Below are 57,671 nucleotides of genomic sequence, written 5' to 3'. Positions count from 1 at the left end.
ATGGCAACAGTTGACGCTTTCCCTTCCAATATTGCTGGCAGACAAGTGACTTGTAACGTGCAGCCCATATGCTTCCATATCTCTGGCTACAGATATCACCTTAAGCAGATCAACGCCCGTCTTGACGCCTATTTTCTCTAAGAAGTTGACGAGATCTTCGGTAGCGAGGTTTCCTGCGGCGCCAGGAGCGAACGGACATCCTCCAAGTCCGCCCGTTGCCGAATCAAAGCGGCTGAACCCAAGTTGTAGTGCGGTAAGGGTGTTAACCATGGCCATGCCGTGGGTATCGTGAAGGTGGAGGAAGAAGGGATAGTCTCCATAGTTTTCTCTGATTCGTGAAAGTGTGTTGTTGATTTTTGATGGATCTGCGGTTCCGATAGTGTCGGCAAGTGTAACGCCGTCTACTCCTATTTCAAAAACGGTATCTAAAATCTTTATTACGGCTTCAGGGTCAATGGCTCCTTCGAAGGGGCAATCAAAGGTGGTGGCCACAGATACGCATAATTTGCATTCTCCCTTTATTGCTGCGACTTTTTTGAGCTCCTCCAAGGATTCCGCTACGGTTTTGCGAGTATTTGATTTATTGTGTGATTCGCTGGCTGAAAGAACAAAGTTAATCCAATCGGGGTTTGCTTTGAGTGCATTCTCGGCGCCTCTCAAGTTAGGAATGAGCGCTACGGATTCTATCCTATCCTTCCAATTCTTGTTAAACTCTTCCATGACTTCGGCAGCATCGGCCATTTGGGGAATGGCTTTGGGACTCACAAACGAAGTGACTTCCATTACCGAAATTCCCGTCTTTGCCAAGTCGTTTATGAATTTCACCTTATCCTCTGTGGGGATAAAGTCTTTTACGCTCTGGAAACCATCTCTGGGACATACTTCGCGTATAATTGCCGAGCTCGGCGCCTGAAGATGTGTCATTAGAGAATTTTTCTCCTTTCCAGCTCTTTCACTTCTTCCTCGTCCATATCGAGAAGTTCTTTCAGAATTTCAACATTGTGCTCTCCCAAAAGAGGGGAGTGGGTTCTTATGGTCGGAGGCGTGTCAGAAAGTTTGATATGGCTGCCTGTGATCGTCAGTTCCCCGGCAATTGGATGGCTGGTCTTTACGAACATTTCTCGGTCTCCGGCAATGTGGGGATCTTTGACGATCTGGTCGATTGACATAATGGGTGCGCATGGAATTCCGGCGTCGTTAATCAAGTCGAAAGCTTCCTGAACGGTGTGTTTTGTGGTCCATTCCTCGACGATAACCTTGAGTTCTTCATTTCTGGCGACTCGGTCTTTTACTTCAAGATATTCGGGAGCTTCGGCCAATTCAGGTCGTTCCATCACCGAGCAGAGGTTTTTCCATAATTTATTGTTGGCAGCGCCTATAACAAGACTTCCGTCTGAAGCTTTGAAGGAATCGTAAGGGTAGGTGGATTCGTAGCGGTTTCCTATTCTTTGAGGAATACGCCCCTCGATGAGGTAGATCATATTGATAATTTCGAGGCTGGCAACGGCGGAATCCACGAGCGCAATATCTACCTTTTGGCCCACTCCTGTGAGATTTCTTGCGTTGACTGCTGCGAGAATGCCGATAGCGCAGGAAAGACCTGCCAGAACATCGCCCATCGCCGTTCCGGTTCGTGTTGGTTCTCCCCCCGGCCAACCAGTTGTGCTCATAAGTCCGCTCATGGCCTGGGCGATAATATCGTAACCGGGACGCATCTTGTAGGGGCCCGTATGTCCGAACCCTGAAATTGCGGCGTAAATAATTCGGGGATTGATTTCTTTCAAAGGCTCATAGCCAATGCCGAGATTTTCCATTGTGCCTGGCCGGAAGTTTTCTGTTACAATGTCAGCTTTTTTAACCATTTCAAGGAAGAGTTCTTTCCCTTGCGGATCTTTCAAATTCAGGGTCATTCCTCTTTTGTTTCTATTGAGATTCATGTAGTAGGCGCTTTCGCCGTTCAGAAATGGTCCCATTGAGCGAGTATCATCACCACTATCTGCCCGTTCGATCTTTATAACATCGGCTCCCATATCGGCAAGAATCATAGTGCAGAAAGGACCTGCCAATACACGAGTGAGGTCAAGCACCTTCAGATTTGTTAGCGCACCTTTTGTCTCCATTGAATCCTCACGCCCTTCTGGATAATAGTTGCATACATGTTTAGTGCTCCACGTAAAGAACCTGAAACCGCGCACAACGTTATTATTGCTGCTTTGCGTTACTGCAATTTCACCTAGCGAGAGAGGAGATCCTGTATTAAACCGTTCCTTTTATGGAAGAGCGGTATTGTTTAAGTATGTAGTGAGGTTGGATTTATGAAGTTTTGTTGGGATGCGATTTTTCTTTTACATTTAGTCGACTGTCGACAAAAATTATATATTGATATTTTATTTTGTCAATAAAACCAAGTTGTGTTTTTTCGATTATTAGACAAGTTGCAAATATTTTATCAATGCTGTATAGTAATAAACCATAAGTCGACTGTCGACTATTTAGAATCTTATCACATCTTCCCAGTATAAAAAACAAGAGGGGTAGAAAAATATGGTTTCGACAAAACCTTATTTTAATGAAACTGTTACATCCAAAGTAATGGACTACCTTAAAAAACAAATTCTTGTCTCCAAAAAGTATAAAAAGGGAGACAAAATTATCGAATCCCAAATAGCAGAAGAACTTAATATTAGCCGCTCTCCTGTGAGAGAGGCCATTCAACGTCTCGAAAGCCAGGGATTGGTGACAACCATTCCTCGAAAAGGGGCCTTTGTTACTCAATTTTCGATAAAAGAGATGGAGGAGATATATGCACTTCGTTATCTTTTAGAGGGAAGCATTTACGAGGTTCTCATCAATGAAAATCTTTTAAAAGAAGAGGATTACGAGCATCTTTCCGGCCTTATTGACCAGATGGTAGAAGTCGCAAGATCTGATATGTCTACAGGCGAAAAGGTTCTGGCCTTCTTGAAAAAAGACATTGAATTTCACCGCTATACCTGGTTGAAGGCAAATCGTCCCCGAACGTTAAGTATCCTTTCTGACTTGTATCATCAGTTGGAATTGGGGATGCTTGATGATTTAATCCATGCGAAAAGTTTGGAAGTTACAGCTCTCAGTCACTATAGAATCGTAGAGTTCTTGAAAAGCGGAGAGCTTGAAAAACTTAAAGAGAGTAGATCTTGGAGCCTTTTCGCAAGAAGGCTCGAAAATGTTAAAGAAGGGAGTTAAATTTTTTTAGTGTAAGGTAGTGTCGACTGTCGACTCTTCGCACATGACATGATGCCCACGAATCAAAAATATTGGAGGTGCAAGATAATGAAACTCGGTAGATCCTTTTTGCTAGCAACTTTGGCTGCATTTATCATAACCCTCTACGCTTTCCCTGCAATGGCGGCATCGTCATGGAGGCTTTCCAATCAGCTTCCTCCTTCTCATTTTATTTCTAAAGGCATGGATTTTTTTGCTGAAAAGGTGTCAGAATATTCAAACGGAGAAATGAAAGTTGAAGTTTTCCATTCGGCACAGCTTTTTAAAGACACTGAAATAGTTGAAGCCATTCAAGAAGGTCTTGTTGAGCTTGCCCTCGTTCCTGTTAATAAATGGTCTGGAATGGTTCCAGCAGCCGATATTTTTGAAATGCCCTTCGTCTTTAAAGACCTCAGTTCCCCAAAGAAATTTATAGAAGCCGGCGCAGGCGAAATTCTTGATAATGAATTCCAGGCAAAAGGCGCCAAAGTTGTATTTTGGGTCGATTACGGCCTCGTCCAGTTTTACAACAACAAACGTCCCCTTGCAAAGCCAGCCGATTTTGACGGCCTTAAAATACGAACCTTCAGTAAGGGAACAGCTGATACGGTAAAGGCTCTTGGCGGTATTCCCGCAGTCATGAGTTCTTCTGAAATGTACATGGCCCTTCAGAGAGGAACCGTTGATGGCGCTACCACAGGTATGCCCGCGGCCGTTTCGAGAAAGATATATGAAGTGCAGAAATATATGACTCTCGCCAACTACACCACAGCTCAGTTCTTTGTACAGGGAAACTTTGAATGGTGGGATTCCCTCAGCGATAAAGAGAAAGAAGTTCTTCTCAAAGCCGGCGCTGATGCTGCAGAATCAATTCGTGGCTCAATAGCCGATTCCGAAGATAAGGCCTATAACGTTATTAAAGACGGCGGAGTAGAGATTTATGCGCTTAACGACGAGGAAAGAGCCGCTTTTGTAAAGGCTACAGAGTCGGTTAGATCTGAATTCATGCAGCAGACTGGCGAAATCAGCCATAAGCTTATGGAAATCTTAGAATCCATTGACTAATTGTAAAGGCAATTTAGCCTTGAACCTCTCTTTCATATAACACCCTTAGTTACCATCACTCACCAACGGAGGAGGCCGGGAATGCAAATTCCTTCCTCCTCCAAATAATAAGAAAAGCGTGCGAGTATTACAAGATTGGGGGAATTGGCGTGTTCTCTTCTCTAAACAAAACTATAGCAAAGGTGAATCTTCTAATCGGATATTGCAGTGGCCTTGGCATTTTGGCCATGGGAATTATCCTTTTTTATGAAGTTATAGCAAGATACGTTTTCAACTCGCCGACAATTTGGGCTCAGGAAGTATCGATCATCCTTTTCATCTGGACCATGTTGGCAGGAGCCGCTTATACGTTGCAGGTAGGTAAGCATGTTCAGATAGATCTTCTGACCATTCGGCTTTCAAAAAAGACACAGAGCTTTCTTGAACTGATTACAAGCATCATAGGAATGTTTTTCTCTGCGTATGTTACGCTTCAGGGCGTGAAAATGCTGGAGGCTACGCTGAAATATCACAAGTTATCGGCAACTCCATTGCGCGTTCCACTCTGGATTCCACAACTTGCACTTCCTGTCGGTTTTGGTCTTCTTACGCTTCAGTTCATTATTATCATAGCCATGAGATCGGCAGCACTCAAAGATCACAATAAAGAAGGTGAACAACCATGCTAAGCTTCCTTCTGGTTATTGCGCTTCTTATCGTCGTCCTTTTTACAGGACTCCCCGTAGCCTTCTCACTGGGCTCAACATCCGTCTTGCTCATACTTCTCAACGGACTTCCTGCGAAGATAGTCGGTTCCACCATGTTCTCTGGCCTTGAAAGCTTCACCCTTCTTTCCATACCGCTATTCATTCTCATGAGCCAGATACTTTTAGATGGCCGTGTCGGTGACGACCTTTTTGACGTTATGAACGCCTGGGTGCGACATCTTCCCGGAGGCCTTGCCATTGCTACCGTTCTTGCATGCGCCTTCTTCTCGGCAATAACTGGGTCTGGAGCTGCGACAGCTGCTACTATCGGCATGGTTGCCTATCCCGCAATGATTGAAAGAGGGTACGACAAAAAATTTACCTTGGGACTTCTGGCGGCTGGCGGAACGTTGGGCATTTTGATTCCGCCGAGTATTCCCATGATTCTCTACGGTGCCATTACAGAGGAATCCGTCGGAAAACTCTTCATCGCAGGCGTCGTTCCCGGACTCATCCTGACAGCCATCTTCATCATTTATGCGGTTTTCAAAAGTAAACGGGGCGGCTTTACTCCCATGGAGAGAACCAGCTGGTCTGAGCGAATGAGCGTCACAAAAAAGAATGTTTGGGGAATTCTTCTGCCCTTATTAATCATAGGCGGTATCTATAGCGGAGTCTTTACCCCCACAGAAGCAGCTGCTGTAGGCTTGATATACAGCCTCTTCATAACCATCGTCATTTACAAAACGATAAAGCTCAGTGAATTACCGAAAATTTGTCTGAAATCTGTAGGAACCTCCTGCATGATCGCCATCATCATTGCTGCGGCAATCCTCTTTGGCAAGGTTATGACCATGCTCATGATTCCTCAGAAACTCACTCAATTGATTATTCAAATCAACCTCTCGCCTCTCATGTTCATAATTGCGATGAACCTGCTCATGCTCATACTTGGCATGATGCTCGAAACCGTATCTATCATACTTCTGACCATGCCTTTGGTTACCCCCATCCTCGTCGCTTTAAATATCGATCCTATCTGGTATGCCATTATTCTTACAGTCAACATGACCATGGCTCTCATCACGCCGCCAGTTGGAATGAACCTTTACGTTATTAACGGCCTTCGCGAAGACATAAGCATGTCGGATATTATTCAGGGAGTATGGCCCTTTATCATCTTAATGACCTTCATGCTGATATTGGCCATGGCTTTTCCCCAGATGAGTCTCTGGCTGCCATCCATAATGCACTAAACCTGCAATAGACAGGAGTTGCTCACGTTGAAAAAAGAAAATACCAGAACGAGATTACGAACACTTCTTTATCAAGATCAGATAGTTGTGGCACCAGGCACCCATGATTGCCTTACCGCCCGAATCATTGAAAAAGAGGGCTTCAATGCGCTCTATATGACTGGCTATGGAACCTCGGCAAGCATGCTGGGGAAACCAGATGTGGGACTCTTGACGCTGACTGAAATGGTGGCGAGGGCTTCCAGACTTGTAGAAGCTGTCAATATTCCTGTCATCGCCGATGCTGATACAGGCTATGGAAACGCTGTAAATGTAGCTCGTACCGTGCGGGAATATGAAAAAGCGGGAGTTGCGTGCCTCCAGCTGGAAGATCAGGTTGCTCCCAAAAAATGCGGCCACATGCTGGGGCGAGAAATAATACCGAAAGACGAAATGGTGGGGAAAATTAAGGCTGCTTGTGACGCCAGGCAGGACGATAACCTCATGATCATAGCGAGAACTGACGCCAGAACCACATGCGGAATCGATGAAGCCATAGAGAGAGGACTGGCCTATGAAGAGGCCGGGGCCGATATCATCTTCGTGGAATCTCCAGAAACAGAAGAAGAGATGAAAAAAATTACATCTATCTTCGTTGTTCCCGTACTGGCAAATATGGTTGAGCATGGCCGAACTCCCTTTCTTCCAGTCTCAAAACTAGAAGAGATCGGTTACAACCTCGCCATTTTTCCTGTGACGTCGACCTATGTTATCGCCAAGGCCGTTCAAGATGTTATGGCGACTCTCAAAAAAACAGGGTCTACGGAAAGCATAATGGATAAAATGGTTCTCTTTGAGGAATTCAACAACCTCATCGGATTACCTGACATATTAGAAGTGGAGAAGCTCTATTCCACACGTAAATAACGCTGCAAAGAGTTGACCTAGCGGGGTTTTTCATACCTATAGAGATGTATCTGTGATAAATCAACTATTTGGAGGAAAAATCATGAGAAAATCTACTCTGTTAAGAAATAGATTACAAGAGCCCCGAGCCGTTGTTGCTCCAGGCGTTTACGATTCTCTAAGCGCCAGAATATGCGAAATGGCAGGATTCGAAGCTCTTCAACATTCTGGATATGGAACAGCTGCTGCGGTTTTGGGACAACCCGATGTCGGCCTTCTTACACTTTCTGAAATGGTCAGCCAGGTCAGAGCTACGGCAAGAGCGGTAAATATCCCCGTAGTTGGGGATTCCGACAACGGTTTTGGCAATGCTATCAATGTGTATCGCACCGTACAGGAATATATAAATGCAGGAGCAGCCGGACTCTTTTTGGAAGATCAGGTAGCCCCGAAAAGATGCGGACACATGGAAGGCAAGCAGGTTATTCCCTATGAAGAGATGGAAGGCAAACTTCGAGCTGCCATGGACGCAAGAAAAGATATTGACCCAGATTTCATAATTATTTACAGAACTGACGCCATTGCCGTCAACGGATACAGCGATGCCCTTGACCGTGCCAGAAAAGCGGCGGAGCTTGGAGTTGATATGATATTCATAGAAGCTATGGAAACACGGGAACAAATTGAAAAGACTGCCTCTGAATTGAAAGACATTCCGCTCATGCTCAACCTGATAGAGGGAGGAAAAACGCCACTCGTTCCAGTAAATGAAGCGGAGGAAATGGGGTATAAGTGGATCGTTCCAGCCCTTTCTTCTCTCTATGCCGCCGCAAGGGGAATGCTTGATGTTATGAGAGAGATCAAGGAAAATGGCGTCTCTGATAAATATCTCGATAGACTATTTACATTTAAGGAATTTACGGAAGTCGTTCACCTTGAAAACATCAAAAAGCTGGAAGAAAAGTATCTTCCCACAAGCGTTATCGAGGAAAAATACCACGGTAAAGAAAAGATCGTGGGGTAGCGAGTAGCGAATCTAAAAACAAAACGTTGCCAATAGCGAGTTAGCTAAAACGAAAGCGGAGCCTGGCTGAGACTTTATGCCACCTCCGCTTTTTTTGTACAAGTAGTGTCGAATGTTTTATGATTTTAATGTTCTTGTTAACATTTCAGATTCAGGAGCGATATTGAAGCGGAGCGGAGTAACTTAATTCCTCCTGAAAAATTACCAAAATCACAAATATTTCCTTCATTTGCTTTGGGTGGACGAAAAGTATAAGTGGGAGGCTGTTAAGCATTTTCAAGACAATTGGGATATTAACGCTACTGATTTTGTCTCTATGCTTGAGGCGTCAACGGCAAAAACCGGCAACCTGCTTCCAGCCAGCTACTACTTTTCTAGAGCTATGATTATCAGATTCGCCCAAGCCGATGAGGAAGCAGTTCGGGCCATGTTCATTCTCTATAAGTACATACCTTTGGCTGCGTTTTCCAGATAAATACTATATCTATAAATATTCAGAATGTGTGGCTGTTGCCAAAGAACTTCAGAGTAACTTTCTTCCCAAACGCAATGCTTCTGCTGCCAATATGATCGGTGGCTTCGGCCTTTATGATGAAATCTGTGATGAACTACAGAAGGATTCTGAACTAACGGAAATGCTGGCGAGAATACGCACGGACAATTGTTATGAAGATCCGGCGTTAAAGACGATGACCATTGACGTGAATTTTTATATTACTCGCTTCTACTCGCAGAAAAATGAAAATGGTGGGGAGCGGCATTCCAAAAATGGGGATTCTATCCTCCAGCCTAAAAAAGCCGTAGAAACCTATTCAAAGGAAGACTTTCTGAGGCAAGTGTATATGACCGAAGAACGTTTCGACATGCTTCAATCGTTGCTTAGAAATAAAAAGAACTTGATTCTGCAAGGGGCTCCAGGTGTTGGAAAAACGTTCTCTGCCAAACGGCTCGCTTATGCAATGATGGGTGAGAAAGACGATTCCCGTATTGAATTTATACAATTTCATCAAAATTACTCCTATGAAGATTTTATTATGGGGTATAAACCTCAAGACGAAGGTTTCAAATTGATGAACGGCATTTTCTATCAATTTTGCCAGAATGCAGCTAACCATCCAGATAAAGATTATTTTTTTATTATAGATGAAATCAATCGCGGAAATACGAGTAAGATTTTTGGGGAGTTACTTATGCTAGTTGAGCGGGAGTATCGAGGCGCAAAAGCTACGCTTGCTTATAGCGGCACACCTTTCAGTGTTCCTAAAAACCTCTATATTATTGGAATGATGAATACCGCAGATCGCAGCCTCGCTATGATTGACTATGCACTGCGCAGAAGATTCAGCAAATTTTTGCCCATCATGCAAACGGACATTACGCTTCGTTACCAGAACAAAATCCTTATTATTGATACGAAGTATTATTCTCGCACCATGCAGTTACAGTTCAACACGTATAAGCTGCATCCCAGTAACGTGTACCAAATATTTACTTACGTGAAGAATCAGGATATTCATGGCACAGGCAATGTATCTGGCGTATTACTATATGCAAAAAACGGCGAGAGCATAACTCCAGATTGTGATTATCTGATGGGCGGTAATCAGATTTGTGTAAAAACACTTGATTTAAACACTGATTTTAAGAATATTACACTCCAGCTGGATAAAATTGCCGAGACACACTTGCATGCTCATGTACGCAGAGTTCCCCATTTTTTCGAGGAGTATGCATAATATAGTTGCGTTGTTAGGTCTATTCTTTGTATGCATTTGCGCGCTATTTCCTAGCTTCAACATTAAAAACAAAAAGGTGATACAATTTTATCTGTTTTAATAGTGTAATAAATTTATGTAGTTATTAACATCACTTCTAAGTTTGAGAAAATTTATTTCTAAGTATGTTTTTCCTTAATCTGAACAACATACTTTCTTTTTTTTATTTTATATATTTACGAAAATAGAGGGGAGTAGGAATGGATTCTGACCTTTCTTTTATAACAAATGAAAAGGATCAAAGCTTAAAAGAGCGATTTAAAACGTTGATTAAAAGTACAGATTTCTTCGATTGCTTAGTTGGCTACTTTTATTCAAGTGGTTTTTATGCAATTTATCCTTCTTTGGAAAGTACGCAGAAAATAAGAATTCTGATCGGTATCAATACAAATAGGCAAGCTTTTGACATGATGGAAGAAGCGAATAAATCAACACAACGATTATTAAATTTCTCACACGCTGAAACAAAACAAAAATTTGAAAATCTCGTACAAAAAGAAATGAACGAATGTCAAGATAATAGAAATGTAGAAGAGGGAGTATATAAATTTATAGAGTGGATTAAGACAGGGCAACTTGAGATTAGAGCATACCCATCACAAAATATCCATGCAAAACTCTATATAATGACATTCAAAGAAGACGATAGGGATACGGGACGTGTAATTACAGGTTCGAGTAACTTCACACAAGCAGGATTAGTCGATAATTTAGAATTTAACGTAGAACTCAAAAACAGAAGCGATTACGATTTTGCGAAAAACAAGTTTGATCAATTATGGGCTGATTCTGTTGATGTCAGCGAAAAATATGTTCAAACTGTTCAAAATAAAACGTGGTTGACTAAAAACATTACACCTTATCAATTGTATCTAAAGTTTCTTTACGAATATTTTAAAGATGAACTCAATCAAACTGACGAAGTCTTTGTGAAGTATATACCAGAAGGATTTAAAAGACTCGAATACCAAGAGCAAGCTGTTTTGAATGCCAAAAAAATTTTGTTGCAATATGGAGGCGTTTTTATCTCCGATGTAGTAGGTCTTGGTAAAACATATATTTCTGCCATGCTTGCAGGGCAATTAGATGGCAGAACTCTTGTTATTGCCCCTCCTGTACTTATAGAAAAATCCAACCCTGGGTCGTGGCCCAATGTCTTTTCTGATTTTAAGGTATCTGCCGATTACGAATCGATAGGGAAACTAGACGATTTGCTTAAGAGAGGTACAGATAAATATACAAATATTATTATAGATGAGGCTCATCGTTTTAGAACTGAGGCAACTCCGACATATGAAAAACTTGCCGAAATTTGCCGAGGAAAAAGAGTTATTTTAGTTACAGCAACCCCTTACAATAATTCTCCTAAAGACATACTCAGCTTACTAAAGCTATTTCAGAAAACAAAGAAAAGTACGATTCCAAACGTACCTGATTTGGAAGCATTCTTTAATAATCTTGATAAGAAATTGAAAAAATTGGATCGAAAAGAAGATTATGACGAATATATAGAAACAGTAAAAGAGAATGCTCGGGAAATACGAGACAAAGTTTTGAAGTATCTCATGGTTCGTCGTACACGAACAGAAATAGTAAATTACTTCCCTCGGGATATAGAACAACAAGGGCTGAAATTCCCTAAAGTGTCCAAGCCGGAGCCTCTCTTTTATGAACTTGACGAGAAAGAAGACAAAGTCTTTAATGAAACTATAAATCTAATTGCCAATCAATTTAGATACGCTCGATATATGCCCTTACTCTATTACAAAGGTAAACTTAGTCAGCTAGAGAAGCAATCTCAGCGTAATATGGGACGTTTTATGAAAATTCTTCTAGTTAAACGTTTGGAAAGTAGCTTTTTTGCTTTTCGAAATACTGGACAGCGGTTTCTTGATTCTTATGAGATGTTCTTGAGAGAGTTAAACAATGGTCATGTATATGTTAGTAAAAAACATATACACAAGATTTTTGAGCTATTAGAAAAAGACGATGACATAGCTATCCAGAAATTGATTGATGAAGGCAAGGCAGATGAATACGGCAGTAAAATGTTTAGCGAGCAACTTACAGTAGATTTAGAGCATGATCGCGATATTCTTATAAGAATTAAAAAATTGTGGGAACAGATAGATAGAGATCCGAAGCTTTTGAAATTTAAAGAAGAATTATCAACAAATAAAGTTTTGAAAAAAAACCATCTTATCATTTTCACAGAATCTAAAGAAACAGCTAACTATCTGTATGAAAATCTTAATGAAGAATATTCTGGAGAAATTCTTTTATTTACCGGTGATTCTGGGGAAAACGTTCGAGATAAAGTAATAGCGAATTTTGACGCTCGTGCCCGTGTTAGAAAAGATGATTATCGTATATTGATATCGACAGAGGTCCTCTCTGAGGGTGTCAATTTACATAGGTCGAACGTTGTTATTAATTATGATATTCCTTGGAATCCAACGCGAATGATGCAGAGAGTTGGCCGAATTAATAGGGTTGATACCCCCTTTAACTCTATTTACACTTTTAATTTTTTCCCTACAACGCAATCTAACGACCAAATCAAGCTCAAAGAAGCTGCGGAAGGCAAAATTAATGCTTTTTTGACACTTCTTGGCGGTGATGCAGAACTTTTAACTGAAGGTGAGCCTGTAGGATCCCATGAGTTGTTTGACCGCTTAACCTCGTCGAAAACTTTGGAGGGCGAAGAGGAAAATGAAGAAAGTGAACTTAAATATCTGCAAGTTATTCGCGAAATCAGAGAAGGATCCCCTGACCTTTTTGAAAAGATAAAGCACCTGCCTAAAAAAGCTCGCACTGCAAAGCGAAATGCCGAATTTGATAGATCTCTTATAACTTATTTTTGTCGAGGAAAATTGCAGAAATTTTTTGTTTCTCGAGATAAAGAAGAAGCTAGGGAATTAGATTTTATGGCAGCAGCTAAATTGTTAGAAAGCACTCCAGATGAAAAAAAGAAGGATATTCCACGTGATATTTATGATTTGCTAGATAAAAACAAAACTGCTTTTGTTGCAGCTACAACAGATGAGGTTATTAAGCCACAGAGCAGGGGAAGAGATAATTCAACTAAAATTATTCAAGTATTAAAAGCGACGTTGCATAGTACTCAAAGATTTACTGAAGATCAAGAAGCTTACATTGCAAGAATAATTACACAATTAGCAGAAGGTGGCTTACCTAAACAAACTATAAAAAATACATGGAAGGCATTACAGAATCTGAAAAACGAAAGCCTAAATCCATTTAAAGTTTTGGCGGTACTTCAGTCTAATATTTCTGAACGATTGCTTGAGAGTCATTATGCAGAAGATAAATCTACTGTTCTGGGGAAACGGGAAGTAATATTGTCTTTATACTTGGCAGGTGAATAAACGTGAATAACGAACAAGCTCGAGAAATTCTAAAAACAACGTTTGAAAATGCGTTTAACAAAGATAATTTTATAGTTTTTATCAAAAATCTTCTAAATAGAATAGAGGAAGCTCCTTTTACTTATCAAGGTAATTATATTCCTGACGCCTATAAACAATACATCAAAAAATTTGAACGAATAGGCAAATATAGTGATGGAAAACATAGTATCGACATTCTTGTTGTTACTTTAAAGAAAGATACTTCCTTAGAACGCGCTAGGACAATGCAACGTAATTTTATTGCGTGGTATCTGAACGGAAGCAGAGGTGACAGCCTAAAAGATGCAGCCTTAGTTGCCTACGTTTCTCCAGACGAAGAAGATTGGCGCTTTTCTTTGGTAAAGATGGATTATAAATTTGAACAAACACTTTCTGGAAGCATAAGGATAAAAGAGGAAATTACTCCAGCCAAACGTTGGTCATTCCTTGTAGGTGCTAATGAAAAAAGTCATACAATACAGAGCAGACTTATAGATATATTAAATGATGATGAACATAATGCCACTCTTCAAGAGTTGGAAAACGCTTTTGATATAGAGACAGTAACAGAAGAATTTTTTATTAAATATCGTGATCTTTTTATTCGAACGAAAGAAGAACTTGATCGAGTTGTAAGAGAAGAAGAGCAAGTTGAATCAAATTTTGAAGCTCATGGCATTGATACAGTAAATTTTGCAAAAAAATTGCTAGGCCAAATTACTTTTTTATATTTCTTGCAAAAAAAAGGATGGTTCGGAGTTCCTCGGGATGAAAACTGGGGAACTGGTTCGAAACACTTTCTGCGCGAATTATTTAATAAAAAACATGGGAACTATGAAAACTTTTTTAATGAAATATTAGAACCTCTTTTCTATGAAGCATTGCGTATCGATCGAGGACACTCTGATGATTATTATAGCAATTTTAATTGTAAAATTCCCTTTCTTAATGGCGGTTTATTTGACCCTATAGGTGGTTATGACTGGATACATGTTGATATAAAACTCTCAAATGCACTTTTTTCAAACGACAATGTAACGAGGGAAGGAGACATTGGTAATGGCATTTTAGATATCTTCGATCGCTTTAACTTTACAGTTAGAGAAGATGAGCCATTAGAAAAAGAAGTAGCTATTGATCCGGAATTATTGGGTAAGACTTATGAAAAATTTAATGCTATTCGGCCAGATAACTTTGATGAGTTCAGAAAAACATTGGATAACGGCAAAAAGGGTGAAGAATCTAAGTTTAATAAAAAGTTTGGTGTCTATTATACACCTCGTGAAATTGTCCATTACATGTGCCAACAAAGTCTCATTAATTATCTTTATACAGAATTGAACGAAAATAATTCTTCTAGTCAAGAAATACGCGGAACCCAGATGAATGCTTTGGGAAACCAGCAATTGGATTTAAATGTTGATGGAGTCGTAATGCCTCAAATAAACAAAGAGGAGATTGAAACCCTTATTTATATTGGTGAACAGGTTACGGAAAATGAAGCTCGTGTTGTGAATGAAGGTAGAGAAACGCGCACTTACTCATATAAAATTCCCCAAATTATTCGTGATAACGCTGACCTGATCGATCAAAAACTTGCGGATATTACAGTGTGTGATCCAGCGGTGGGTTCAGGAGCTTTTCCTGTTGGAATGATGAATGAGATTGTTAGAACACGAAATGTACTCTCTACGTTCATTCAAGAAGGCTCTCGCACAAAATACAACTTCAAGCGCCGCTGTATTGAACATTCTCTCTATGGCGTAGACATTGATCCAGGCGCCGTTGAGATAGCTAAATTGCGTCTCTGGCTCTCTCTCATTGTGGATGAGGATAATATGGATGATATCAAACCTCTTCCTAACCTTGACTATAAGATTGTTTGTGGGGATTCTTTATTAGCCTATCCATACACACCAATAGGACTTGAAAAAGTAGAAAAGCTAAAAGAACAATTTTTTGGTGAAGTTGACCCGAGGAAAAAACAGGAATTACGCAATCAAATAGATGAAGGTATCTTGGGGCTCTTTAAAAATACTCCTCGAAGCCTTGGCTATCTAGTTACAATGGATTATAAAATTAATTTCTCTGAAATCTTTAGTCGAAACGGAGGATTTGATGTTGTAATTGCCAACCCTCCTTATATTCAACTCCAAAAATTACGAGGTAACTCGTTACAAAAAGCCTATAAAAATCAAAACTTTGAAGTTCATGATTCCAATGGTGACATATACTGTCTTTTCTATGAAAAAGGTATGGATATACTTAAAAAAAGGGGACACCTTGTTTTTATCACTTCCAACAAATGGATGCGTGCTGCCTACGGGGAAAAAATCCGACGATTTTTTGGAGAATACAACCCTTTGCAATTAATAGATCTGGGTCCGGATATTTTTAAATCGGCAACAGTAGATACAAATATTTTGGTGATTCAAAAAAGTGAAAATAAAAATTGTTTGCAAGCAGTAACTCTTTCCTGTAAAGATAACTCTCATCTTAATATTTTGTCAGCTTTACAAAGAAATGGTGTGACGTTAAAGAACCTTAGCGAGGATACATGGTTTATAGGTAGTAACGCAGAGCTAAAGCTAAGAGAAAAAATTGAAAGATTAGGTACACCTTTAAAGGAATGGGATGTAAAAATTAACTATGGCATAAAAACTGGTCTTAACGAAGCTTTTATTATTGATACGGCTACCCGTGATCGGCTTGTTACTGAAGATCCCAAGAGTGCAGAAATACTAAAGCCGATATTAAGGGGAAGAGATATTAAACGGTATAGTTATGAATGGGCCGGGAAATGGCTAATAGCTACAGACTTTGATATAGATGTACCTAACTTATATCCTGCAATTTTCAATCACCTTTTAGGATTTGAAGAAAAAGCTCGTAAACGTGATGATCAAGGTAAAAATTGGTGGAATTTGCGCGCTTGTGCTTACTATCCAGAATTTGAAAAAGAAAAGATTGTGTGGAAAAGGATTGGTTCCGTGTTGCGGTTTGGTTATGATGTTAACAACATATATGCACAAGATAGTGCATGTATTATGACTGGTTCTAATTTAAAATTTCTCTGCGCTTATATTAATAGTACACTTGGAAACCAGTTATTGTTTAATAAAGCTCCTAAAACAGGAACAGGGGATGTTATTGTTAGCGTACAGGCTCTTGATCCTCTACCAGTTCCCCCACGAACAGCTAAAAATATTCAAGTCATTGATGAAATTGAAGTTTTATTTATTCAAATATTGACACACAAAGAACGGGACTCCAATTCAGATGTAAGTCTTTTGGAAAAACAAATTGATCAGCTTGTTTATCAGCTCTACGATCTTACTTCTGAAGAAATAGCCATAGTTGAAAGGGGGAACATGAAATGAGCAAAGATTCAATTAGTGAGGTTGTGGTAGAAAAAAGGCTTTTTGACAATGTTTCGAAAGACTTGTATCCAATAAGTTTAGCTAAAAATTGTACAATTAAAGAGTTTATAGATCACTATAATGAGCGAAATAAAGATAAACTTGTTAGTTTTATTAGGAATCGTTTTATGGAACGGTTTATTATTCCAATGGATATGGAAATGAACGAAGACTTCAAAAACGATTGCAAAAGCGATTGCAAAAGCGACTTCTTATTAAATAAATATCGTCCTCTAAAACATGGTTTTTGTACTATGGCAATTTGTTGTTTGATGATCGAAGCCCTTCAAAGTTTTCGAAAAGGATTGCCAGATACTAGGGGGCAGACTAGAGATGTCTTTCTAGATTTCTTTAAAGAAAACAAAGACTTTCAGCTTAACAATGATTGTCTTCGTGAAAGTTTTTATGAAGGAGTGCGATGTGGCATTTTACACCAAGCAGAAACAACGGACGGATGGAAGATTTGTCGTGACGGCGAATTAATATCCGTTGAGGGAAAAAAATTAACGCAACAAAATTTTTATGGGAGATGAGGAAAGTCTTGGAAAATTACTGCGAAGATCTAAAGAGATCTGAGTGGAATGAAAAGAGAGGACTTTGGCATAATTTCCTTAAAAAAATGGAGGTAATAATAAAGAATTGTGAGGGTAAATAAATGATTGTTTACTTTGCGTATGGCTCCAATTTGGATAAAGAACAAATGCAAAATCGTTGCCCTTCTTCTTGCTTTTTATGCAAAGCTCTTTTAGAAAACTACAAACTAGCATTTACGCGGAAATCTACTAAACGGGGTGGTGGAGTTGCAGATATAGTTGAATCGGTGGGGTCAAGAGTTTGGGGCGTAGTATACCAGTTAGATGAAAGAGAATTAGAGTTACTTGATAAACGTGAAGGGTATGATCCAAATAGGAAAAAGAATATGGAAAAGAATTGTTACATCAGAAAAGAATTAACAGTTTGTATGGATGGATATGAAAGAAAACAAATAATGGCTTATGCCTATCAGGTTCAGGAACCTTCCTCTTCTCATATTCCACCAAGTAGAAAGTACTTGAATCAAATTATTTCAGCTGCTGAATTTTGGGGTATAGATCCTGAATATATTGAAGAATTAAAATCAATTAGCGTTTCTTGTGACTGAAAAGAATAAAGTTATATATAGTTAAATTTTCTAATGTGCGATAGAAAATTACTCCATGTCTACGACTTCCTTTTTTACTCATTTTATCGATGCTATGTGGCGGAGTCTTGCCATCACTAACATGATATCTGAATTCTTGCCCGAGAAACTTTCGCCCCTCGTGTCTTTCTCTGAATTTTGCGGTTGATGAACCTAGAGAGGTGTTGGCTCTTACACTTCTTCAGTTCTGATAGAAATATATGAAAGATATTGTACGTTATCATATATATACATAAGTATTAGAAAAAAGGTGATCCCTCACTATGAGTAATAGAAAAGAAAAAAATATGTGCAAAATAGAATACGACAATATATTGGCTTTCCACCCAGGTTTTTATCTCAAAGAACTCATTGAAGATATGGAAATTACACAGGATGAATTTGCGAAACGTCTGGACATCTCTTCAAAACATTTAAGTGAGATTTTATCGGGTAAAGCGTCTGTGCATGAAGATGTAGCAATGAAACTAGCAACTGTGTTGGGGACTAGTGCCGGTTTATGGCTCAATTTGCAAGCAAAATACAATGAGAAATGTGAAGTTATACGATCTGATCGAGCAGAATTGACGTCGCCCCAAATATAGGCATCTTTTCCCTCCTCGTTGGCAAGAACTCTAAGCCGCCGGCAGTAATGGCAGGTGGGCGAACCCGACCTGCACAGCCTCTATACGTTTCGTTTTTCGTCACTCTCCAATTCTCACCGGAATCCACGCAAGGCCAAAGGCTTTGATGTTAATGTCCGTATTCTTAGGGCGCACCAGAGATTCCCGCGTCGCCTCTTTATATTTCTCGATACCTCTCGTGAGAATATCCATCTCTTCGTTCAGTTGTGCTTCAAGGTCTGTCATTTGATTTTGTAAAAAGTAGAACCTCTCTTCAGCCCTTGCTACATCCATCTTTTCTTTTTTGAGTCGTCCCGCTTTGGAAAGGGCAGATCCCATTCGATAGGTGGATGTCGCCGTGAGGCTTTTTCTGCCGAACAATGCGCTTGCTATAGCCGATCCGAAAGATATGACTGTCTCCATATTTCGGTGTTTTGCCTGTTCGCTTTCTCGTTCGATGGCCTGTTCCGCCGCGATGAGTTGCTTTTGTAGAGTTGCCATTTTGCTGTCGTATTTTTTCCGTAGTTTTTCGATTTCAATATCCCTTTTTTCTCGCAATGCTTCGTTAATTCGTATGGCAAAGTCGGCTTCACTTTCTTCAGGCAGGCTGGCTATTTTCAAAGGTTGATTCTTATAGATGATGAGAGGTTTGTTCTGTCTGATCCATCGTTGAAAGGCTTTTCCCCATGTAGTGTAATTGCGTGGCTCAGCCAGAGCTTTGGGGAGTTCGAGAAAAGGTATGCCATCAGCGGCCGTTGTCCGTAGCTCTTCTGGAGCGATGTCGAGGTCGAAACCCCTTTCCCAATCAGGGTCGAAGGTGCCAGGTGCTTCCGCCCCCAGTGTGTAAGTTATGTGAGTGTCGATTTCGAGGCTGGTGCTGGAGTAGTAGATGTCGCCGATTCCTAGAATAAAGGGTTTATATGCCCAGGAACCGCGCCCCGTCGCAGTATCGACGAAGAATTCTGGAATATCGGGCGATATGGCTGGTTTGACTGACGCTAGTGATATTGCCGGCGCTGCTGGCTCTGTCGGTGTCGCGGCAGGTCTCACCAGCGCTTCTTCAGCCGCCGTTAACGTTTCCAGCCCTGGCTCTGTCAGTGCCGCCGGCCTCGGTACCCATTCTCCCATCAGTGTTTTAATCTGCTCCCGTGACAGGGGCCCTCGCAGATACGACATGGCCCAGCGGCTCGTAAAGATCGACGGGCTGTTTTCATGAATGTTATTGAGAAGAAACTCTCTTTTTTTCAGCCCTGTTATGGCCTTGTCGAGGAATTCCCGATCGAACCCCGATATACTTTCGAGTCGTTCCATTCCTTCGAGAACGCGGTCTTTGTCCCGTTGTGTTTGAAGTCGGCCGATAAACCACGTTCCAATATTTGAAAGTCCCTTGTAGTCCAGATCCACGGGGTTTTGTGTAGCTAAAACGACTCCAATTCCGAAGGCTCTCGCCTGTTTCAACAACGTCAAAAGTGGTTTCTTCGAAGCGGGTTCTTTCACTGGAGGCATATAGCCGAACACCTCATCTATATAGAGGATGGCCCGAAGGCTGGGCGTTCCCGTCTGACTCCTCATCCAGCCTACGATTTCGTTGAGCAGCATAGAGACAAAAAACATCCTTTCGTTCTCTGAAAGGTGTGAGATCGTGAAAATAGATGCTCGCGGTTTTCCTGTCGCAGTATGAAGAAAGCGACCTATGTCTAGGGGGTCTCCTGTCATCCACTGATTGAAAGCGGGAGACGCAAGAATCTGGTTGAGGGCCAGGGCGAGCTTGAAACGTTCGTTTGGCGGGTAAAAGGTGTCTGTAGGCATAATGCCAATATGGTCGAAAGGAGGAGTCTGTACGCCGTTTATAATGGATGGAAGGTCGATATCATGCCCTTTTTGCCAACTTTCTTCGAATATCTTCGAAATCAGCAGGTGTTCCCTTCCGGAAATGGGGTCAGATTCAATGTTCAGAAGAGAGAGGAGCGTTGTTGTGGTGCTTTGAACCTTCTCCAGAAAGAGGTCGCGGTCGTTTCTCACTTTTTCAGAAGGGCATCTGAAGGAACCGAGCACGTTCACTTTCACTCCTGCATTGCTTCCTGGAGTGTAGATGGTGAAATCGATGGATTCACGCATCTTTCTGATTCTTGCTCCGTTAATTCCCCAGCTTGCGAGTCCCTTCGTCCATTTTTCAGCCTCTTTTAACGCATAGTCCGAGACAGAAAGTCCCTCGGCTGTGGCGTCTTCTCTGTTGATCCATGGAAGAAAATCTTCGCCCTTTTGCTCTGGGAAAGAGAGAAGGAGGTTGGTGATGTCTCCTTTGGGGTCGATGGCGAGAATTGGAATGTTATCCATGAGGGCTTCTTCAAGAAGAGCCATGCCCAGCCCCGTTTTGCCGCTTCCCGTCATACCGATGATCATTCCGTGGGTTGTGAGGTCTTTGGAATCGTAGAGTACAAGCGTGTCACTCTTTTTCCCTGTCGCGGGATCTATCTCTTTACCCAGGTAAAACTTCCCCATGAGTTCGAAGTTTTCCATCATCATTCCTCCTTGCTGCTAGCATTCTCGACTGTACTGTTAAAATAAAACGTGCCGCGTGGCGTCGCTGATTTACTTCGCTACCATGCCGCTATGCTGCTTTCCAGCTTCACAGCACGCCACCGTATTCATAGTGTCGCTATGCCGTTTATTTTTCACCGCCCGCGCTTTCCTCAGATTTCAAACTGACAAGAACACGGCAAATATCTTGCACCTCTGGCAACGTGAGATTGTCGAATTTTTCAAGCCGTGATAAGGCGAGTGTGACAAATTCCTGCTTGGAATTTCGCTCTTCTTCCTGTTTGGGTGAGATAAAGTAAGAGGCGATGGTTCCTGTAAGAATGCTGATAAAGCCTATGCCTACCAACATGAGAATCGTTGCGATAATACGTCCTCCCATTGTTGTCGGGGCGATGTCTCCATATCCGACTGTTGTTGCCGTAACGAACGACCACCAGAGAGCATCGTAATAATCCATGTTTTCAAAGTTGCGAATAGCGACGGCCCCCAATATGACCACAGAGGCCGTAATAAAAAGAACGTACTGGAAGTGATGATATTTGAGAAAGCGGGAAAGATAGTTATGTGTTCTTCCAAAGTAGGCAATGAGCCTTACAAATCGCACCGAATGAGGCGATAAGGAAATCCGCACAAACCTGAAGAGGCGAAAGGCTCGAATTCCTTTAAAGAGGGCGTTGAAGGGAAGGATCGCTACAAGCTCTATAATGTGGTTTTTGACGTAGACTTTTCTGTCGCGCGAGAAAACGAGATGATAAAAATAGTCGCTGGCAAAAATTCCCCAGATCAGAAAATCAATGCCGTCGAGCACTTGCTCTTGGTCGAGAGAAATTTCCGCACGTTCCTGAATAATAAGCAAAGCGACAGAGAGAATGGCCAGTACGCCGAGAGAAATTTCGTAAAGGGATACACCTTTCAACCTGTAGGTATTCATGATAAGCAGTCGCCTTTATACATTTCTTTGTACATCATAATTTCCAACACCTCGACTTATTTTTTGCATGTTTCCGGCATGGTAGAACCGGCCAATTACGGGCGTAGAATTTCGAAACGGTTATACCCTGATTCCTCATCATTGATGTGGTCACACGTTGCGGCTATGAGTACCAGGCGATTGGTCTTAAGTTTATAGCGTTCGAATTTTTCGGAGCCTTGGGTTTTTTTGAAGCCGGCGTAATCTTCGAAGTCTGGCATTTATTCTCGCCTCCCTTTACATTTTATATTAAAGCCTGCATAAAAAAATTACTATATGGCGATAAAATTTTTTGCTCCGCACAAAGGAACCGTTACCTCATTTAAAGCAAAGAACATTTGCCTAATAGAATTCCTAGATGGTATTCTTATATAAACAATTCGTCATTTCATCTCGTCCAAAGTTAACCTTGCAAGATGTTTTGCTTCTAAAGATGCAGGAGGTTAACCATAGGCATGAGTATAACGGTGTGTCGTCAGAAAACATGTAAGGCCGGAATGTGTGCGCCCGGATTTATGATTTTGGGAACTCTCTTTGTATTATTGGGCCTTTGCATATGGGGGCCTGCTGTAAGCCATGCCGCCACATTTACACACTCGGGGCAGGTTTCACTCTGGGGGGCATACAACGATGACGAAGACGGTTCGTTGGGAATCCGATACATTCCCGAAATAACAATAGATTTTGGCACCGAAAAAGACGCTGCCACAAGCGTTGCCACAGATGCGCAAACAGCCCTATCCCTTGACGCTCTTGTCTCTTTCAACATCCGCACCTTTACAACCTTCGATGCCTTCAAAGAGTTCGAAGACAACTTTCATACCGATTTGTATCGTTCCTGGGTGCGACTCTCCGGCGAGAGGTATGAAGTTCGTCTCGGCCTTCAACGAATCAATTTTGGACCGGCGCGGATCCTTCGTTCCTTAAAATGGTTCGACCAGATAGACCCCCGCGACCCTTTGAGCCTGACCGACGGAGTCTACGCCCTTCTCGGACGCTATTATTTCCCCAACAATTCGAATATATGGGTGTGGGGCTTATATGGAAACGACGATCTCAAGGGAATGGAAATTTTTAAAACAGATGAAGACAGACCGGAGTTTGGCTTGCGATATCAAATCCCAGTGGCTAATGGAGAGATAGCCTTCACATATCACAACAGGCGTGTCGATCGGGAGTGGTGGAACTCTCGAAGTTCAAAGGTTCCGGCTTTTCACAACGAAGGAACCTTACTCGACGGTCTGGAACAGCGTTACGCCCTCGATGGAAGTTTCGACGTGGGAATCGGGCTCTGGTTCGAATTCGTTATGAGCCACCTTAAAAGAGACTCCAACAACTCTCTCTACACCTCATATCTCACCCTGGGAGCCGACTACACCTTCGATATTGCCTCCGGCGTCCACGTTCTGGCAGAGCATTTTATTGAAGCATCTGGCAGCGACGTATGGAGCCATGACACCGACTCTGAAATATCCGCCCTTTCCATCGACTTCAGCACCGGCATTCTCGACACTGTAACTATCCTGACCTACTACGACTGGCAAGAAAAGGATCTCTATCCCAACGTAAGCTGGCAACGCACATACGATGATTGGCTCATTAACGTAACGGCTTTTCACAACGGTGACGATGGCCATAGCGTTTATTCCGGAACCGGGCTCGTCCTCACCCTCGTGTACAACTATTAGCGAAGGGGGCCTGTTCATGTCTATCGTAACCATAAAAAATCTGACAAAAAGATACCCCATGGGCAACCATTTCTTTACTGCCCTGAATAACGTGACCCTTGAATTTAAAAAGGGAGAATTCTGCGGATTGATTGGTCCCAGCGGATCAGGAAAGACAACCCTCTTGAACATTATCGGAGCCCTCGACGCTCCATCTGAAGGAAGTGTCGTGGTTATTGATAAAAACGTAGAGAGTCTTTCTCAGAAGGAATCCGCGGCGCTGCGCAACCACCACATTGGTTTTATTTTTCAGACGTACAACCTGTTTCCCGTCTATAGCGTCTATGAAAACATAGAGTTTCCATTGCTGCTTTTGAAGATGCCCCTTAAGGAGAGACGGCAGAAAGTTTTCGATGCTTTGGAATGGCTGGGATTAACAGACAAGGTGGATTCCAAGCCAGCTCAGCTTTCGGGAGGGGAGTGTCAAAGGGTGGCAGTGGCCAGGGCTGTAGTGAAGCGGCCTGCCTTGATTTTGGCAGACGAGCCTACGGCCAATCTTGACAGCGAGAATTCCTACAACATTTTGGAGATGATGGTGCGGCTCAATAAAGAGCTCGAAACCACCTTTATATTTGCGACCCATGACGAGAAGGTCATGAAATACCTGAGGCGTAAAATCCACCTCTTCGATGGGCACGTGGCGAAAGACGAAATTCCATCTAAAGGAGGGGATTGACATGCTCGGCGTCGCTGCCAAGTTAGCCTATCGCAATATAAAAGAAGCAGGGCTCCGTACATGGCTCAATGTTGCCGTGCTTGCGTTGACCTTCGTCGTGATCGTCGGATTCCAGGGGCTATATACGGGTGTGCTCGCCCAAACATCGAGAGCAATGATTGAAGACGAAATTGCAGGTGGCCAATATTGGCACAAAGATTACGATCCATACGATGCCCTCTCTATTGATGACGGTCATGGCGTTATTCCCTCAAGTCTCGTTTCTTTGATTGAAGAGAAAAAAGCGACCCCGATCCTCATTCGCCAGGCCACAATCTATCCTGCCGGACGAGCGCAGTCCGCTCAGCTTCGGGGAATTGATCCCGCCCAGGCCATTCTCAATATTCCTACGCGCTCTCTTCTCGTTTCAGGCGAGGTTGGTAATGCCAGTGTTTCCGACAGTTTCGGAGATACGGCAGCTGCTTTCGGCACAAACGGTGTCAAGAGTGCGACCAAGGCCGCGATCCCGACTAACGCCGCCGCCTCGACCAGTATCGCCGTCGCTCTTCCCTCTGGCGCCAATCGCGGTACCAGCGCCCCGGCCGGCACCAACGCCGCCGCAATTTACGAACTGCCCATACTTATCGGAAAGAGAATGGCGAAGAGCAAAAATCTCGCTATAGGTGACTATCTCACCATACGCTGGAGGGATTCCTACGGAACCTTTGACGCCACCGAAGGACGGATTGTACACATCATGGATACTCAGGTTTCGTCTATCGATAACGGAATTATCTGGGTTCCCATTGAGGCCTTGCAGCACATGACACTCTTGAAAAACGAAGCGACCCTCTTAGTTGTGAGCCCCGAGGCCAAACACTACATCACCTCTCAAGAGTGGCCTTTTAAAACTCAGGCCTTCTTGATGAGAGACCTCACGGAAATGATAAAAACAAAGAGAATTTCGAGCGTCATTATCTATTTTATTCTGCTCTTTCTGGGCATGCTCGCCATCTTCGACACACAGGTCCTCTCTCTTTTCAGACGAAGAAAGGAGATTGGCACACTAATCGCCCTCGGCATGACGAGAATGCAGGTTGTTTTTGTCTTTACGATGGAAGGCATTATTCAGGGAGCCCTCGCCATCGTTGTCGCCCTCATCTTTGGCATGCCCCTTTTGACCTATATATCAGAAAAGGGAATTGCCATTCCTCAGATGGTGGAGGGATACGGTTTCGCTCTCTCCGATAAGCTTTTTCCTGTCTACTCCGTAGAGCTTGTTCTCACGACGATGGCCTTCATTATGGTTGTTGTCACCACAATCAGCTTTCTTCCTTCGAGCAAAATAGCGAGACTCCAGCCCACAGAGGCGCTGAAAGGAAAAATATCATGATTACGTTCATTCTGAAAGGATTGATTCGAGACCGTTCACGCAGCCTCTTTCCCGTGCTCATGGTGAGTGCCGGTGTCTTCCTTACGGTTTTTCTCTACTGCTTCATGGAAGGAGCCATGGGCGACCTCATCAGTTCGACGGCAAAATTCGATACGGGCCATGTCAAAGTCATGACCCAGGCGTATAGAGAGCTTTCCGACCAGGTTCCAAACGATTTGGCGATTATGGAAGCCAACGAACTTCTTGTGTGGCTCAAAGAGAATGAAAAAGAGATGATCTGGACTCAGCGGATACGTTTTGGCGGGCTCCTTGATGTTCCTGATGAAAGGGGAGAGACTCTTGTTCAGGCTCCCGTCATGGGGCTTGGAATCGATCTCTTCAGCGAAGACACGCCAGAAAAAGACCTCTTTAACATTGAAAGAGCCATGGTACGCGGTTCCTACCCCAAACAGCCAAACGAAATATTGTTAAGCGACGAATTTGCTCAAAAAATGAATCTTCACATCGGAAGCACAGTAACGCTCATTAGTTCGACTATGTATGGCTCCATGGCGACGTACAATTTTAAGGTTGCAGGAACCGTCTATTTTGGCATGATTCCCATGGATAGGGGCACAATAATTGCAGATATCAGAGACGTGCAAAATGCCCTCGATATGGTTGACAGCGCTGGTGAAATTGTGGGGTATACGAGCGACATGCTCTATTCCGATACGAGAATGGGTAACGTCGCGCGGCGATTCAATGAAGTATTTACTAAGTCCGGTGACGAATTCTCTCCTGTAATGGTGCCTCTCGGCCAGCAGAGTAATTTCGAGGAATATCTGAATTACGCCGAAGCCATGGGGGCCGTTATCGTAGGTATTTTTGTCTTGGCCATGTCGATTGTCCTCTGGAACTCGGGCTTGATGAACGGATTGCGACGGTACGGAGAGATAGGCGTTCGTCTTGCCATGGGGGAATCCAAGGGGCAACTCTATCGTTCCATGATCTTTGAATCGTGCTTTATAGGAATTGCCGGTTCCATCTTGGGAACCGCTTTAGGGCTCGCCGTTTCGTACTATATGCAATACACGGGCATAGATTTTGGGGATATGATGCCGAAATCAAGCATGCTCATATCAAACGTCATACGGGCACAGGTTACGCCGGCAAGTTATTTTATCGGCTTTTTTCCGGGAGTGTTCGCCTCAGTAACAGGAGCTATGTTTGCAGGAATAGGCATCTATAAGAGGCAGACAGCCCAACTGATTAAGGAGTTGGAAGTATGAAGAGGAGAAGGGGTCTTAAAAGGGAGGCAAATGTAGTGACACCAGCTGCAGCCCTTACGTCGGTATCAACCGTGGCTCTAACATCGCCACCAACCGGTGCCCTCGCGTCAACGCTCATTAGAGCTTTCATCATTGCGGCGATATTGACAGTTTCGCTACTCGGCGGCATTGTCGAGGCCGCTGAAACCGCCATCGCCAATGTTGAAACTAGTGCTGCACAGATATCTTCCTCTGATCACACACTCCTCACAGGCGAGCAGATTCTTGAAAAAGTTGACGAAAATTATGTTGCCGACAACAGAAAAGTCACGAGCACCATGATTGTGAAGGGGCGGCGCGGTTCCCGCACATTACAAGTGCTTTCATGGGTTCAGGGCACTGAAAAGGCCTTTAGTGAATTCCTTTCGCCGCCACGGGAAAAGGGCACGAAAATGCTCAAACTTGAAAACGAACTCTGGATTTATACTCCATCAACCGATCGCACAATAAAAATAGCGGGGCACATGCTTCGGCGTTCCATGATGGGCTCAGACATCTCTTACGAAGACTACATGGAAGACCCCAAACTCAGCAATATGTACAGCGTAGAACTCGTCGGTGAAGAAAAACTCGTCGATCGAAATTGCTACCTGCTCGAACTCATCGCCAAAGAAGAAGGAGTATCCTACTATTCGCGAAAAATGTGGGTGGATAAAGAGAACTTTCTCCCCTTACGAGAAGACCGTTTCGCTAAAAGTGGCAAGCTTCTGAAAACTTTCGTCATTAACGAAATATTTCAGGTTCAAGAACGATGGTATCCCAAGAGGGTGACCGTTAAAGATGTTCTGGCCTCTGGTGAGGGAACGGAATATATTATAGATACTATCGAATTTGATGTTGAAATACCCGACTACATCTTCTCTAAGGCTTCTTTGCGCAAATAGGTTTCATCAGGTTTTTATTGAGTTGCTTTTTTGATTAAAATAACTGATAATTCCTTATACGTTACTTGCATCTCTGAAAATGTCGTATATTTCGAGCAAGAAAAATATGAAAGAGGGAATTGACTAGATGAACAACTAATCCTATTTACGAAAACCGTTGAATTGAAGGTGTTAAGGGCAGATAGGCGTGTCTGCCGCTCTTTTGATGCTTTCAGTTATGTTTTCAGAATAGGATTAGATTTCCGGCGTCTTTCTGGTTTCTTTTTTACATCTCTTCTTGCGTTCTTTCTTGCTTCCTTTCCGGCATTCTATTTCGGCATCTTTTTTATTTGTGTAAATGCATATGCCTCCTATTCTGATTGTAGATAGGGGGCATTTTTTGTCCCTGAAGGTACGAAACGGGGATGATTTCATGATTTTATTAGAAGCTCTCAATATTGAACATTACATCAAAGGAAATTTGCTCTTCCATATAAAACGATTACAGATTCATACACATGACAGAATAGGATTAGTCGGCCGTAATGGCTGCGGTAAAACAACGTTGCTGAATATATTGGCCGGTACGTTGAATCCGGAAAATGGAAGAGTTATTTGCCACGCTCAGACGATGCTTTTACCTCAGTTGAAGAGTACTGACACAACAAAAAGCGGTGGCGAAATAACACAAGGCTACATTAGAGAGACCATTGAAAAGGCGCCCAAAATCTTATTTGCCGACGAACCGACAACGAATCTCGATACAGAACATATTGAATGGCTTGAAGATACGCTGGCCCAGTGGAAAGGGGCCTTTGTTCTCGTCTCTCATGACAGAACCTTTTTAGATACGCTTTGTACCACGATTTGGGAACTCGATAATGGGGAATTAAAAGAATATAAGGGAAATTACAGTGACTACGACCAGCAGAAAGATTTTAAATATCGCCAGCAGAAAGTGGCTTATGACAAGTATGAAACAAAGAAAAAGCAGTTGGAAAGAGCATTGAGGCAGAGAAAGGAAAAGGCGGAAAGAGCAACTAAAACTCCCCAAAAGGTGAGTAGATCAGAAGCTAAACTACCAGGTGCCAAAACATATTTTGCCAAGAAGCAGAAGAAGCTGCAAAAAACGGCGGCATCCATTGAAACAAGGTTGGAAAAGCTCGAAAAAGTTGAAAAAATACGCGACGTTCCTCCGCTTAAAATGAATTTATCGAACGCAGAGACATTTAAAGGACGGGTCATTCTTCGAATCGAGGATGTTTCGGGCGTTATCGAAGGGCGAATTCTTTGGGACAAGGCGAGTTTCCATATTTATGGCGGAGAAAAAGTGGCTATAATCGGCTCCAATGGAAGCGGAAAAACCACTTTTATAAAAAAGATTATCAATCGAGATAAAGGAATTACCGTTGCTCCTTCAGTAAAGATCGGGTACTTTAGTCAAAATCTGAGTGTAATTGACCTCAAAAAGACGATTCTTGAAAACGTACGTTCCTCTTCCAGGCAAAACGAGACAATTATCCGAACGGTGTTAGCGCGGCTGCATTTTTTCAGAGACGATGTCTATAAACAAGCTCACGTCTTAAGCGGTGGTGAACGTGTAAAAGTGGCTCTGGCTAAAGTGCTTTTGAGCGATATCAATACATTGATATTAGATGAGCCTACGAACTATCTCGATATCCATGCGACAGATGCCTTGGAATCTCTCTTGAAAGAGTATGAAGGAACCGTCATTTTCGTCTCTCACGACCGTCGTTTAGTTGAAAATGTGGCTACAAAGGTCTGCGTCATTGAGAATAAAAAAATGAATATTGTTGCGTTTTTGAGTTGACAAAAAAGTACATCCCGTATAAAGTACACATCACTATTTTGAAAAATCTGAACGACTGTACGAAGGAGAGGTGGGTCTTAATGCAAAAGAATATGGTTCTTTCCAATAGCTTTTATTTCTATTTTTGGTTTACAGACGGGGACTCACCTGAGGTGGTCAGCCTCTAGTACTGTCTGACCAGAAATCTCAGGCCGGGTGCCCTTTCATTTTAAGGGTACCCGGCCTTTTTTTATGAGGAGGGGTAATGTGAACATTCAGTTGGTTATCTTAGTCATCTACATCTCGCTACTTGTCGTCGTATCAGTGATAGCAAATCGTATTCAGAGCAAACATGGCAGTGGTGCTGCAGAATATCTTCTTGCCGGAAGAAAACTTCCAGCCCTCATGATTGCCACAATGCTTGCAGGACTTGCCATTGGCGGGGCTTCCACAGTTGGAGTCGCTCAGAACGCCTACACACAGGGACTCTCTGCCGGTTGGTACAATGCGGCGTGGGGTGTTGCCGGTATCGTAGTAGGTATCTTTGCAGCCAAATACCTTCGCCGAATCGAAGTTGTTACCATTCCTGAAATGATGGGCAAAATGTTTGGACCTGGCGCCAGAATCCTCGGGGCCATCGCCCAGCTTCTTATTATGATGGTTATTACCTCTCTTCAGTACGTTGCGGGAGGGGCCGTACTTGCCGCCCTTCTTCCCGATATATTCACCTTCCATAGCGGAATGGTCGCTACGGCAACTCTTTTCGTTGGCATTGCCGTGGCAGGAGGCTACCTTGCTGGCGGTCTCGCAAGTATTATCAATGTTATCGTTATTTATGGAGGAATATGCGCTGCCCTTATCTCCAGCCTGAATTCTGTAGGTGGTATGGAAAATCTGGTTATCTCTATGCCTGTTGGAGCTCCCTGGTTCGACTGGGTTTCCGGCGTTGGAATAGCTGTCGTCGCGGCGTGGATGGTTGTTATGGTTACTCAGGCTTTCTCTGTACAGGCCATATCTCAGATAGCTTTCGCTGCTCGTGACGAAAAAGCGGCGCAGAAGGGATTCATCCTTGGTGGTATGATAATAATACCTGTGGGGTTCCTTTGCGCCATGTTCGGAATTATCGCTGCTTACAAATTTCCCGGACTTCAAAACTCAGCCATGGCTCTACCAACCCTTATGACATCAATAAGCCCTCTCATAGGCGGAATCTTTCTTGCGGCACTTTGGGCGGCTGATATATCGACGGCCGTTGCCCTTCTTCTAGGCAGCGTCACCCTCGTACTTGAAGATATTTGGAAGAGAATAAGCCATCGCACACTTTCAGAAAAACAGGAAATTCTTGTTTCGCGAATCATCATTCTTTTCGTTAGCGCCTTTACTTTCATCTTGGCCATAACGTCGGTGAGCATTCTGAAAACGATAACGTCAGCCTTGGCGGTCATGGTTTCTTTCACCATACTCATCCTGGTCAATCTCATTGCCCCCCGTCTCTGTAAAAGGATTTCGGGTTTTTGGACGATACTGACCTCCCTTCTTATCTGGGTGGCATGGACATTTATTCCACAGGTGCGGATTGTTCCCCACGTAATATACCTTGAATGGCCCGTGTGTTTGGGAGTCTTTCTACTCACATCTATTTTAGGCAAGGAACCGGCTCACGATATACTTGAGTCGAAGAGAAAAGAGGAGCTTCCTCATATTGAGCTGAATAAGGGGGAAGCTTTGATCGAGGAGGTTTAATTCATGGATTTCAAGAAAATCGAGTATCAGAAGCTTTTGAATTTTACGTGTGAAATTATGAAAGGACTGGGATATCCCCAGTCACAAGCAGAGATAGCATCGAAAGTTTTGGTTGAGGCCGATGCCAGAGGAATTCCGTCACATGGCGTTGCCCGTCTCGCTTTCTATAAAAAGAATATTGATGGAAATTTCACTGTTCCAGAGGCGGAGCCGGAAATCGTTCACGAAACACCTGTCTCTGTCGTTGTCGATGGTAAAAGCGGAATAGGGCCTTATATTTCAAAAGTGACTGTGGAAAAGTGCCTTGAAAAGGCTCAGCAGAGCGGAGTCTGTTTCGGATCTGTACGAAATTCAAACCACTTCGGAATTGCTGGTTTCTGGGCTGAGCTGGCTGCTCGTAAAGACATGATTGGCATGGCCTTCACCAATACAAGACGGTGTGGCATTGTCACGGGTGGGCGGGAAAGACTTCTTGGCACCAACCCCATAGCGGTGGCCATTCCAAGAGATGGGGGAGAACCTTTCCTTCTCGATATGGCGACTACAACTGTTGCCCATGGAAAGATTGAGGTCTACGACAGGCGGAACAAAGAAATGCCCCTTGGCTGGGCTGTTGATGAAAAGGGTAAAGATACGACTGATGCCCATCATATAGAGGGACTTTTCAAAGACCGTCAGGGCGGTTATGGCGGACACCTCTATCTCGGTGGGGAAGGAGAGATGCTCGGAGGTCATAAAGGCTATGGCCTGGGCCTTCTCGTGGAACTTCTCTGTGCCGGTCTTTCCCTCGGTCGTTGGAGCAAACATACATTCGAAGGCGAAGGGTCTGGAACCACCCATTTCTTTGCGGCATTCAGACTCGACCTCTTTGGCAACGCCAACGATATAAAGAAGCATATCGATTCCATTCTTACTGATATTCAGAACAGCGAGAAGGCTGACGGATACGATAGAATTTATATCCATGGTGAAAAAGAGTGGGAAAACAGAGAGAGAGCAATGAAAGAAGGCATTTCTCTCGACCCTGCGACATGTATGCTATTGCAAGATTTCGCACAAACCTTTAATATTGCAAATCCGCTTCATTAAAAACCTAAAAAAGGAGACGGATTGCATGGATGACGTTATTGCCCTTTCAGAATTGAACCAAAAACGGGCGAGGCAGATTATTGAAGAGACGGGGATTGTTGATATTTGGCATTCTATCGGTGCGGAGATTAATCTCGTAGGTTCCTTGAAAACCGGTTTGCTCATGAAAAAGAGAGATATCGACTTCCATATTTACTCCGATCCCTTAAAAATTGAAGATAGTTTTTCTGCCATATCGAGGCTCGGTAAGAATAGTCGCATCAAAAAAATAATGTACGGAAATCTTCTCGACACAGGAGAAGAGTGCCTTGAATGGCATGCATGGTATCTCGATAGCGACGAAAATGAATGGCAAATCGATATGATACACATGCCGAAAGGTTCTCCATATGCCGGATATTTTGAAAGTGTGGCAGACAGAATTCTGGCATTATTGGACGATGAAAAGAAGTACGCCATTTTAAAAATCAAGAACGACATTCCTGATGAAAAGAGTGTAATGGGAATAGAGATTTATCAGGCAGTTATAAGAGACGGGGTCAGAAATTACGCTGATTTCATGCAATGGAGAAAAGCGAATCCCAATAACGGAATCATAGAATGGATGCCTTAAAGAGCAGGGGGGAACATTCCTCCTGCTCTTTTGTCTTCGATGTTCCTCCAAAACGTTTAAGACATATTCCTGACGTTTTACTCAAGCCCTTCGATACGTTCTTTTGTCTTCCGCGCTTATCAGAAACTTGCCACGGTTGGTAAAATTTTTTTAATGTTTTTGTGGAAAAATCTCCTCTTTTATGATTAAAATAAGCATGTTGAGTTTAAAAGGGGAGGGAAACACATGCTTTCAGGAGTGAAGAGAGGTTTTTTAACTGCTTTTATTGTTGTAATGATCAGTGTCATGGCGTGTGGTGCCAACGCTGCCGAGTTTAAGGCAGATATGACAATGGGGAGCGACACGGCAGGAGAGATGACAGGAAGAGTTTTTGTGAAGGGGAACGCTTTGCGCCAGGAATTAGACACCCCCGCAGGACCGCAGGTTACCATTATTGAGCAGAACGCCAAGGTTATGTACGTCATTCTTCCAGGACAAAAGATGTATATGGAAATACAGAACAATCAGATTACCCTTGATGAAGACGAGAATATTGAAGCTAAGTTGGCTGAAGAAGGCACAGTAACCAAAAAAGGAACAGAAGATATAGAAGGGTATACGTGCGATGTCTATCATATCGTGTATAATGACTCGTCTTATGGGGAATCCACAGTTTGGATTTCTAAGGATCTGAACTATCCTTTGAAGGTTTACATGGAAAGTCCTCAGGATACAGTGACAATACTTTATACCAACATAGAAGAAAACAACGTTGATCCGGCGCTCTTTAAGCTTCCTTCCGGATATACGAAGTTTTCCATGTAATGTAGGCTCATTATTGAATAATAGGGCCCATCTACAACATTTTTTGCATTTTATATTGTAATAATATATTTATATGATATAATTACAAAGTTCTGCTTCAGATAGTTAAAATAGCTTTTTTGGAAAAGCGGAATGGCTTTTTTTAGCGGCACGTCCCGCCATGCAGTTACGATGGTACCGAAACGTCATATCTCATGTGTCGCATACTTCGGAATTTTGTAAGAAAGGCAAGGTAACACAATGAACAAAAAATTAGTTTACGTTGATGAGGTTCCCTTCTGGATGACCGCCGACGGACGTCTTGAGGTTGCAGAACTTCGTAACGGACGGGTTGTTGAGCATATTATGCTTCGTACATCCCACGGGCTTCAGCTTCTCAGAAGCTAAAGCTCCTTCTTCTTAATTTTTTAAAAAATAGAGTTCTTTTTTAGGGACTTTTTTAAAAATATTTTGATGTCGTTACAGTCTGGGAAGCTTGTGGAAAATAGCTTCCCAGACTTTTTTTATCTTTAAAATTACTTTTTTACCGGATAATATTTTATCGAAAAAGATTCTTCAGCAAGTCTTATTGGATTTTCCTTCATTCCTTGACCTGCAATGAGCGGCGTTTGAAGAACAAGAAGAGGGAATGTATCGCTAAAAATACGTTCTTTAGGTTCTGGATAAACAGGTAGATCTACGTCTTTTTGAATAACGAAGCGATAGGCATCAAGATTTCCAAAGAAGAATTTTTTAAAGTGCTGGCGTTTCTCTTCTGAAAGTATTCCAGTCCAGTCTGCAGTATCGGCGACAGTGGTGTCCACAGGAATCCATCCGTATCCTTCAATATAAAATTCTGCCCAAAAATGGGTGCCTTCGTGACCTGGAATAGCTTGATATCCTCCAGTTGTTCTTGCAGGTATGCCAAGAGAACGGCATAACGCACTAAAATAAATGCTTTGAGTTCCACAGTCTCCATGACGCTGTTCATGAATATATTTTGATTCAGGAATACCTAATATTTGAAGAGTACCATGAGGAACGAAACTGTAGGGAATGTTTTCTATAATGTAGTTGTAAATCTTTTGGGCCTGAAGGTAAGGATTTTTTTCACTGCCAACGATCTCTCTGGCTTTTTGGGCTATGGAGTCAGAAATAAAGGTATTCCTTAGAGAACGAGTGTACTGTTTGTATAAATTTGTTTCTTTGTTATATGGAAGGATTTTTTCAGCATTCACATCAAAGTGTTGTTGGTAATGAGTAAAATTGAAATCCACAGATATTTTTAGCACTTCTTGTATTTCTTCCATGGGAATAGCGAAATGGATGAATCCTATATCCTTTTCAGTATTTATTTCACTAGAAAATTTTTCAGGATAAACAGATGTGATTTCGGCTATTTTTTGTGAATCTGTAAGAATTGGAACAGGAACCCAGATGTCGACTATTCCCAATTGAGGCAAGTGCGTTTTCTCTATATCTATGGTTAGATTGCCTTTGTATTGAAGTGGTTCAGTGTAGGGGGTGTCAATAAATTTTTTTGGTGTTTTTTCGGAAGAGGCAAATACTAATGGTTCCAATGCATCCACGAAAGGAGCGTCTTTTTGGAGCTTTTCACGCATAAGTGTCGTGTTGCGAAACAAAATATTTCTTGCAACAGATTCAAAATATCGTTTTTCACCATCAAGTTCAATGAACACAACAGCACTATCATCTAGTAAGGCGATCAGGGCTTTTTCATCTTTGTTGGGGAGAGCTTTTCGTAACTCTTCAATAGCTTGATCTCTCGTTAAAGAGAATTCATTCTTGATGATTTCCATGCGCCACGTAAGGATTTGCAACCGATTTTGTGATTTTGTTTCTGCCATTTCAGTAACGATACGTGTTATATCAAGGGGATGCCCCATTGCGGGACAGGAGAGAAACAATATGTTTACTACTATTACAATCATTGTTGCTATAGTCCTCTTTTTTAACATTTGCCTCATTCCCTTTCAAAAAATTTTTGAAGGCGTTTTTACTGAAAGACAAGATGAAATTTTCTCTATTATAAATCAATTAAACTAAGAAATGAAAAATAAGTGGATAAGGCTCTTTTTATAGAGGTCTTTTTTTTAGACTTTTTAGATGGAACCTTGATTTTAGCGTTAATAATGATAGACTCATACAGTTGCTTTCTGGCAACGGCAACCCTTCCGATTAACTCCTATTGGAAACAGACAAAGAAAGAGCATAAATAAAATATAGAAAAGGAAGATTGATGTGTATACACCAAAGCTATTCACTGAACTAAGAGACTATTCTCGCGAAAAAGCCTTCTCTGACCTTTTCGCTGGAATCACTGTCGGTATTGTTGCTCTCCCTTTAGCCATGGCTTTTGCCATTGCAAGCGGTCTGCCTCCTGAGAGAGGTCTTTTCACGGCTATTATTGCTGGTTTTCTTATCTCGCTTTTGGGAGGAAGTAAGGTGCAAATAGGAGGTCCTACCGGTGCCTTTGTCGTGCTCGTTTCAGCTATTGCCGGACAATACGGCTATTCTGGATTAGCTCTCTGTACGTTGCTTGCCGGTATCTTTCTTATTCTTTTCGGTATATTCCGTATGGGCGGCCTTATCAAATTCATCCCTTTTCCTGTAACAACAGGTTTTACTACGGGAATCGCTGTCGTTATTTTTTCTACTCAGATCAAAGATTTATTCGGACTTCATATAGATACAGTTCCGGCAGAATTTTTACAGAAGTGGCATGTCTACCTTCAAAATATGGGTTCTTTCGAGCCTTCCACACTGGCTGTTGGCATAGGCACGATTCTTGTTATTCTTGTTGTGCGCCATTTCTGGCCAAAGCTTCCGGCTATGCTCATCGGCATGATCGTTGCCACTCTCTGCGCTCAGGTTCTGCATTTGGATGTAGCCACTATAGGAAGCCGCTTCGGTGTGCTGCCTCGAATGTTGCCGGCTCCTTCTTTTCCTGATTTTCACTTTGAACAGATAGCCCCATTGATCAAGCCCGCTTTCACAATCGCCATGCTGGCGGCCATTGAGTCTCTTCTTTCTGCTACAGTGGCTGATGGAATGATTGGCGGACGGCATCGTCCCAACGCTGAACTTATAGCCCAGGGTGTTGCCAATATTGGAAGCATTGTTTTTGGGGGTATTCCTGCTACGGGAGCCATAGCCAGAACGGCAACCAACGTTAAAAGTGGTGCCAAAACCCCTGTTGCCGGAATCATTCACGCCATTGTGCTGGCCCTTCTGCTTCTCATATGTGCGCCTGTTGCCAAGCTTATTCCTCTCTCGGCCTTGGCAGGTATTCTTGTTGTTGTGAGTTACAACATGAGTGAACTTCATCACTTCGTTGCCATTTTTAAAGGTCCCAGAAGCGATGCTTTTGTCTTGGTTTTGACCTTCCTGCTTACCGTTCTCGTTGACTTGACGGCAGCTGTTCAGGTCGGTGTTGTTCTGGCGTCTCTCCTCTTTATCTGGAGAATGTCCGAGATTACGAATGTCAGCATGATCACTGACGAAGTTCGAGGTGAAGACGACGCCAGCGAAGACCCCAATTCAATAGCCCTGCGCGAGGTTCCAAAGAGAGTAGAGGTCTATGAAGTGAACGGACCTTTCTTTTTTGGTATGATTAATACTTTCAAAAATGCCCTTCGAAATGTAGAAAAGCCTGTTTCAGTTCTCATTATCCGTACGAGAAACGTTCTGGCTGTTGATGCGACGGGCATACATGTTTTGCGGGAACTCCATCAGCGCTGCCAGAAAGAGGGAACACAACTTGTTATCTCTGGAGTTCAGCCTCAGCCTTTGAAGGCTTTCCAGCGTTCCGGCCTTATAGAAGAGATGGGAAAAGAGAATTTCTGTGAAAATATAGATGAGGCTTTAAATCGGGCTCGTGTCGTTTTGGGACTTCCCCAAGTAGAAATAGAAAGGAAGCCTTTCTGTGCCTTTTGTGGTAGAGAGGAACTCGTATAGCGGTTGTTTAGGGGGTTTTGATTTGAAACTTTTACGTCAGATACTTATAATTTTGGTCATTTTTTACGTGGGGCAGGCGATTCAGCTTACGACGCACATTCCCATTCCGGGAAGCGTAATAGGAATGATATTGTTATTTCTTCTTCTATCCTTTCATGTTATTTCTATAGATTTGCTGAAAGAGCTCTCTGATTTCTGTTTGAGCAACCTTGCCTTTTTCTTCGTGCCCATTATTGTGAGTGTTGTGACGGCGAAAGATAAGATACTTCACATTGCGCCCCAGTTCCTTGCGACGGTGGTGCTCTCAACCGCTTTTGTTATGGTTGCAACGGGACTGGCTGCGCAATTTTTACTTCGAAGAAGAGAGGCAAAGTCTAATGAACGTCTTTAAAGAACTCTATACTACGCCCCTTTTCGCCGTAATGCTTACTATTGGAACCTATATCTTGGGTGGATGGGTACGCAAAAAAACGAAGTGTGTTGCCTTGATTCCCGTCGTTTTTTCGGCGGTGGCCATCGGGCTTCTCTTTCTCGTGACGGATTATACCTACGAAGAATATAGTCGTGGGGGAGATATGATTTCAATGTTGCTTGGACCTGTAACGGTGCTTCTTGCCGTGCCAATCTACAAAGAGCTTCCCCGTTTGAAGGAAAATCTCGTGCCCATCGTTCTTTCTATTGTCGTGGGAGCACTTTCCGCTTTCGTGAGCATATGGGCTTTTTGCTATGTTTTTGATTTTGAACGTGAGTTTTTTCTCTCTCTGGTGCCTAAATCCGTAACGGCTCCAATAGGAATTGAAGTTGCCCTTATTATTGAAGGACTCGTTCCTATAACGGTTCTCTCTATTATTGTTACAGGAATAACCGGGGCTCTTATCTCCCCGTTCATCTGCAAAATCGCAGGTATTCATCATCCTGTAGCTCGTGGACTTGCCATTGGATCAAGTTCACACGCCATAGGAACGAGTCGGGCTTTCGAAATGGGTGAAGTCGAGGGAGCATTCAGCAGTCTCGCTACGGGACTTTGCGGTGTTATTACCGTGCTTATTGTGCCCCTTCTTCTTCGTTTGCTTTCCTTCTTCTAAGGAATCTGTTTCTTCTCGGACTATTGCCTGGGCTGCTTCTTGAGCAGCAATGGTTCGCAAATATTCTTAGCGCCTACAAGACTCAATATGGTTATAAAATCTTTTTGTGGCCCTTTAAAGGCATCTTTAGGGTCGAACCATTCATGAACCGAGTGGCTCTGTCCAGATTCTCCGCCTCTTCCTACAGCCAAGGCGGGGATTCCCAGACTGATGGGGACATTGGCGTCTGTGCTCGATGGAAGTCTCAAGTTCGGTTCAATGCCGATGGCCTTCAGCCCGGCACAGGCTGCTTGTACAATGATTTCGTCTGTTGACTGGCTTCCTGCAGGTCGGCTTCCCAATAAGGTGATCTCCACAGAGAGACCGATGCTTTTGCAACGGGAATTCTCGGCATCGCAGGCCTTCTGAACGATTTCCTTAAACTTCGATTCAGTTTTATTTAGCTCTTCTTGGGTGTTAGAGCGAAGATCTACGAGCATGCTCGCTTCTTCGGCAATGACATTTATGGACGTTCCGCCGTTGATAACGCCTACAGAATAAGTTGTCTTCGGTTCTGTAGGAACCTCTAGATCGGCAAGGGCAGCAATTGCCCGTCCCAATGCGTGAACGGCGCTGGGAGAGGCTCCGAAGTCTGTATAGCTGTGCCCGCCTGGCCCTCTATATACGATTTTATACCGGTAACTGCCGGTGGCAGCGTAGACTATAGATGCTACGCCAGTTCCATCGAGGGAGATAAAACCATCTATATCCGCGTGATCTGCAAATAACTGTTTGGACCCTTTCAGATTACCGAGCCCTTCTTCGCAGACATCGCCGCAGAAAACGACATCACCAAGAGTTTCTATACATGTCTCATTGAAAGCTCTGATGAGGCTCAGCAGTTCAGCCACACCACGACTGTCGTCAGCAATGCTGGGGCCGTAGAGCTTCCCATCATTTTCTTTTACCTTAATATCAGTTTCGTTTGGAAATACTGTGTCTATATGGGCAGCTACAACGAGTTTGGGACCATTTTCAATTCTTGGGCGTATTCCTAAAACATTGCCGACACTATCGACAGTTACATTTTTCAGCCCCAGTTTCTTGAAAGCTGCACATAGATACTTTGTCCGTTCTTCTTCTTTGTAGCTCGGGGCGGAAATTTCGCAGATTGCAATCTGATCGCCCACAGTCCTTTCATGATCTGCCTCTAAGAAACGTAACCCCTTCATAACACCTTCGTCATTCATAAGGGCGTTGACAGCGTCTTGAACACCAAGGGAAATACTATATTCAGCATTCGCCATTTCAAAATCTCCTCTCGTATAACGTATACCTCAATTAACTCTAATTTTACTAGTGCAACTCTGAAGGGGATACACCTTTTTCTGGAAATAGCTCTCTTCTCTCTCCAAGTTTTTTGTAAATTTGATCTGTCCGCACGATCTTGAAGGGTGTGTTGGGCATAAAGAGAATCAGCGCCAGAATAAAAGTGGCGAGTTCCGCGAGGGGAATAGCCATGAATATACCCTTTTCGCCAAAGAAGAGAGGAAGTACAAAGAGAAAAAGTGCTGGCAGAACCAGGCTTCTCGATATGGCGACAGCTGCTGAATGTATGGGCTTCTGCATTGCCGTAAAGTACGAAGAAAAGACAATGTTGATTCCGAGCAGCAGAAAAGCCGGCCAGAAATGGGCAATAAAATTCCGAGCGATAAAGATTGTTTTTTCAGCGTCATTATTTGTAAAGAGCTCAATGATGGTTTGAGGAGCAAGAAGGAGGAGGCCGCTGATCACTACTCCGAAAAGCAGCACTGTACCGCCTGCTACCCATAAGAAGCTCTGAATTCTCGATGCCTTTCCCGCACCAAAATTTTTACTGATAATAGGCTGAATAGCATCACCAATTCCATAACACGCCATAGAGCCGAGATAGAGAATATAGTTTACTATCGTATAGGCAGCTACACCGTCAACGCCGAGTTTCCGAATCATAATCCAGTTGAAAAGGAAGGTGAGAATACCTGCCGATATTTCATTGGCGAACTCTGAAAAACCGTTGTAGGCAGAGTAAAGTATTTCTTTCCACGAACCCCCATGGGTATTGAAACGCAATTTCCCCTTCTTACATAAGAAATGGGGAATAAGTATGCTCATGAGGAATATCTGCGATATTCCTGTGGCTAGAGCGGCTCCCCGAACACCCCAATCGAGTCTGACGACAAAAGTCCAGTCGAGTGAAACATTGATTAGAGCCCCAAGAGTCATAGCCATAGCTGATAGGAATGGGCGACCATCTACCCGAACGAAATAAGAGAGGCAAATTCCCATCAGAGAGAAGGGAATAAAGAAAATAAGAGTAGAAAGATAGGTGCGTACAGGCGGAGCCACATCCTGACTTGCTCCAAGAAGAGCCACCAGAGAATCTATCTTTATAAGTGCTAGGAGACTGACGCCAAGAGAGAAGATCAGTGTGGCAAGCAGCGTTTTCGTGAAGACGGCTGATGCGGTATAGACATCGCCGGCTCCAAGATATTTTCCACACGTTACAGATCCGCCAATTCCCATCATAAAAGCGATTCCTCCCACAAAAATAATGAAGGGGAGAGCCAGTGTAACTGTCGCTAAAGCCGCTTCTCCGTTGGTGTTACCCAAGAAGGCCGCATCAATGGCGCTGGCAGACGAAACGGCGATCATTCCTATAACTGTCAACGAGGAATAGTACAGGAACACCGAGAAAACATTTCCTCGAAGTGAGTCGAAAGAGTACCTCATTAAATTTCTACATCCTTTCAGGAAATTAATTAAGAGAAGAAATAACCCTTAGGAATAATTATAGATGGTATACATAAAAATTCAACTTGCAGAATAGTGCAAATTGGTTGGATTTATCTCTCATTGGGATCTCCGTTTTCTGCGAAACGAATCCAGTATTCCATCATTTTTTGCGACATCTTTATATCAATTGACAAGTAAACGACCGTTCACTATAATAATGGTGAACGATCGTTTACTGCAAGGGGAGGATTTTTAGATGGCCGATACAAAAGAAAACATTTTGAATACTGCCCTTCGTTTGTTTGCACGGAATGGATATGAGGCCGCTTCGGTCAGCGATATTGCCGGGGAGCTTGGCATGACAAAAGGGGCTTTATATAAGCACTATAAGAATAAGCGGAACATATTCGATAGCATTGTGAAGCGTCTTTATCAGATAGATGCTGAAAGAGCAAGAAAATATGAAGTGCCTGAAAAAACATTTGATAAATCACCGTCGGCCTACCGCAAGACTGCTGTGGATAAAATCAAGACTTTCACTGAAGCGCAGTTTCGTTTTTGGACGGAGGACGAATTTGCCAGTAATTTTCGAAAAATGTTGACTTTGGAGCAATATAGAAACACTGAAATAATGGAACTATATCAAAAGTGCCTTGTAAGCGGACCGGTCAGCTATATGGAAGATTTATTCCGTGAAATGATGGAAGAAGGTATTTGGATAAAAAACAACCCGAAACAGCTTGCACTTGAATTTTATGCGCCGTTTTATTTGCTAGTAAGTATTTCAGATACAATGCCTGATAAGAAAGAGGCCGCTAAGCAATTAGCGGCGCACATTGGACGCTTTATAGAAAAGAACGCCTCGACGGAAATAAAAGGAATAAAGCCAAAGGTATAAATAATCAGAAGATAAGGAGTGCGAACAATGGAAGATATAACAATCCACGAATTTGAATTTGTCCTCATCAATGAATATTTTACAGAGCTCGAACGACAGGGTCCAGGTAGTCCCGAAGAAACTATTAGAGCATTAAGTTTTATTGGCAACCTTTCAAACAAAACAAAAATTGCTGATTTAGGCTGTGGTACAGGTGCTCAAACAATGGTTCTGGCACAAAATACAGAGGCAACCATTACAGCCCTCGACCTTTATGCTGGTTCGATTGATAAACTTAATGCAACAGTTGGAAAACTAGGTTTGCAGAACAAGGTAAAAGGTATTGTTGGTTCAATGGATAATTTGCCGTTCCAGAATGGCGAATTTGACCTTATATGGTCCGAAGGGGCTATTGCTAATATCGGTTTTGAAAAAGGCCTAAATCACTGGAAGAAGTTCCTCAAAAAAGATGGTTATGTTGCCGTAACATATGAGTCTTGGTTTACTGATGAGCGCCCCGCTGAAATTGAGAACTGGTGGGTGGACGCAGTTCCTGAAATTGCAACAATAGGACATAATATTTCCATCATGCAAAAAACAGGTTATATTCCTGTTGCCGCATTTACACTGCCTGAAAGTTGTTGGATAGACAATTATTTTATTCCGCAAAAAGCAAGGCAAGAGGAATTTTTGAAAAAACATGCGGGAAATAAAACCGTTGAGGACATGATTGCATTTATGAGGCGTGAGGCAGATTTGTATTCAAAATACAAACAGTATTATGGATATGTATTTTATATTGGGAGAAAGATATAACAATAGTTTACTCTGCCACTTCGTACGCCAGACCAGAAATTGCTTTGCCGCCATTTCATAAGAATGGTTGAAATTATCTCTCGTTGTGCAGTGCTTCGGCAAGTTGAGCAAGAATCCCTCTCGTAATGTGTGGGGATGAAGAAATAACCATATATGGAAGGTCTTTTCTTGTCATATTGGCGTCCACTTTCGGCCAGAAGAGGGTTCCCATTCTGTTGGGATCTCCGTTTTCTGCGAAACGAATCCAGTATTCCATCATTTTTTGCGACATCTTTATATCAATATCCTTGTAGCCTTCTTCCTTTGAAATGTGTCCGAACACGTAGGGAATTTCTGCTCCATGCATTGCCCCGTAATGTTCTTTCTTGGTGTTCAGAAAGGGAGAAGGGGTGTGATCGAAAAGGTAGAGATAGGCAGGCAGATTCCTTTTTCCATATTCGTAGACGAAGGTTTGAGTCGGCTCGCCGAAGAAGGTGAAGCCGGCTAGGGAGGGCCAGAAGAGGAAAGTCTCTTCATCGCGAGGTGTCGGAAAGAAAAGAAAGGCTGTTGGAGCGGCGCGGTGAAGGTGAGTGTATATCCATTCAGAATATTCATCTGCTGTCATGGGGGAGTAGAAGGCTGTTCCCTCGTCATTATTTGTGCCGAAAAGTATGGCGACTTTATTGAAGGCGCCCTTTTCCAGAGCAAGGCGCGGTTCTGAGGGCAGCATATAGTTATCGAAGATAGGGGCGAATTGATAGTCGTCGTTGCTTCCCACCTGAGGATATCCTGTCTTTTCTACAATTCTCTCTGCCGGAATGTTCCGCAGTTCTTCAAGGGGGTTGATTTTGTTGATTCCTAGCAGCTCCTCTTCAAAACGAAGCCCAGTCGCTTCCGCTTCTGTCAAGGAACCGCCAGCCCGGGGAAAGAGAGCGTAGTTGCCGAGAATTGTCCCGCTCTGACCAATGGCTTTATGGAAAAGACCTTTGGCGAGAGGGGAGAGGCAGAGCGCCGAGACGCTCATACTGCCAGCCGATTGCCCGAAGATAGTTATATTATGAGGATCCCCTCCGAATTGGCGAATGTTCTTCTGAATCCACTGTAGTGCTGCTACTTGGTCGAGAAGTCCGTAATTCCCGCTGGTGTGAAGAGCGCTTTCGCTGGAAAGTGCCGGATGAGCAAGAAAACCGAAAGCTCCCAATCTATAGTTGATTGTAATGAGGAGAACTCTTTTCGTTTGGGCAAAGGTCGTTCCATCAAAACTGAAGAGTGAGCCAGAACCGCGCGAGAAAAAACCACCATGAATCCAGACCATAACAGGCAACGACCCGTCAAGGGAAGGAGTCCATATATTTAAGTAGAGGCAATCTTCACTTGTCGGTTCATTGTATAGAAGGGGTTGAGGGCAGCTTGGAGCAAACTTTTGAGCATACTTAAGACCATCCCAGGTGAGAAGAGGCTGGGGCGGTTTCCAGCGCAGATCATCTACCGGAGGCTGAGCATAGGGAACGCCTAAAAATTTTATAACGTCATCCTCTTCAAAGCCGGCAAGAAGCCCCTCCTCAACGTGCACCATGGGAAGAGGCGTAACAGTAGGTTCGACTGCGCAAAAGGCAGGAGAGGACAGCACCATATAAGGGAGCAAAACTCCAGCAGAAATAATGAGACAAAAAGCGGTAAAATATAAACTGCGAAGTGCTAAAAATCGTACATATTTTTTGAAATGCATAATCAACCACCTTTCAACAATTATGCTACTATTATTAAAACATAAAAATCGTTATTAAAGGAGGTTGCGCCATGAAAAGTTTTGTCAAAGTTGCGGAATGCCCCTTGACGCTTCCTCCCTGTAGATTAGAGATTATAGTGTTGTCGATACGTGATGATATCAGCTACCGTAACGACTGGGAATGCGTGTTTTTTAGCAAAATCAACAATTTCGGGCAGACGGGCCATTGTCCCGTCTGGATTTGTAAGTTCACAAAGAACTCCGTAAGGGTCTACCCCTGCGAGTCGAGTCATATCTACAGAAGCTTCTGTATGGCCGTCTCGCTCTAGTACGCCGCCTTTTCTGGCCTGCAAGGGGAAGACATGTCCAGGCTTATTAAGATGATGGGGTTTCGCGTCACGAGCTATAGCTGTCTGTATAGTTTTTACACGGTCTGCGGCAGACACGCCTGTTGTAACGCCTTCCGCAGCTTCAATAGAGACTGTAAAAGCCGTTTTGAAACGACTTGAGTTGTGTTCTACCATAGGCGCAAGCTCCAGTGATTCTATTTTTTCTGGTGTCAGGCAAAGACAGACTATCCCGCTGCATTCTCGTATGAGCATGGCCATCTGCGGAACGGTAAGAGTCTGAGCGGCAAAGATAAGATCCCCCTCATTCTCCCTCTCTTCGTTGTCGGTTACGAGAATGCCACTTCCAGCCCGAAGAGATTCAAGCCCCTTTTCAACCCGCGTCAAAGGCGAACCAAAGGCATTGAGCAATGCATTATTCATACCATCATTCCTCCAGTATCACATATGAAATTTATAGTGCAGGGCGGGAAAAAATAAAAAAGCGGCATTCTGCCTGAGAGCAGAGGTCGCCCTATCTCTTCATTCCGGACTATCACCGTCGGCTCTGGCTTTTCACCAGATCAACGCTTCCTGCGTTTTGTCGCAAAAAAGCGTGCGCGGGCTTCCAGATATAGACTGGTTCACCGCCGGTGGGGACTTGCACCCCGCCCTGAGAATAGGCGTTCTCACTTTAATCATTTATACACTCTTTGTCAATCACTCGACCTCTCGTCAATAGACACGTGCAACAACCTGAGGCTTTCGTGGAGTTGGTTTGGGAGCTGAAGTCATGTCTGAGTAGCCGAGGGCGACAGCATAGTAGGGTTTATATCCAGAGGGAATGGGAAGTTCCCCGCATATATCTTCCTTTTGAAAAAGGTAGCGTATAAAACCGATCCAGCAAGAGGCCACGTTCAGACTGTGGGCTGCCAGAAGCATGTTCTCTATAGCTGCGCAACAGTCGGCAAAAGGCACGAGATGAGAGTCGGAAACCATTCCATCTTCTTTGCCGGAAACAATAATTACAGTGGGAGCATGAAAAAAAAGATGATAATCAGGATTCCTTCCTATTTCGGCTATTCGTTCATCATCCTTTCTGCTCATAATTGTACGTGTGCGCCGACTTAAATCATCTATAATACGTCTATTCTGAATAACCAAGAAGTGCCACGGCTGGTCGTTGTGTCCGCTGGGGGCGAATGTCGCCGCTTCGAGTATGGCAAGAAGTTCATTATCATCTATCTGCTCTTTTTTATATTTTCGAATGCTGCGTCGTTCTTTTATTGCTTGAATAATTTTATTCAAGAGTATCACCACCTCTTAATGTTCTGTTATTATACTCATGGTAAAGTTATAGCCTGAATTGGGGGTTTTTTGTAGTGGCTGATAGTTCAATTATACTGTTTGCCTTGTTCTTCATCTTTATGTTTATACTTTCAGCTTTCTTCTCTGCAAGCGAGACGGCTTATTCCAGTGTTAACAAAATACGCCTGAAACGTTTTGCCGAAGAAGGACGCAAAGGGTCTAATAAGGCACTCGATCTGGCAAAGGATTTCAATAAGACGATTTCCGCTATATTAATAGGTGGGAATATCGTTGATATTGTCATGACCTCCGCCGCCGCAGGAACGCTCTCTGTTCTCTTTGGCCCCATGGGAGCCGTGTACGCAACCCTTCTAATGACTGTTTTGATCATATTGTTTGGAGAGATACTCCCTAAAGCTTTTGTGAAGGATAAGGCCGAAAACTTTGCCCTTGGCGCTTCTGGGCTTGTTCACTTTTTTGTCTCCCTGCTTTCTCCCGTTACATGGCTTACTACAAATCTATCCCAGATCCTTCGTGGAAAAGATCGGACGGATGTTTTGCCCAGTGTTACACACGATGAGCTTTTGAGCATAGTTGAGACTATGGGGGAAGAGGGCGTGCTTCCTGAGACTGAGAAGGAGCTTATAGGGAATGCCGTGAATTTTTCCGAAATAGAAGTGTGCGAAATTCAGACGCCCAGAGTGGATTTATTTGCCCTGAACGTGAACGAACCTATTGAAAACGTAAAGAATCTGCTCTTAAAGAACCATTATTCCCGTGTGCCTATTTATGAGGGAACCTTCGATAATATTGTAGGAATCCTCAACGAGAAAGATTTTCTGAACCATTTTATACATGATGACAACGTGGAAATTCGCTCGATTATGACGCCGCCACTTTTGATAGCTGGAAGTGCCACCCTGATGGATGGCCTGAAAATGCTGCAAAAGAATAAGGCCCACCTTGCCGTTGTTCTTGACGAGTATGGCGGAACGTCGGGAATCATTACTCTCGAAGATATTCTTGAAGAGCTGGTAGGGGAAATATACGATGAGCACGATGACTTTAAAGAGTACTGTACTCAGGTTGAGGAAAACACGTACCTTGCGAGCGGAGACGCCTATCTGGAAGAACTCTTTGAAAAATTTTTAAGAATGCCCTATACGCCGGGAAGTGAGTCGAGCACGTTGAGCGGCTGGCTTTTCGAGCAGTTTAAAACGTTGCCTGCCGTTGGCGCCTCTCTTGAGTGGGGGCCCTTGCGCTTCGAAGTTGTCAAAATAACGGGGCAGCGAATACAGAAGGTGCGAATTATTCGCGACCCCGACTATGTCTTCGACGAAAATGGAGAGACAGATAACGTCTTAATGCTGTAGCACGTGGCACTATCTCTTTACTGCTGTGCCTTTCTCTCGAAAATGGCGATAATTTCCTCTTTGTAGTCATATAAATAGAGAGTGTTGCCCACAATTTCAAATGCTGTTACATGAGAGAGCATTTTGAAGTACTGTTCTTCTAGATCGATGGTATCAGGGCAATATTTTTTTGTCGACGCAAGCTGCTCGAAGAGAAGACGCGACCCAGACTCATCAAGACGGTAGGCACCGAAATAATTGTTACATCCTCCGTACCCGTGAACTCTCTTTTCCGCACTATTAAAATGCAAGGATATTCCATCGTTGTTTTCGGCTCGTTCTATTTGTTTGTCGCCCAACCTCACAAGCATCCAATCCTTATCTTCAAGAGTGACTTTTTCTTGTACTGATACGTCTTTTCCAGAGGTTGTTTCTTCTTGCTTTTCACTCTCTTCAGCTTCCTCTGTTTCATCACTTCCCATGCCAACGAAGCGGTCTACTATAAGAGCATCTTCTGTAGAATCTCCCTCCATGGCTGCTCTTTTTTCTATATGTCCCTCTATAACGACAGGGAGAGGTTCTCCCGCTTGAGGCTCAAGAGAGAGATATTGCTCTTCCAGAGTGACATAGTCCTTTTCCATGGCGACAGGAAAGGTTGCTCCGGTAAAGGTGTGGGTAAAGAGGGCCGCGTCAGCCATATATGAGAAAGTACCCTCCATTTGAAGGGGGGTTTTCAGCACATATGGTTCTTTTGTATGTGAAAGAGAGAAGTTAAGGTCAGATTCTGCACGTTTCCCTTCACGATCAACGAGTGTAATTTTGTCATTGCTATCTATAGCAAAATACATTTTGTCTTTTGGGGACTCGTGTAAAATAATCATCTTCTTAGAAGGAACGAGCTCCCATCGCCCTAAAGAGGCAAAAGTCTTGTCTTTGCCCTCTTCGGCTTCTAGATATGTCATCTCTAGTTGGTAGATGTTATCGGGGCGAAGAAAAAGAGCATACCGAATGCCGGGGCAGTCTGCCGCAGGAAGAACCCCCTCATACTGGCCTGGGAGATGCAAAAGTTTTTGAGCTTCGGCCTTGAAATAGGCGTCTGATGTTTTTTCCGCCGGAGCTTCTAGGTTATCAGAGGCATTTGTTGTAGCGGCTTTTATTGAAGCGGTTACATAGGCGCCGCTGGAAATAATCAATGTAAGGATAATGCAAGTTAATACAATTACAGTTCTTTTTATTTTGTTCATCATGGGAACCCCCAATTAATGTGTTTTTACTTCAAATTTATGGTAAATTATAGTCATATACTATAAATTTCATTACGCTATTCATCATCAGTATTTTTGTGTATTTTCCAGAAGGAGTTTAAAAAAGAGCGGAAAGGCCGGGTGGGCGGCCTTTCCGTTTTGCATGAGGAGAATCGGTGAACCAAAAAATTGTATTTTAGATATACGTGTTACGAAACTCTTAAAAAGTAGCACGTATATAATACCTGTTAATCTCGCAGAGGTCAACTGGATAATAATCTTTCAGGGGGGATTGCTATGACTGAACTACCGCTTGTCTTTCTCGTTACTTCCGTTCTTCTTCTATTGAGCATTTTTTCCAGCAAATTGGCGGAAAAATTTGGTTTTCCCGCTCTTCTTATGTTCCTCGTTATAGGTATGTTGGCGGGATCTGACGGCCCTGGAGGAATCCATTTTGATAATGCCGCTACTGCCAATATGGTTGGTACGGTTGCCTTGGCTTTCATCCTTTTTGCCGGAGGTCTCGATACTCAAGTAGATAATATCCGACCGGTTTTAGGTCGTGGAATAACGATGGCTACACTAGGGGTTGCCTTGTCCGCTCTTTTCATGGGACTTTTTGTTCACTACGTTCTCGGATTTTCGCTGCAAGATGGCTTTCTTCTGGGATCTATCGTATCGTCTACTGACGCTGCTGCCGTCTTTGCCGTTCTCAGATCGCGCAGAGTAAGCCTTAAAGGCAATTTGCGCACACTCCTTGAGCTTGAATCTGGGAGTAACGACCCCATGGCGATCTTCTTGACATTGGCTGTTCTTCAGGTTATTCAGCAGGGATCTGTAGGATGGGGTAAACTTGTTCCCTTATTTATTATCCAGATATCCATGGGAGCTGCTGGAGGCTGGTTTCTCGGTAAGGTATCTGCGAGGCTCATAAACAGAATAAGGCTTGATTATGCCGGTTTGTATCCTGTGCTTGGAACAAGTATTGTTCTTTTAACCTACGGGCTTGTAGAGAAGATTGGCGGAAACGGTTTTTTAGCCGTCTATGTTTGTGGACTCGTTTTGGGGAACAGCGATTTTATCTACAAACGCAGCCTTCTTCGTTTTCACGATAGTATAGGCTGGCTCATGCAGATCATCATGTTTTTGGTTCTGGGGCTCCTTGTCTTTCCTTCCCATCTTGTGGGCGTTGTCTGGGAAGGCCTTCTATGCGCGGGGTTCCTTATGTTCATTGCCCGTCCGGTGGCTATTCTGCTGACTTTAATAGGAAGTTCCTTTTCTTTAAGAGAGAGGCTCCTCGCGTCATGGGCGGGGTTGCGTGGGGCCGTTCCCATTGTTTTGGCTACATTCCCTCTGCTTATGGGGCACCCACGTTCCAATGAAATTTTCAACGTCGTTTTCTTTATTGTGCTCACGTCAGTACTTTTTCAGGGGAAGACCCTCATGCCGTTGGCGCGGTTCCTGAAGGTGGATAAGCCCCTTCTATCTCGTCCGAGATATCCTCTTGAGTTCGATAAGACAGAGAACGATGTGCGAAATGAAACGCGGGAATTAGATATTTTACCGGGGACCTTTTCAGTGGGAAAAACGATCGGTCAGCTTTCTCTTCCGTCTGATGCCCTTATATTGTTGGTGAGGCGAGAGAAAAACTTTCTTGTTCCACGTGGACAGTTGACCCTCGAACCGTACGATACCCTTCTTGTGTTGGGCGAACCAGATGCGTTGCAAAAAGTGAGAGATATTATAAATAGAAAAGAAGAGCCAGCGGAATAGCGCCGGCTCTTCCACCTTATCGTTTCCACGTTGCAGGAACAAAAAGGATCAGAACTGTGTAGAGTTCAAGTCGCCCAAGAAGCATGCAGAAAGAAAGAACCCATTTCCCAATATTTGGGATAAGAGCGTAATTTTTTGTAGGACCAACCAGCGCAAGACCGGGGCCGATATTACCTAGAGTCGCTGCCACACTTGAGATGGCAGAAACAATGTCAAGCCCCAATGCGGTCATAACAAGACTTGCCAGAGTGAAGATCCCTATATAGAGAAGGAAAAAAGCGGTTATCGAGCCGACGATCTCTTTGGAAATCGTTCTTCCTGCCACTTTAGTATGAACTATGGCTTTTGGGTGAAGCAGACGGAAAAGTTCTGCATAGGCGTGACGTACCAGAACCATAATGCGAAGATTTTTAATGCCGCCGCCTGTAGAGCCAGCACAGCCGCCGATAAACATGAGGATGAGAAGCAGAAGCTGAGTAAATACTGGCCACAGCTCATAATCCGCGGTGACAAAACCTGTAGTGGTGATAATACTTACAACCTGAAAGGCTGCATAACGCAATGCGTCGAAGACGTTGCTGTAAATATCTTTTATCAAAAGTAACGCCGTAATAGCTACTGTACAGCCGAGGCTGATAAAGAAGTAGACACGAAATTCTCCATCTTTCCACCAGGCGTTCCACTTTCCCTTTAAAAAATGGTAGTGCAGGGCGAAGTTGCATCCGGCGAGAAACATGAAGATTGTAATAACCCAGTCGATATAGGCGCTATTGTAATGGGCAACACTCGTGTTCTTTGGTGAAAATCCACCAGTAGCCATTGTCCCGAAAGTATGGGTCAGAGAATCGAAAAGATCCATTCCTCCGAATAGAAGCAGAACAGTCTGCAACGCCGAGAGGAAAACGTATACTCCCCACAGGAGCAGAGCAGTCTGTTGAATTCGAGGTGTCATTTTTTCTGGAATGGGCCCGGGGACCTCCGCTTTGTAGAGTTCCATTCCTCCAACACCGACGAAGGGTAGAATAGCCAGGCTGAGAACAATAATTCCCATGCCTCCAAGCCAGTGTGTCAGGTCTCGCCAGAAGAGGATTCCGCGAGGTTGGGCTTCTATGTTCGTTAGTATGGAGGCTCCAGTTGTTGTAAAGCCAGACATGGCCTCAAAAAATGCATCGGTAAATGTGGGTGCTGTTCCATGAAAAAAGTAGGGCAGTGCCCCTATGATAGAAGCGGTTACCCACGATAGGGTGACGACAGCGAAGGCTTCACGTATGCCGAGATCTTGAAAATTTCCACGTTTTCCCCAACCGTAGAGAAGCAGGGCAACCATGAAACCGACAGCAATAGACATTACAAAGGCTTTTGCATCAGTGCTTCCGTCCATAATGGCCCATGAGAGGGGCCAGAGCATGAAGATAGAGATCATGGAAGACAGAAGGGCGAGAACTCGCGCTACTAGACGAAATTTCATGACTTATTTCACTCCAAGTTTTTCAACGGCAATAGGCATCAATTCAGAAGAGGCAAATATGGTTACGAGGTCTCCTGCATGAATAATCGTATCTCCCATAGGAACAAAGACTTCATTGTCTCTTCGAACGAGGGCGATCAGTATTCCTTTTGGAAGGTCCATCTCTGCCATGGTGAGGCCAGAAATGGCGCTTGTTTCCGAAATATGGGCTTCAAGCATCTCTGCATCTATCTTATCGAGAAGCGAGAGTGTTCCGGCTCCAGATGGGTAGCGCACATTGCTCATAATAACAGAGGCAAGGGCCTGGTTAGGGTTGACCATGGCATCGACGGAGATGTAGTTATCGAGGTGCATGTACATCTGACGTCGCACAACGGCAATGGCCTTTCTGGCTCCCAGAGCTTTGCCAACGACGCCGAAAAGGATATTGGCTTCATCGCTTTCAGTGGTACAGACAAAACCGTCGGCATCTTCCACGCCTTCATGTCTGAGCAATGTCTCATCGGCGCCATCTCCGCATAAGACGAGAGTTCGCTGCAACTCACTGGCGATTCGTTCGCACTTTTCCTTGTTGCGGTCAATAAGACGAATATCTACGCTCTTATAGTGTTTTTCGAGGCGATGGGCAACCTGATAGCCCAGTTTTCCGCCTCCGATAATAAAGACCTTTTTAAGGGGAGTGCTTTTCTCTCCGCTGAAAACTTCTTCCAACTGCCACACCTGGTCTTTTCTCGTGACGGTAAAGCAAATATCCCCCTCTTCCAGAATATTGTCTCCATAGGGAACAAATCCTTCCCCGTTTCTTTTTACATAGACAATAATGGCGGTAACATGAGGATATTGAATACGAAGCTGTTTAAGGCTGAGTCCCGCAAGGGGGGATTTATGGGCGATGGGAAAAGCATAAATACCAGCTATTCCTTCGAGCAACTCTGCTGTCTCCAGAGCGGAACTGACGGAAAGCAACTCTATAATCTGACGAGCGACAGACCGTTCGGGAGAGTTCATAACATCTATGCCAAGATCTCTGGCCCATGTGGGGCTATCTGTATATTCCAGCCCGCGAGCCCTTGAAATGACACGTTTAACTCCGGCCCTTTTCGCTATCCAGCACGCCATAATATTGACTTCGTCGCGATTGGTACAGGCGACCAAAATGTCTATGGAACAGCCGCTCTTAACTCCGGCTTCTTCAAGAACGGAGGGACGAGATCCGTTTCCCCGGATCGTAATAACATCAAGCTCGTTATCGACCTTCAATGCTCGTTCCTTGTCTTCCTCAATAACTGTAATGTCGTGTCCTTCGGCGGAAAGACTTCTTGCTACGTGATACCCTACTTCTCCAGCACCAACAATAACGATATGCATAACTCAATCCCTACTTCCAACATATGGTCGAGAATCTTCGGCCTATACTAGCAAAGCTTTATAGAAAAGCAACACCATTTATGTTGCTACAAACCAATAAGAATATTCTGGAACCATGTCTGTGAAAACATGAAAGACAGTATCGGAGGCTTTTCCTCCCGCATGGTTTGAGAATAACTTTCTCATTTCGAAGAGAGCGTTTCGTAAAAGCTGTTCCGAATAGAATAGGGATTGAAGTCTTCTGTACAAAAGCACAGCAAGGCGGCCGATTTTTTCAAGAGGGAGCTTGCCATAAAGAACGTAGAGATTTTTAAGAGCCGCAGCAAGCCACGATGGATCTTGATGTTTTGTTCCTTTACTTAAAATAGCTTCGATAACTGTTGTTTTTGTGCTATCGAAGGGAGCTTTCATATAGGCATCTATCTTGGGGAAAACGTAGCCCGACAGGTAGTAGACAGATGCTACAGAAAGACGTTTCGAAGAGTATTTCCACTTACGACGTGGGCTCGATTCGAGAATAATCCCTCTGGGCAGTGAGACACACCGTTGATAGATGTAGTGGGGGGTACGAAATGTTCGCCCACATAGAGACGCCATATGGGCTGTTGTCCATCGAGTAGTTTTTTCGCTGATGCTCCAAAATTCCCCATGGCTTTCAGGGATGTTGAGAAACATACTGGCATAGTGTCCCCATCGCCACGAAGGAACCTCGCGCCAGGGCAGATATGAGGAGAATTCCTTAATAGCCGGAGTAACGATCTCCTGTTGTGCTAGTTTCATGAACTGCCGTTCAGGAAGGGTGTCGTATAAAAAAGGAAAGGCTGTTTCCGCCATGGCAGAAAGCATAGAATGCCAGCGATGGGCCTTATCCTGATAGATGTCATCTGTTTCTGGGGCAGCCATCAGGGAACAATGATACAGTATACTTAAGAATTGTTTCCATTCGATTGTTGGTCCTTGTGAAACGAGGGAAGGGAGGCCTATTTCCTGGCCTAAAGACGGTAACCACACAGTTGCATCGTGAACCGCAGAATCTAAAATATCTTGGCGTAACAAAAAATCTAAGTTTGACTGTAAATCAAGAGCTTTCTTTACCAAGTCCGGAGGGTATTTGGAATAAAGCACTCTTACGCTCACCTCCATTACAGAATGCTGTAATGTATTTATACTATGCCATATTTCCTACAGAAAGAGAAGGGCCATAATACGTATTTCATATATTCTTTTCTTACCCTTTTTGTGATAGTCTATACATATGAATAAGACAGCAGACGATAAGCCACTTATCTCACCTTTTCTAGTCCTTTTTTTAGGAGTTCTTGCCATATCTACAGGAGCAATATTTGCACGAATGGCACACCATGCTCATCCTCTTGTGATATCTGCATATCGAGTAGGTATTGCTGCCGTCGTCTTGTTGCCTCTTGCTCTCTGGCGTTGTCGTGAAGAGATTGCCATTCTTAGCAAGGGAGAGTGGCGGGCTCTTATCCTGTCGGGAATTTTTCTCGCTATTCACTTCGCCTTTTGGATATCATCTCTTTTTTATACATCAGTTGCAAGTTCTGTTGTTATTGCCGATACGATCCCTATTTGGACCGCTTTTTTGGCTCCAATAATTACTCATGATAAGGTTAGTCGTAAAGCATGTTTGGGAATAGGCGTAGCGTTCATGGGAGGAATTGTGATCAGTCTGGGTGATTTCTCTGTAGGAAAAACAGCTTTGTGGGGCGATTCTCTAGCCTTGATCGGAGCTTGGGCGGCAACCCTTTATTTCCTTTGCGGACGCATTGCTCGTCGGCGAGTATCGTTGTTGACATATGCTTCTCTCTGTTATAGTGTAGCGGCCGTCTGTTTGTGGGGAGTTATCCTCTTCAAAAAACTTCCAGTTGCAGGTTTTTCTCTTCCAACGTGGGGAGCATTCTTGGGAATGGGCCTCATCCCGCAAATACTCGGACATAGTAGTTATAATTGGGCCTTGCGTTACGTTAACCCAAGTGCCGTTTCCGTAGCTTTATTAGGAGAACCTGTGGGAAGTTCCATTCTTGCTTTTCTTTTATGGAAAGAAAAAATTACCCTCTTGACATTAGCTGGGGGAATTCTCATCTTGCTCGGAATTTTCATAGTGGCCCATCATAGTGGGCGAAAATAGGCATACGAAGCTAGATATATACAAGTTAAGTGATGAAGAAAGGGGCCAAAGTATGCATTACCGTTCAATATTTGTTTCAGATGTTCATCTTGGGTCGAGATGGAGCAAGGTCGATCAATTAGCAGCCTTTCTTTCTTCGTCTCTTTGCGATCGTCTTTATCTCGTAGGCGATATTATCGATGGCTGGAAATTTCGCCGTGAAGCTTTAAAAACACGTTCTTCACACTACCTGCTTCAGCTTTTGCTCAAGCTTTCTGAAAAAACAGAGGTCTTCTATATCCCTGGAAACCACGATGATTTCCTCGACGAGTTCAGAGGAAAGTGTCTCGGCGGTATCCACATTTTAGAGAAGAGCATTCATACTGCACGTGACGGACGGCGGTATCTTGTTACCCATGGCGATGAACTCGACATCATTTCCAAACATTCTGAATGGCTTGCCCGCATTGGCGATGTTGCCTATGAAACGTCTCTGGCTTTGAATAATGGAATAAACCGCTTCTTCTCCAGCGAAAACCAGTGGTCTTTTTCTAAATCGGCGAAACGAGTGGTTAAGGAATTTGTAAAATGTATTAGTGGCTACGAGAAAAGGGTTACTGAAATCGCCCAAAAACATGATGTACAAGGTCTTGTCTGTGGTCACATTCATCATCCTGTCATGAAAAAAATAGGAAATATTCTTTACTGTAATACTGGAGATTGGTTAGAGAGTTGTTCAGCCGTTGTTGAAAATCAGGACGGAAGCCTTCAATCCCTTCTTTGGCAACAAATACAAAAACAGGCGATAGCTAGTCAAAATGGAATCAATGTCTTACCCGCTTTTCCCTTTATAGAAATTCCTGTACCTTTTTTAAGCTGCAAAAGTCGTTAAAATTATGTACAATGCCTCGTAGAGGTATGCGAGGTGTTAAGAAGTGAAAACATCATATTTTGCACATAAAGAAGCAATATCAAACCCTGATTCTGTAGCTATTTGCAGGGGAGTGCCTTCGTGGTTCAAGGGGAGAATCTACTCTCCGCTAGCCCCTTCGTGGGAACTGCTTCAGCAGGGAAAAAGGAGTAAAATCCCTCCCCATGTCTGCGCCTTGGAATATTATAAAGAGGTCCTTTCCCTTTTAAACCCATCGCAAGTCTATAAAGATCTTGGAGAGAATGCTATCCTTTTATGTTGGGAGAAGCCTGGGGATTTCTGCCATCGCCGTATTGTGGCTGTATGGCTTGAAAAAAAATTGAATGTACGAGTTCCCGAATTGGACTATGAAAATCTTTTGTTTGACGATTATGATGTAGATATTGAAACTTTTCTAAAGACAGTTTTGTAAGTTTGCTCAAGAAAGGGTTGAAACTATACTATGACGCCATGGCAGCTTTTTAAAATGTTTTTTAAAATTAGTTCCGTAACCTTTGGTGGCGGAGTCGTTAT

The 57,671-nt window shown here is 43.4% G+C and carries 49 protein-coding genes, 1 pseudogene and 1 riboswitch (2 of these 51 only partly in view); of the genes and pseudogenes, 35 read left to right on the top strand and 15 right to left on the bottom strand.

Translation table 11 applies throughout. The features are described 5' to 3' along the window. Both VB083_RS02240 and VB083_RS02235 read right to left on the bottom strand, forming a co-directional pair. Positions 1 to 924, bottom strand: the 5' portion of a protein-coding gene (locus VB083_RS02240) for a hydroxymethylglutaryl-CoA lyase (protein WP_213701213.1). It extends 9 nt beyond the left edge of the window; only the first 924 of its 933 coding nucleotides appear in the window; it begins with the start codon at positions 922 to 924; the stop codon falls past the left edge of the window. Beyond that, positions 924 to 2,120 carry a CoA transferase gene (locus tag VB083_RS02235; protein WP_323401660.1) on the bottom strand — a complete coding sequence of 399 codons (1,197 nt, stop codon included), beginning with the start codon at positions 2,118 to 2,120 and terminating at the stop codon, positions 924 to 926. Before VB083_RS02235 ends, VB083_RS02240 begins: the two co-directional genes overlap by 1 nt. A 424-nt stretch (positions 2,121 to 2,544) precedes the next feature. On the opposite strand from VB083_RS02235, the gene VB083_RS02230 reads away from it, so the two are divergent. The 12 genes from VB083_RS02230 to VB083_RS02175 all read left to right on the top strand — a co-directional run bounded on the left by VB083_RS02230 (position 2,545) and on the right by VB083_RS02175 (position 18,527). Next, positions 2,545 to 3,225 carry a GntR family transcriptional regulator gene (locus VB083_RS02230; protein WP_213699512.1) on the top strand — a complete coding sequence of 227 codons (681 nt, stop codon included), beginning with the start codon at positions 2,545 to 2,547 and terminating at the stop codon, positions 3,223 to 3,225. Between the two features lie 87 nt (positions 3,226 to 3,312). Next, on the top strand, positions 3,313 to 4,308 hold the full coding sequence (locus tag VB083_RS02225; protein WP_213699511.1) for a DctP family TRAP transporter solute-binding subunit: 996 nt from the start codon (positions 3,313 to 3,315) through the stop codon (positions 4,306 to 4,308). Positions 4,309 to 4,457: 149 nt separating this feature from the next. Then, positions 4,458 to 4,976: a TRAP transporter small permease subunit gene (locus VB083_RS02220; protein WP_213699510.1), complete on the top strand. Its 519-nt coding sequence runs from the start codon at positions 4,458 to 4,460 to the stop codon at positions 4,974 to 4,976. Then, positions 4,970 to 6,250 (top strand): TRAP transporter large permease, encoded by a 1,281-nt coding sequence (locus VB083_RS02215; protein WP_213699509.1) that lies wholly within the window; start codon positions 4,970 to 4,972, stop codon positions 6,248 to 6,250. The genes VB083_RS02220 and VB083_RS02215 overlap by 7 nt, the downstream gene beginning before the upstream one ends. A gap of 27 nt (positions 6,251 to 6,277) precedes the next feature. Then, positions 6,278 to 7,156, top strand: a complete 879-nt coding sequence (locus VB083_RS02210) for an oxaloacetate decarboxylase (RefSeq protein ID WP_323401659.1) — start codon at positions 6,278 to 6,280, stop codon at positions 7,154 to 7,156. An 82-nt stretch (positions 7,157 to 7,238) separates the two neighbouring features. Next, positions 7,239 to 8,159 (top strand): isocitrate lyase/PEP mutase family protein, encoded by a 921-nt coding sequence (locus VB083_RS02205; protein ID WP_323401658.1) that lies wholly within the window; start codon positions 7,239 to 7,241, stop codon positions 8,157 to 8,159. 503 nt (positions 8,160 to 8,662) lie between these two features. Beyond that, positions 8,663 to 9,895: an AAA family ATPase gene (locus tag VB083_RS02200; RefSeq protein ID WP_323401657.1), complete on the top strand. Its 1,233-nt coding sequence runs from the start codon at positions 8,663 to 8,665 to the stop codon at positions 9,893 to 9,895. A gap of 239 nt (positions 9,896 to 10,134) precedes the next feature. Further along, positions 10,135 to 13,323 carry a helicase-related protein gene (locus VB083_RS02195; RefSeq protein WP_213691429.1) on the top strand — a complete coding sequence of 1,063 codons (3,189 nt, stop codon included), beginning with the start codon at positions 10,135 to 10,137 and terminating at the stop codon, positions 13,321 to 13,323. Between the two features lie 2 nt (positions 13,324 to 13,325). Continuing rightward, positions 13,326 to 16,724, top strand: coding sequence for an Eco57I restriction-modification methylase domain-containing protein (locus tag VB083_RS02190; RefSeq protein ID WP_323401656.1), 3,399 nt, complete (start codon positions 13,326 to 13,328; stop codon positions 16,722 to 16,724). Then, on the top strand, positions 16,721 to 17,296 hold the full coding sequence (locus VB083_RS02185) for a hypothetical protein (RefSeq protein WP_323401655.1): 576 nt from the start codon (positions 16,721 to 16,723) through the stop codon (positions 17,294 to 17,296). The genes VB083_RS02190 and VB083_RS02185 overlap by 4 nt, the downstream gene beginning before the upstream one ends. A gap of 122 nt (positions 17,297 to 17,418) precedes the next feature. Continuing rightward, positions 17,419 to 17,904: a gamma-glutamylcyclotransferase family protein gene (locus VB083_RS02180; protein ID WP_213692052.1), complete on the top strand. Its 486-nt coding sequence runs from the start codon at positions 17,419 to 17,421 to the stop codon at positions 17,902 to 17,904. 302 nt (positions 17,905 to 18,206) lie between these two features. Further along, positions 18,207 to 18,527 (top strand): HigA family addiction module antitoxin, encoded by a 321-nt coding sequence (locus tag VB083_RS02175; protein WP_213699505.1) that lies wholly within the window; start codon positions 18,207 to 18,209, stop codon positions 18,525 to 18,527. 99 nt (positions 18,528 to 18,626) lie between these two features. Here VB083_RS02175 and VB083_RS02170 read toward each other — a convergent pair whose 3' ends face one another. From VB083_RS02170 to VB083_RS02160, 3 genes are all read right to left on the bottom strand, one after another. After that, complete coding sequence (locus VB083_RS02170; RefSeq protein WP_323401654.1) at positions 18,627 to 21,065, bottom strand: ATP-binding protein; 2,439 nt, start codon at positions 21,063 to 21,065, stop codon at positions 18,627 to 18,629. A 148-nt stretch (positions 21,066 to 21,213) separates the two neighbouring features. After that, positions 21,214 to 22,017 (bottom strand): potassium channel family protein, encoded by an 804-nt coding sequence (locus VB083_RS02165; protein ID WP_323401653.1) that lies wholly within the window; start codon positions 22,015 to 22,017, stop codon positions 21,214 to 21,216. A 95-nt stretch (positions 22,018 to 22,112) separates the two neighbouring features. Then, complete coding sequence (locus tag VB083_RS02160; RefSeq protein WP_323401652.1) at positions 22,113 to 22,277, bottom strand: hypothetical protein; 165 nt, start codon at positions 22,275 to 22,277, stop codon at positions 22,113 to 22,115. A gap of 234 nt (positions 22,278 to 22,511) precedes the next feature. On the opposite strand from VB083_RS02160, the gene VB083_RS02155 reads away from it, so the two are divergent. The 11 genes and pseudogenes from VB083_RS02155 (at position 22,512) to VB083_RS02105 (ending at position 34,450) form a co-directional block, all read left to right on the top strand. Beyond that, a complete protein-coding gene (locus VB083_RS02155; RefSeq protein ID WP_323401651.1) occupies positions 22,512 to 23,744 on the top strand; it encodes a hypothetical protein in 1,233 nt (410 codons plus the stop codon). Between the two features lie 16 nt (positions 23,745 to 23,760). Further along, the gene (locus VB083_RS02150) at positions 23,761 to 24,459 is read left to right on the top strand and encodes an ABC transporter ATP-binding protein (protein ID WP_323401650.1); all 699 of its coding nucleotides are present in this window, start codon (positions 23,761 to 23,763) and stop codon (positions 24,457 to 24,459) included. 1 nt (position 24,460) lies between these two features. Continuing rightward, a complete protein-coding gene (locus tag VB083_RS02145) occupies positions 24,461 to 25,831 on the top strand; it encodes an ABC transporter permease (protein ID WP_323401649.1) in 1,371 nt (456 codons plus the stop codon). Beyond that, on the top strand, positions 25,828 to 27,102 hold the full coding sequence (locus VB083_RS02140; protein WP_323401648.1) for an ABC transporter permease: 1,275 nt from the start codon (positions 25,828 to 25,830) through the stop codon (positions 27,100 to 27,102). The genes VB083_RS02145 and VB083_RS02140 overlap by 4 nt, the downstream gene beginning before the upstream one ends. 35 nt (positions 27,103 to 27,137) lie before the next feature. After that, on the top strand, positions 27,138 to 28,025 hold the full coding sequence (locus VB083_RS02135) for an outer membrane lipoprotein-sorting protein (RefSeq protein ID WP_213701199.1): 888 nt from the start codon (positions 27,138 to 27,140) through the stop codon (positions 28,023 to 28,025). A gap of 412 nt (positions 28,026 to 28,437) precedes the next feature. After that, positions 28,438 to 29,817 (top strand): annotated as a pseudogene (gene abc-f, locus VB083_RS02130) (ribosomal protection-like ABC-F family protein); the annotation flags it as partial. Positions 29,818 to 30,081: 264 nt separating this feature from the next. After that, on the top strand, positions 30,082 to 31,557 hold the full coding sequence (locus tag VB083_RS02125; RefSeq protein ID WP_323401646.1) for a sodium:solute symporter family protein: 1,476 nt from the start codon (positions 30,082 to 30,084) through the stop codon (positions 31,555 to 31,557). A gap of 3 nt (positions 31,558 to 31,560) precedes the next feature. Beyond that, entirely contained in the window at positions 31,561 to 32,646 is a 1,086-nt protein-coding gene (locus VB083_RS02120; protein WP_323401645.1) for an Ldh family oxidoreductase, read from the top strand. 25 nt (positions 32,647 to 32,671) lie between these two features. Then, positions 32,672 to 33,259 (top strand): hypothetical protein, encoded by a 588-nt coding sequence (locus tag VB083_RS02115; protein WP_323401644.1) that lies wholly within the window; start codon positions 32,672 to 32,674, stop codon positions 33,257 to 33,259. Between the two features lie 225 nt (positions 33,260 to 33,484). Next, positions 33,485 to 34,063, top strand: a complete 579-nt coding sequence (locus tag VB083_RS02110; RefSeq protein ID WP_213701196.1) for a DUF4412 domain-containing protein — start codon at positions 33,485 to 33,487, stop codon at positions 34,061 to 34,063. A 240-nt stretch (positions 34,064 to 34,303) separates the two neighbouring features. Then, a complete protein-coding gene (locus VB083_RS02105) occupies positions 34,304 to 34,450 on the top strand; it encodes a hypothetical protein (RefSeq protein WP_213691935.1) in 147 nt (48 codons plus the stop codon). A 128-nt stretch (positions 34,451 to 34,578) separates the two neighbouring features. Here the strand turns inward: VB083_RS02105 and VB083_RS02100 are convergent, their stop codons facing one another. After that, the gene (locus tag VB083_RS02100) at positions 34,579 to 35,994 is read right to left on the bottom strand and encodes a transglutaminase-like domain-containing protein (protein WP_323401643.1); all 1,416 of its coding nucleotides are present in this window, start codon (positions 35,992 to 35,994) and stop codon (positions 34,579 to 34,581) included. A gap of 310 nt (positions 35,995 to 36,304) precedes the next feature. Here VB083_RS02100 and VB083_RS02095 point away from each other — a divergent pair, with 310 nt between their 5' ends. The 3 genes from VB083_RS02095 to VB083_RS02085 are packed head-to-tail and all read left to right on the top strand — an operon-like array spanning position 36,305 to position 39,105. Beyond that, the gene (locus VB083_RS02095) at positions 36,305 to 38,020 is read left to right on the top strand and encodes a SulP family inorganic anion transporter (RefSeq protein ID WP_323401642.1); all 1,716 of its coding nucleotides are present in this window, start codon (positions 36,305 to 36,307) and stop codon (positions 38,018 to 38,020) included. Positions 38,021 to 38,042: 22 nt separating this feature from the next. Continuing rightward, positions 38,043 to 38,411: a CidA/LrgA family protein gene (locus tag VB083_RS02090; RefSeq protein WP_323401641.1), complete on the top strand. Its 369-nt coding sequence runs from the start codon at positions 38,043 to 38,045 to the stop codon at positions 38,409 to 38,411. Next, on the top strand, positions 38,398 to 39,105 hold the full coding sequence (locus VB083_RS02085) for an LrgB family protein (RefSeq protein ID WP_213691939.1): 708 nt from the start codon (positions 38,398 to 38,400) through the stop codon (positions 39,103 to 39,105). Before VB083_RS02090 ends, VB083_RS02085 begins: the two co-directional genes overlap by 14 nt. A gap of 20 nt (positions 39,106 to 39,125) precedes the next feature. Here the strand turns inward: VB083_RS02085 and VB083_RS02080 are convergent, their stop codons facing one another. Together VB083_RS02080 and VB083_RS02075 are read right to left on the bottom strand one after the other, a co-directional pair. Beyond that, complete coding sequence (locus VB083_RS02080; protein ID WP_323401640.1) at positions 39,126 to 40,391, bottom strand: M20/M25/M40 family metallo-hydrolase; 1,266 nt, start codon at positions 40,389 to 40,391, stop codon at positions 39,126 to 39,128. A gap of 49 nt (positions 40,392 to 40,440) precedes the next feature. Continuing rightward, complete coding sequence (locus VB083_RS02075; RefSeq protein WP_323401639.1) at positions 40,441 to 41,814, bottom strand: MATE family efflux transporter; 1,374 nt, start codon at positions 41,812 to 41,814, stop codon at positions 40,441 to 40,443. Between the two features lie 301 nt (positions 41,815 to 42,115). On the opposite strand from VB083_RS02075, the gene VB083_RS02070 reads away from it, so the two are divergent. Both VB083_RS02070 and VB083_RS02065 read left to right on the top strand, forming a co-directional pair. After that, a complete protein-coding gene (locus tag VB083_RS02070) occupies positions 42,116 to 42,757 on the top strand; it encodes a TetR/AcrR family transcriptional regulator (RefSeq protein WP_213701194.1) in 642 nt (213 codons plus the stop codon). Between the two features lie 27 nt (positions 42,758 to 42,784). Continuing rightward, on the top strand, positions 42,785 to 43,552 hold the full coding sequence (locus VB083_RS02065) for a class I SAM-dependent methyltransferase (RefSeq protein ID WP_213701193.1): 768 nt from the start codon (positions 42,785 to 42,787) through the stop codon (positions 43,550 to 43,552). A gap of 73 nt (positions 43,553 to 43,625) precedes the next feature. Here the strand turns inward: VB083_RS02065 and VB083_RS02060 are convergent, their stop codons facing one another. Then, the gene (locus VB083_RS02060) at positions 43,626 to 45,260 is read right to left on the bottom strand and encodes a carboxylesterase/lipase family protein (RefSeq protein ID WP_307879953.1); all 1,635 of its coding nucleotides are present in this window, start codon (positions 45,258 to 45,260) and stop codon (positions 43,626 to 43,628) included. Between the two features lie 64 nt (positions 45,261 to 45,324). Here VB083_RS02060 and VB083_RS11715 point away from each other — a divergent pair, with 64 nt between their 5' ends. Next, complete coding sequence (locus tag VB083_RS11715; RefSeq protein WP_416242157.1) at positions 45,325 to 45,384, top strand: 4-Cys prefix domain-containing protein; 60 nt, start codon at positions 45,325 to 45,327, stop codon at positions 45,382 to 45,384. Position 45,385: 1 nt separating this feature from the next. Here the strand turns inward: VB083_RS11715 and ribB are convergent, their stop codons facing one another. Continuing rightward, on the bottom strand, positions 45,386 to 46,030 hold the full coding sequence (gene ribB, locus VB083_RS02055; protein WP_213691121.1) for a 3,4-dihydroxy-2-butanone-4-phosphate synthase: 645 nt from the start codon (positions 46,028 to 46,030) through the stop codon (positions 45,386 to 45,388). Between the two features lie 88 nt (positions 46,031 to 46,118). Beyond that, positions 46,119 to 46,271, bottom strand: a riboswitch (FMN riboswitch). A 50-nt stretch (positions 46,272 to 46,321) separates the two neighbouring features. Further along, the gene (locus VB083_RS02050) at positions 46,322 to 46,894 is read right to left on the bottom strand and encodes a nitroreductase family protein (protein WP_213691122.1); all 573 of its coding nucleotides are present in this window, start codon (positions 46,892 to 46,894) and stop codon (positions 46,322 to 46,324) included. A 74-nt stretch (positions 46,895 to 46,968) separates the two neighbouring features. On the opposite strand from VB083_RS02050, the gene VB083_RS02045 reads away from it, so the two are divergent. Continuing rightward, a complete protein-coding gene (locus tag VB083_RS02045) occupies positions 46,969 to 48,267 on the top strand; it encodes a hemolysin family protein (protein ID WP_213691123.1) in 1,299 nt (432 codons plus the stop codon). Between the two features lie 17 nt (positions 48,268 to 48,284). Here the strand turns inward: VB083_RS02045 and VB083_RS02040 are convergent, their stop codons facing one another. Continuing rightward, positions 48,285 to 49,493, bottom strand: coding sequence for a copper resistance protein NlpE N-terminal domain-containing protein (locus VB083_RS02040; RefSeq protein ID WP_213701191.1), 1,209 nt, complete (start codon positions 49,491 to 49,493; stop codon positions 48,285 to 48,287). 294 nt (positions 49,494 to 49,787) lie between these two features. Here VB083_RS02040 and VB083_RS02035 point away from each other — a divergent pair, with 294 nt between their 5' ends. After that, positions 49,788 to 51,263 (top strand): potassium/proton antiporter, encoded by a 1,476-nt coding sequence (locus VB083_RS02035; RefSeq protein ID WP_213691125.1) that lies wholly within the window; start codon positions 49,788 to 49,790, stop codon positions 51,261 to 51,263. Positions 51,264 to 51,279: 16 nt separating this feature from the next. On the opposite strand, the gene VB083_RS02030 is transcribed toward VB083_RS02035, so the two are convergent. From VB083_RS02030 to VB083_RS02020, 3 genes are all read right to left on the bottom strand, one after another. Next, the gene (locus VB083_RS02030) at positions 51,280 to 52,731 is read right to left on the bottom strand and encodes a TrkH family potassium uptake protein (protein WP_213691126.1); all 1,452 of its coding nucleotides are present in this window, start codon (positions 52,729 to 52,731) and stop codon (positions 51,280 to 51,282) included. Positions 52,732 to 52,734: 3 nt separating this feature from the next. Further along, positions 52,735 to 54,099, bottom strand: a complete 1,365-nt coding sequence (trkA, locus tag VB083_RS02025; RefSeq protein ID WP_213691127.1) for a Trk system potassium transporter TrkA — start codon at positions 54,097 to 54,099, stop codon at positions 52,735 to 52,737. Positions 54,100 to 54,177: 78 nt separating this feature from the next. After that, complete coding sequence (locus VB083_RS02020) at positions 54,178 to 55,224, bottom strand: hypothetical protein (protein WP_213691128.1); 1,047 nt, start codon at positions 55,222 to 55,224, stop codon at positions 54,178 to 54,180. Positions 55,225 to 55,354: 130 nt separating this feature from the next. On the opposite strand from VB083_RS02020, the gene VB083_RS02015 reads away from it, so the two are divergent. The 4 genes in view from VB083_RS02015 to VB083_RS02000 are tightly spaced (at most 52 nt apart) and all read left to right on the top strand, a layout consistent with a single transcriptional unit that may run on beyond the window. Further along, the gene (locus VB083_RS02015) at positions 55,355 to 56,248 is read left to right on the top strand and encodes a DMT family transporter (RefSeq protein WP_213691129.1); all 894 of its coding nucleotides are present in this window, start codon (positions 55,355 to 55,357) and stop codon (positions 56,246 to 56,248) included. 52 nt (positions 56,249 to 56,300) lie between these two features. Continuing rightward, positions 56,301 to 57,119, top strand: a complete 819-nt coding sequence (locus VB083_RS02010) for a UDP-2,3-diacylglucosamine diphosphatase (RefSeq protein ID WP_213691130.1) — start codon at positions 56,301 to 56,303, stop codon at positions 57,117 to 57,119. Positions 57,120 to 57,162: 43 nt separating this feature from the next. Then, complete coding sequence (locus tag VB083_RS02005) at positions 57,163 to 57,570, top strand: hypothetical protein (RefSeq protein ID WP_213695840.1); 408 nt, start codon at positions 57,163 to 57,165, stop codon at positions 57,568 to 57,570. Between the two features lie 30 nt (positions 57,571 to 57,600). Next, on the top strand, positions 57,601 to 57,671 hold the 5' end (the start) of the coding sequence (locus tag VB083_RS02000) for a chromate transporter (protein WP_213691132.1). The gene runs 457 nt beyond the window's last position; the window shows 71 of its 528 coding nt (coding positions 1-71); the start codon lies at positions 57,601 to 57,603; the stop codon falls past the right edge of the window.

This window comes from Aminobacterium sp., from assembly GCF_034926885.1.
GTDB lineage: Bacteria > Synergistota > Synergistia > Synergistales > Aminobacteriaceae > Aminobacterium.
Note: the sequence above shows the minus strand (reverse complement) of the source record. Positions and strands in the feature narration are given on the sequence as shown.

Bases quoted from the DNA above. Each gene is read 5' to 3' on its own strand.
- VB083_RS02235 (WP_323401660.1), bottom strand. From the start codon at position 2,120: ATGGAGACAAAAGGTGCGCTAACAAATCTGAAGGTGCTTGACCTCACT.
- VB083_RS02230 (WP_213699512.1), top strand. From the start codon at position 2,545: ATGGTTTCGACAAAACCTTATTTTAATGAAACTGTTACATCCAAAGTA.
- VB083_RS02225 (WP_213699511.1), top strand. From the start codon at position 3,313: ATGAAACTCGGTAGATCCTTTTTGCTAGCAACTTTGGCTGCATTTATC.
- VB083_RS02215 (WP_213699509.1), top strand. From the start codon at position 4,970: ATGCTAAGCTTCCTTCTGGTTATTGCGCTTCTTATCGTCGTCCTTTTT.
- VB083_RS02205 (WP_323401658.1), top strand. From the start codon at position 7,239: ATGAGAAAATCTACTCTGTTAAGAAATAGATTACAAGAGCCCCGAGCC.
- VB083_RS02195 (WP_213691429.1), top strand. From the start codon at position 10,135: ATGGATTCTGACCTTTCTTTTATAACAAATGAAAAGGATCAAAGCTTA.
- VB083_RS02185 (WP_323401655.1), top strand. From the start codon at position 16,721: ATGAGCAAAGATTCAATTAGTGAGGTTGTGGTAGAAAAAAGGCTTTTT.
- VB083_RS02180 (WP_213692052.1), top strand. From the start codon at position 17,419: ATGATTGTTTACTTTGCGTATGGCTCCAATTTGGATAAAGAACAAATG.
- VB083_RS02175 (WP_213699505.1), top strand. From the start codon at position 18,207: ATGAGTAATAGAAAAGAAAAAAATATGTGCAAAATAGAATACGACAAT.
- VB083_RS02170 (WP_323401654.1), bottom strand. From the start codon at position 21,065: ATGGAAAACTTCGAACTCATGGGGAAGTTTTACCTGGGTAAAGAGATA.
- VB083_RS02165 (WP_323401653.1), bottom strand. From the start codon at position 22,017: ATGAATACCTACAGGTTGAAAGGTGTATCCCTTTACGAAATTTCTCTC.
- VB083_RS02160 (WP_323401652.1), bottom strand. From the start codon at position 22,277: ATGCCAGACTTCGAAGATTACGCCGGCTTCAAAAAAACCCAAGGCTCC.
- VB083_RS02155 (WP_323401651.1), top strand. From the start codon at position 22,512: ATGAGTATAACGGTGTGTCGTCAGAAAACATGTAAGGCCGGAATGTGT.
- VB083_RS02150 (WP_323401650.1), top strand. From the start codon at position 23,761: ATGTCTATCGTAACCATAAAAAATCTGACAAAAAGATACCCCATGGGC.
- VB083_RS02145 (WP_323401649.1), top strand. From the start codon at position 24,461: ATGCTCGGCGTCGCTGCCAAGTTAGCCTATCGCAATATAAAAGAAGCA.
- VB083_RS02140 (WP_323401648.1), top strand. From the start codon at position 25,828: ATGATTACGTTCATTCTGAAAGGATTGATTCGAGACCGTTCACGCAGC.
- VB083_RS02120 (WP_323401645.1), top strand. From the start codon at position 31,561: ATGGATTTCAAGAAAATCGAGTATCAGAAGCTTTTGAATTTTACGTGT.
- VB083_RS02115 (WP_323401644.1), top strand. From the start codon at position 32,672: ATGGATGACGTTATTGCCCTTTCAGAATTGAACCAAAAACGGGCGAGG.
- VB083_RS02110 (WP_213701196.1), top strand. From the start codon at position 33,485: ATGCTTTCAGGAGTGAAGAGAGGTTTTTTAACTGCTTTTATTGTTGTA.
- VB083_RS02105 (WP_213691935.1), top strand. From the start codon at position 34,304: ATGAACAAAAAATTAGTTTACGTTGATGAGGTTCCCTTCTGGATGACC.
- VB083_RS02100 (WP_323401643.1), bottom strand. From the start codon at position 35,994: ATGATTGTAATAGTAGTAAACATATTGTTTCTCTCCTGTCCCGCAATG.
- VB083_RS02085 (WP_213691939.1), top strand. From the start codon at position 38,398: ATGAACGTCTTTAAAGAACTCTATACTACGCCCCTTTTCGCCGTAATG.
- VB083_RS02080 (WP_323401640.1), bottom strand. From the start codon at position 40,391: ATGGCGAATGCTGAATATAGTATTTCCCTTGGTGTTCAAGACGCTGTC.
- VB083_RS02070 (WP_213701194.1), top strand. From the start codon at position 42,116: ATGGCCGATACAAAAGAAAACATTTTGAATACTGCCCTTCGTTTGTTT.
- VB083_RS02065 (WP_213701193.1), top strand. From the start codon at position 42,785: ATGGAAGATATAACAATCCACGAATTTGAATTTGTCCTCATCAATGAA.
- VB083_RS02060 (WP_307879953.1), bottom strand. From the start codon at position 45,260: ATGCATTTCAAAAAATATGTACGATTTTTAGCACTTCGCAGTTTATAT.
- ribB (WP_213691121.1), bottom strand. From the start codon at position 46,030: ATGAATAATGCATTGCTCAATGCCTTTGGTTCGCCTTTGACGCGGGTT.
- VB083_RS02040 (WP_213701191.1), bottom strand. From the start codon at position 49,493: ATGATGAACAAAATAAAAAGAACTGTAATTGTATTAACTTGCATTATC.
- VB083_RS02035 (WP_213691125.1), top strand. From the start codon at position 49,788: ATGACTGAACTACCGCTTGTCTTTCTCGTTACTTCCGTTCTTCTTCTA.
- VB083_RS02030 (WP_213691126.1), bottom strand. From the start codon at position 52,731: ATGAAATTTCGTCTAGTAGCGCGAGTTCTCGCCCTTCTGTCTTCCATG.
- trkA (WP_213691127.1), bottom strand. From the start codon at position 54,099: ATGCATATCGTTATTGTTGGTGCTGGAGAAGTAGGGTATCACGTAGCA.
- VB083_RS02015 (WP_213691129.1), top strand. From the start codon at position 55,355: ATGAATAAGACAGCAGACGATAAGCCACTTATCTCACCTTTTCTAGTC.
- VB083_RS02010 (WP_213691130.1), top strand. From the start codon at position 56,301: ATGCATTACCGTTCAATATTTGTTTCAGATGTTCATCTTGGGTCGAGA.